The organism is Natronococcus roseus (genome assembly GCF_043677095.1).
GTDB lineage: Archaea > Halobacteriota > Halobacteria > Halobacteriales > Natrialbaceae > Natronococcus > Natronococcus roseus.
On sequence record NZ_JBHLJR010000002.1, the window covers coordinates 1 to 55,062 of the forward strand.

Genomic DNA, 55,062 nt, shown 5'->3' on the forward strand with positions numbered 1-55,062 from the left:
AGGAGGAACAGGCGATATTTGGGGAAGGGTTCGGGAACGGACTTGTCGTGATCGCTCGTCGACTCATGGCCCAAGGATTGGTGCCCGCTCACGACCCTGGACAGTAATCCCACGGAACCGCTGTTGGTTCAGCTGTCACTGCAATTCAGTCCGGTCTCGCTCTCGATCGTCAGTGACCGGTGGGCAGTCATCGAGAAGCTCGATGGTGAGATATTCGCCGTTGTCGACGGTGACACGACAGCGGTTATAGATGAACGAGAGACGACCACCGATTCGCGGTTCTCCGTTAGACCGCGAGTCGAAGAGTGCATCTAGCGCGTCCGGATTGATGACATGGGTTAGTGGCGGCATTGACTTCGGTTGACGACCGCTTACAGCGCTCACTGCGCGGACGATAGCGGTGGTCACCGACTCGTCCACTCCCACCTCATATTCCATACTACCAGTTAGGGCTCACGGATAAAAAGCTGTAAGATTTTGACCCAAATAATCAAAACAGATTGGTCCGACCTCAACCGAGAACAGCGTTTTTGAAGGTCCCGGTTCGCTGCGTCAATCGTTGTAGCCAGGACGATGTTTGTGAACAACCCCGACCAACAAGGCTCGGGCTTCTTTATAGTTCCCTCAGATTACCGCTAACACTCCCTGCAACCTCGACGCCTACCCGTTCCAGAGCAAGGTCGTCTCAAGCGGTTACGAGGGATGAGGTCGGGCGGTTCACACGCCCCGATGCCCACCGTCGCACCTTCCGAACTTGAGGAAGGCTCTTGAGAGCAGGCACGTCTAACAAACACTTCTCCAATCCACGCTTCGCAACGTTCACCGACGCATTCCTATCCGCATGATCTTAATTACCACACGACCGACACTTGAATCGCTTCAGATTCCGATTCGCTTCCTCAACGTGTTCACACGAGGTTAGTGTCGGTTGCTCAATATGAATGCAACGTGCTCGAGCTCACCCATTGACAAGACCACCCACACCGGGAGAACAGTTATGTCAGTCCCGGGAGACGACACGATCGACGATGACCTCGACCGCACCACTCGCACGATCCCCCTCGAGTTCGACCCTCGACGGGGGACGGTCATGGATCGACCAGCACCGTCGCTCGAAGCGACGCTGACCGTTCGCGTCCCGCTGGGAGCGGCCGGCGGCCTCGTCGACGGCGCCACGGCGACCCTCGAACGAGTCGACGCCGTCGACCGCGTCGGCACCATCGACGTCACCGCCGTCTCGCCCGGGCTCAACGACACCGCCGTCGACTGTCGGGTCCGTCTCGAGTTCGCGGACCCGGTCGAGGAAGACCTCGCGAGGACGGCCCTCGAGGACGGGGTCGGGGCCCTCGGAGTCGAGTCCGTCGATCCGATCGAGGACGGCCCGCTCGGCAGTTCCGTCCTCGAGGCGGAACGGGGGTAAGCCCTCGACCTACTCCTCCTCGTCGGTCCCCGCCGAGTCGACGGTCTGCTCGCGGACCGTGATCCCCTTCCGACCCAGGTGCTGGAGCTGTCGGCGGGCGAACTCCTCCTCTCGAGTACCGCGAGTAGCGAGCACGTAGACGAGCGCCCCGCCCGCGGGTCGCATCGTCCGTCCGGCCCGCTGAGTTCCCTGTCGTCGCGACCCCCCGAGACCGGAGGCAACGATCGCCATGTCTGCCGTCGGGAGGTCGATCCCCTCGTCGCCGACCCTGGAGATCACTAGCAGATCGCGCTCGTCCCGGCGGAACTCCTCGAGCAGCCGCCGGCGCTCGTGGTGGGGCGTCTCCCCGCTGAGGAATGGGACGTCCAGTGCATCGGCGATCTCCCGGCCCTGCTCGAGGTAGTCGACGAAGATCAGCGACTTCGCGCCCGGATGGGCCGACAGCAGGTACCGAACCTCGTCGATCTTCCCTCGATTCTGTGCGGCGATGCGGTACTTTTCTCGTCCTTCGGCGGAGCCGTAGGCGTTTTGCTGTTCCTCGTCGCCCCACGGCACGTAGCGGATCTCGAGTTCGGGTTCGGCGACGAAGCCGGCGTCGAACAGCGCCTCCCAGTCGGTGCCGATCGGCGGGCCGACGAGGGTGAAGATCTCTTTCTGGCGGTCGTCCTCCCGGATCGGGCTCGCTGACAGCCCGAGACGATGTCGGGACTGGAGGTGGGTGCTGCGCCGGTAGATGTCCGAGGGGACGTGCTGGCACTCGTCGAACACGACGAGCCCCCACTCGCGGTCGTCGAACAGCGAGCGGTGGCGATCCATCCCCGCGATCTGGTAGGTGGCGATCGTCACCGGCCGCACGTTCTTCTGGCCGCCGTGGTACTGGCCGATCTGGCCCGGCTCGAGCGAGGTGTACTCCTCGATCGTCTCGGCCCACTGCCGGGCCAGATCGCGACTGGGGACGAGCACGAGGGTCTCGCCGCCGACGTGGGCTATCGCACCCATCGCCGCGACGGTCTTGCCGCTGCCCGGCGGGCCGACGAACACGCCCTCGCCGGCCTCGGCGAAGCGATCGACCCACTCGCGCTGGTACCCGCGCAGCGAGACCTCGAGGTCGATCTCGAGGACCTCCCCGGACTCGAGTTCGCGGTGGTCCTGGACCGGGTAGCCCGCCTCGTAGAGGATCCGTTTGATCGCGGCCTCGGCTCCCTCGCGGACCCAGTCCTCGGTCTCAGAGATGGGGGCGTGGACGTGTTCCTCGTCCAACTTCTGACGGGCGACATTGCCCATGATCTCCGGCGTCTGGGCCTCGAGCACGGTGTAGCCGTCCTCGTGGGTCGCCAGCCGAAACTGGTGGGCCCGATCCCACTGACTCTCGACCCAGTCCTCGAGGTCCTCGTTGCGCTGGCCGAGCGCCTGACGCATCGTCCTCGCGAGCTCCTCGAAGGAGTCGTGGGGTGTCCCCCAGACGTCCTCGGGTCGCACGACGTAGCGGTACCCCTCCTCGCCGTTGCCGTCCGCGAGGTGGGCGAACTGCGAGAGCTGCGCCCGCGTGAACTGGTCGGGGCGATCGACGACGATCTCGCGGCGCTTCGGGAAGACGACGACCCGTTCGCGGTCGGTGAGGTCCTCGAGCTCGCTGGGGTACCAGACGACGGGGTCCGTCGAGACCGAGAGGCGCTCGAGGTCGCCCCGGTCGGCGAGGGTCTCGAGACGCTCGCTCGCGTCCTCGTGGGGGATTTCGAGGGCGCGGGCGACGGCGGCCGCGGTGAGCACGGGCGAGCCCTCGCGCTGGGAGGCGTCGTGGAATTCGGCGATCGTCGGCTCCTCGCCGGCCGCCGGTGACTCGAGGTCAGTCGGTTCCCCGTCGACCGCCCGCTCGAGGGCGTCCCCGCCCCCGTCAGTCGGCTCGTCCGTCACCTCGCGGGTGGTACCGTCGTCGGCGTCGCTCGAGGAGTGGTCTGTCACTGACGGCCCGTAGCGGGAGTACGGGTAAACCGGTTACGTTCGGTCCCCCGAGGATCGAGCGTGAGCCCCACACTATATGCGGATCGACACCGTAACACATGCCGTATGTTCCGCGCGATTCTCCCCGAGGGACAGATCGTCTGCGAACGGTACGACCGAACGGACGACGGTCTCGAGCTGTACAACGGCGACGACGAGTTCGTCGCGTTCGTCCCCTACGCCAACCTGCACGCGCTGCTCGACGACGACGTCTACAGCGAGAACGAGCGGTCGATCATGTAGCGGGCTGCTGGTCGATCGCCTCGAGCTGCTCGCGGTACCTGTTTCTGACCGTGACGACGGTCGTCTGTGCGGTGTCGGCGACGGCTCGCTGGGGGATCGTCTCCTCGCAGAGCAGCCCCGCGGCGTAGATCGCCGCGGCCGCAAATCCCGTCGGCGACTTTCCTGAATGCAGTCCCTGCGTGGTCGTCTCGTCGATGATCTCGATCGCCTTCGACTCGACGTGGGTGTCGACGTCGAGCTCCGAGCAGAACCGGGGGACGAACTGTCGAGGGTTCGTCGGCTCGAGATTGATGTCGAGCTCGTCGGCGATGTACCGGTAGGTGCGGCCGATCTCGCGCTGGTCGACCCGGGAGACGGCCGTTACCTCCTCCAAGCTGCGCGGGATGTCCTCCTTGCGACACGCCGTGTACAGCGCGCTAGTCGCGACGCCTTCGATCGAGCGTCCCCGGATGAGGTCCTGCTCGAGGGCCTGTCGGTAGATGACGCTCGCCGTTTCCTTGACGGGCTTTGGCACTCCGAGGGCGCTGACCATTCGATCGATCTCCGAGAGCGCGTACTTGAGGTTTCGCTCGCCGGCGTTTTTCGTCCGGATGCGTTCCTGCCAGACCCGAAGCCGGTGGAGCTGGCCGTGTTTGTCGGCCGACATCGAGTGGCCGTTAGCGTCGCGGTTGCGCCAGTCGATCGTCGTCGTCAGCCCGCGGTCGTGCATCGACTGGGTCAGGGGCGCACCGACCCTGGAGAGCTCGTCGTGCTCCTGGGCGTTGAACGCCCGCCACTCCGGCCCGTAGTCGATCGGATCCTCGGTCAGGACGAGCCCGCACTCCCCGCAGACCCGCTCGCCGCGGTCCGGGTCGTGAACGATCGTCTCGGTTTCGCAGTCGGGACACAGGGCCGACTCCCGACTCCGTGACTCCGATTCGGCTCTGGCGTGATCGACGATGGACCGCGTCATCAGTACCGAAAAGCCATCCCGACACTGTAAGGGGGTTACATGGTTTCGAGAGAAACCGTGACTTACTGATTCGTGTCCGATAACGCCGTCGAGTGAACGAGCGATGACCGACGACGTCGTCCCGTTCGCACCCGATGCAAAAACGGAACTCGAGCCGAGAGCGGCATCCGACGCCATCCGTTCGGTGGCGGTCCCCTCGGCGGATCCGTCTCCGAGATGCGAGCGCGAACGCCGAAGATGCGTCGATTCTATCGTTTCAGCGAGGACATAAGGTAAATCTCCCGTTCATCGTGTAACCCCCGTTTGTGGGTTCGAACCGTCGACTGAGTTTATAGCCTTGCGGTCGAAGATCCCGATCCAGTGTCGCGTTACCGACCCGTCCGTCCTCGTCGCCGGCTCGCCCGCCGCAGCCGTACGTGGTCACTACGCGTCACCAATCGGTCGATACCGCGATCGATCGATCGGCCGACGCGACCCTCGAGCGGTCGGTTTCGTCCCGCCTCGTTCTCCCGAACCGGAAGTCGATCCGTAGCGCCTTTGCAGGCGGTGCGAAACGTGGTTGTGCTTAAGAGAATCAGTGTTGGCGTACAACCTGGTGTGTCAATCGTGATCGCAACGTCGCTTTCGAAGCTGCAGCGGTCGCTGTCGGTCCGACAGCCCGATCGCTACGAACCCCGGCCCCGAACGAAACCAGCGGGAGCCGGCCGTACAGGTGGGGGAGGCGTTCAGTAATGTCGTCGATCGATAGCTCGCTTCCCGACGAAATCGCGTCGGTTACCGATACCGACGACGACGGCCGGCTCTCGAAAGACGTCATCTTCGAGCTCCTGAAAAACCGGCGCCGAAGGGAGGTCCTGACGTACCTTCTCGAGGCCGACGAGACCGTTACCCTCGGCGAACTCGCCGAGCAGATCGCGGCCTGGGAGAACGACACGAGCGTCAACGCGTTGAGTTCCGACCAGCGAAAGCGGGTGTACGTCGCGCTGTACCAGACGCACCTGCCGAAGATGGACGACGCCGGAATCGTCGAGTACGACCAGGACCGCGGGCTCATCACGCTGGCGGACAACGCCGATCTGCTCATGATGTACCTCGACACCGACACCCACCAACAGGATCGGTGGGACCGGTGGTACGCCGTACTGAGCCTCCTCGGAATTGCGGTCGTCGCCGCGGCGACGCTCGGACTTCCGCCGCTCGCCGCCGTTCCGACGATGGCCCTGGCCGGCGCGGTCGTCGGCGCGTTCTCCGTGCTGACGATCGTTCACGCCGTTACGAATCGTCAGGAAGAGCAGACGGTCAACGGGAAACTCTCCCGGATCGAGTGAACGAGCGAGTTCCGGTCCGTGGCCGCCCGGAGCCGACGGCTGTTCTTGGTGGCGCCGCGGCGGTCGCCGTTCCCGCTGGGGACGCGGTGGTCTCGACTGCCGGCGAACGCTCGAGAAGGACTTTTATTCATCTAGCTCGTAGTGACGCTTGGCTCCCAGGACCGCCATCCAGTACCGGAACAGTTCGCGTGCCAGCTGCTGTTCCTGGCGTGGGAGCCGTCTTCTACCCGAGCGACGATTCGGCGAGTGGCGACGCTGCGCAAGCGTCGCGAAACGCCGGGGTCAGTTCCCGCTGAGACGGGTCCGCAACCAGCCGCTACTGATCCCGAGCGTTGTGCTGCACGTCGACGGCCGCGTCGCCGGCGAGCTGGAACGCCGTGATCTCGCCCTCGAACCAGTAGGCGTCGCGCCAGTCGGAGACGGTCCCCCGAACGGTCGCCCCTTCGATGACGTCTTCGTCGTCGATCGAGGCGTCCCGGTACTCCGATTTGACGACCGTGCCGTCGACCGTAAAGGAGTACACGCTCGGCGCGTCGGCCTCGGTGCCGTCGATCACCAGCGCGTGGGGGAGCAACTCGCTGTCGCCGTACTCGGCAGGGTCGATCTCCTCGCCGTCGACGAAGACTCGAGCTTCGCCTTCCGAGAACGTGACGTCGGCGAGCGTTCCCGAGAATCGGAACGTTCGGCTCCCATCAGTCACGGAGTCCTGAACCGTCGAGCCGGAGCTCCGAAGCTCCTCGTCGTCGGCCTCGATGGTTCCGTCGACCGTGATCTCGTAGCTCGCAGGCTCGCCGGTTCCCTCGAGCTCGAGGACGTGGGGGAGTTCGGGGCCGTACTCGTCGGGGTCGATCTCCTCGTCGTTGAGGACTACCGTCGCGGGTCCGTCGACGGTGACGCTCTCGAGGTCGCCGTCGAACCGGAAGGCGTCGACCCAGTCGGCGACGCTGCCGTGGACGGTCCCGTTTTCGATCTCGAGGTCGTCGTCGATCGTCGCGCCCTCGTCGGTCGCAGGGACGACCTCGCCGTCGACGACGAACTCGTAGCGGGTCGCGCCGGAGGCGTCGCCGTCGAATCGGATTCGGTTCGGGAGATCGGACTCGTCTTCGTCGGGCTCGTCAGTTGAGGGTCTTGATCTTGATCCCTGGCTGGCGCCGGCCGCGGCCTCCTCCGCGCTCGTCGGAACGCCGTCGGGAACCGAGAGGTCCGGATCGTTGGTGACGTCGCCCGTCTGGACCTGTCCCTGCGTGTCGCCGCTGTAGGAGCCCGATCGGAAGTCGATCGTTCCGCCCTCGTGGGTGAGCAGCGCCGCGGCGTACGGGCCCGCGGCGAACTCGGAGTCTTCGATCGTGACCGGTCCGGGCGACCAGGCCCAGACGGGACGGCCGTGCTGTTCGGTGTAGCCGCCCCAGCTCCCGTTCTCGGTGGAGTAGTCGGTGTCGTCGTTGTACGCGACGGAGTCGACGATGACGTCGTCCGTACTCGCACACCGGAACGTCGCCACGCCGTTGTTCTTGCCGTAACAGGACTCGAAGCGGACGCTGCCGCCGTTGGCCGTGTTCGAACAGTAGAAGCCGTTGTTCGGCCAGCCCTGAACGTTACAGTGTCGGAACGTGACGTCGGCGTTGCTGTCGCGGTGCAGGAAGATCGCGCCGGGGCCGTGGACGAAGCTCTCGCCGCTCTTGTTCGCGCCGTCGCCGAGGTAGAGGTTCTCGACGAGGACGTCGCCGGCGGGAACGTTGATCGTCATCGCGAAGTCGCCGCCCTGATAGAGTCCCGAGAAGCCGACGTTTCGGATCGTCGCGTCGGCGCCGGTGACGTTCAGCAGGATCCCGTTCCCGTTCGAGACGTCGATCAGCGTGTTCTCGAAGGTCTCTCCCTCGCCGATCTGGATCGTCTGCCCGCTGGCCTCGATGACGTCGTAGTCGTCGTCGGCGCTCGCGACGCCCGCGAAGGCCGCCGCGGCGGTCGTCGTCCCGGCCAGCTTCAGGTAGGACCGTCGATCCAGTAATCCTCGATTACCGTTCGTTTCCGACGGCTCGTCGCCGTCACCGCCGAACCGCTCCGCATCCAGTACCGAAGGTTCGCGTGCCATTGCAATCGAGTAATTCCGTACTACCCGTATAAAGTTTCTCCTCTAGTTCGCATAAAATTAACAGACACTAAATCGGCGGTGCCGGTTAGTTACGTAGATTTTCTATTTTATGCCACGGAATATTATATACACAAACGTTCGACGGCTCTCGAGTAATCACCGATTACCGGGCTCTGCTGTTCGATCGCGGCGGCGATCGTCTGAAATAAGTAACAATTATTCCGGTCACGCCGCGGTCTCGCACTCGAGCAGCGGACGAAAAAACGGATCGGCAGGAAAACGAGCGACGGTGGAGGGTCCAGCGGAGGGCCGCGTCAGCGGCGGACCACAGTGGAGGACTGCGTCAGCGGAGTCGTTCGCGCCGGCGCGGTGGAGGGCGACGCCAGCGGGGACCGGTCGTTACTCGCTCGCGGCTTCCTCGGCGCTGGTCGGAACGCCGTCGGGCACGAACGCCTCGGGGTCGGTGCCGACGTCGCCGTCGAGCTGGACGCTCGAGCCGTCGTGTTCCGCGACGCCGGCCGCGTCGTCGTAGTCGGTGTCGCTGACGACGACGGTGGTGCCGTTTCCGTTCGCGCCCGCGTCGATCGCCGTGTTCGCGCCGTTCATCTCGATCTGGCAGCCCTCGACCTCGACGGTTCCGGGCGCCCAGGCCCAGATTCCCCGTCCCTCGAACCCCTCCCCGTCGACGAGGATGCTCGAGTTCGTGACGCGGCTTCCCTCGGTCGCGAGGCGGTAGTGCGAGACGTAACAGTTCGCCGCGAAACACTCGTCGATGTGGACGGTGCCGCCGCCGGCGTTCCCGGGCGCGGAGGCGTAGATCGCGTTGTCCGCGAACCCCTGGATGTTGAGATTCCGGAAGTCGATGTGGCCGGAGTGGTCGGGGTTGACCCAGAAGCCGGTCTGTCCGTGGCCGGTTCCGGACGCGTTCTGCGAGTCGGAGCCGTCGCCGAGGTAGACGTTCTCGACGGTGCTCGTCGCTCCGCCGGTGTCGGCGACGCCGAACGTCGCGGAGCCGGCGCCGGAGGTGTTCTCGCCGTGGAAGCCGACGTTTCGGATCGTCCAGTCGGTTCCCTCGGCGGTGACGATGATGTCACCCCCGGTGGTCATGTCGATCAGCTTGTTCTCCCAGGTCTCGCCGTCGCTGATCGTGACGGTCTGGCCTTCGGCTTCGATAACCTCGTACTGCTCGTCGGCGGCGGCGGCGCCCGTTGCACCAACTGAGACCGCTGCCGTTGCAACCGCTGCGAGTGACTGCACGTAGCTTCGACGGGTTAAGGACGTGTTACCGTCTGTATTCGTCGCGTTACTCGCATCGGTTGTACGGGGTTGCTGCGCCATACAGTTTCGTAACCTGGCCTTACGGGACATAAACCTTTTCTTGTCATCTTGGGTTAAATTTACAGATTATATTGTACACGTTATCTATTCGGACAGAATGTAGAACGGTTCGGTTACGAACTTACGAAAGTCGTTCAGTCGCGTCGGTCTCGCGGTGACGAAGGTAAGGGACTGTTTTCGGGGACGGCGGCGACCCCTTCCGCTCGAGTAACCTCGATATTCACCGCGAAAAACGGATCTTTCTGATGATCGATCGTGAACAAGACGCGATTACCGGCTCGAGAGCTGCGATCCGGAACCGCGACGGTCGCGACCCGCCCGCGGCCGGGTTACTCGGCGGCCGAGTTACTCGTCGTCCCCGCCCGCGACCGCGTACATCCGGAAGTCGTCGTTCGAGATCACGCGGTCCGCGTACGGATCGTACTCGAGCCCGCGGTAGGCCGTCTCCTCGTAGCGCAGCCCCTGGTAGACGTCGAACTCGCGGGTCTCGTCGAACGAAGAGATGACGAGGTAGTGGTCGGCATCGTTGTACGCACCGCTATAGTTCCCCTCGTTGAACGTCTCGGGGTCGAGTTCGCCGCTGGCCGCGGTGCCCGCGGTCAGCGACTCCTCGCCCTCGAGCCCGTTGATGCCGTGATCGAGCCGGTACGGATCGTACCCGATCCCCGCGTACGGCGTGTCGTCTGCGCCGCGGTCCATCCCGGTCTCGTACCCGTTGAACGTCGCCTCGGGGACGTGCTGGCCGGGGCTGTAGATGATCGGCGAGGCGTAGACGGTCATCAGTCCGAGCACGAGACAGCTACCGAGCACTACCGCCGCAACGGCGCTTGCGCCCGGCCTCGAGACGAACCGGGAGAGCCCGCCCACCCCGTGTGCGATGGCGACCCCGGCGAGAATAGTCAGCAGGACGTAAATAAAGCCCATCTGTCGAAACGCCATGTTGGGCGTCCCGAGGAAGTAGAGGAGGAACATCCCCCCGAGCGGGACGAGCGCGGCGGTGAAGTACGTGACGAGCGACCGTCCCTCCGCGTCCAGTCTCGTCCGCCCGATCACGGCAAGCAGCAGGAACAGTCCAACGGCGAGCCCGATCAGGGCGGCGTCGAGAAACATCGTGACGAACAGCTCCGCGAGGCTGCCGCCGATCTCGGTGAGCGACGTCCCCTGCTGATCGATCTCGGCGCTTCCGCCGACGTCGGCCGCGAAGATGCCCGTGACGAACCCCTCGACGGCGTCGCGGAACCGCTGGTTGGTCACCGCCCAGGCGCCGAAGATCGTCCCGAGGACGAGCGTCTGAGTGTGGAGCGTCGGCTGCTCGAGCATCGGGTTGTCGGCGTACCGTCTGTGGACGAGGTACTGGACGCCGCTTACGGCCGCCACGAAGACGACGGCGTTGACCATCTGCTGGGGGTGGACCAGCAGGAGGGTGATCGCCGAGACGTACACCAGGACACTGAACGGAGAGAGTCCGAGCGGGAATCGTTCGATCGTCGCGCGCCGACGGAGGTAGGCGACGACGGCGAAGACGACGACCGGGACGACAAACAGCGCGTTCGAGTTGGTGTGGACGCCCATGTGGGTCGCGACGTTGTTGATCGGCAACACCATCCAGGAGACGATCGCCGCGACGCCGACCGCGAGCGCGTTTCCGCTCAGGTCGCGCACGGTGAGGGGAACGAAGATCAGGAACGGAACGAACGTGACCACGAGCGCGAACAGCAGCCCTCGCTCGATCGGGATTCCGCCGAGAAAGTAAAAGATCGAACCCAGCGAGTGGACGGCCGGGTAGAACAGTTCGTGGGCCCCCATCTCGCCCTCGACGATATCCCTGGTCCAGCCCAGGTGGGAGAGGGCGTCGCCCATCCCGTAGAAGTAGTAGCCCCTGATCACCGGGAGGCTCACGATCGCGGTTACCGTCGTGGCGCCGAGTCCGATCCCGATGGCCTGCTGGCGGCCGTAACAGACCAGGCTCGCGCTGACGGCGATCGCGAGCGCCAGCGCGAAGGCGATCCAGACCGCCGTCGGCGTCCCGGTGTAGACCGACGACTCGTAGGTAGTCGCGGGATCGTTCCGGGCAAGCGCGATCCCCGCTGCGAGCGCGAGAAAGCCGGCGGCGAAAAGCCAGTCGAGCGCCGATCGGTTCATAGGCTGGCTGTCCGCCGTCTCCTCGATGGTGTCGCGATACACATATCCTGGCACGAGCGACGCCGACGCCGGGGTTTGTTATAGGGAACCTACAAAAATTTCGACGTTGACGCCCGCTCGAGGCGATCGGTGGCCCGACGACGAGGAGCGACGCCGATGGTCGAGGACGGTTTCGGACGGATCCCGAGACCCGCGAACGGACGCCGGCGACGGGGTCTCCGGGGTGCCAGGTCACCGGGCAAGTATGCAGTCCCTGTTCGATCCGGACTGACGGCTACGGACCGATTTCTCGAGTTGCGGACGATCAACGACGCTGATGCTTTTTGTACGCCCTCGGCGTGCTCTGGAGCGACGAACCCGTATATGAGTGCTATCATCATCGATCGGCCGACCGTCGACGGGCGAACCCTCGAGTGCGAGGCCCGCGCCACGCCCGACCTCGAGCGGTTCCTGACGGGCGAGCCGTTCCGAACCGAGTACGACGTGCCGATCGCCGAGGTCCCCGAAGAGATCCTCGCGATCCCCGTCCTCGCGCAGGTCTGTCCCGTCGCGTGGGCCAACGGCGCCGACGTCTACGTCGAGGCGGTCGACGCGACCTTCGCCCGCGCGCTCGAGGACGTGAAGGAGACGCTCTGTGGCATGTACGACTTCCTCGAGGGCGGGACCCTCTACGCCCGGCGCACGATCGATCCCGACCCGCCGGCTGACGGCGAGGGCGACGGCGAGAGCGGACTGCTGTTCACGGGAGGCGTCGACTCGACGTGTTCGTACGTCCGCCACCGCGAGGAGTCCCCGACGTTAATCAGCATTCGCGGCTGGACGATCACGCCCGATCCCGCCGACGACGAGAGCTGGCGCCACCTCACCGACCGCGTCGAGTCGTTCGCTACAGAACGCGGGCTCGAGACGGCCTTCCTCGAGTCGAACATGCTTTCGTTCCTCGATCATCCGATGCTACTGGCTCACTACAAGCGCCACGTCGACGGCGCCTGGTACAGCTCCGTCGGCCACGGGCTCGGCCTGCTCGGGCTCTGCGCCCCGCTGGCTCACGCGCGCGGGATGACGAACCTCTACGTCGCCGCCACCCACTGGGAGGGGATCGACCTCGAGTGGGGCTCCCGGCCCGACATCGACGACAACGTCCGCTGGGCCGGCACCCGGTGTCACCACGACTGCTACGAACTCACCCGCCAGGAACGGCTCGACGCCATCGCCGACTACGTCGCGAGCGACGCCCCCGGCCTCGAGCTCCAGACCTGCAACGTCCGAATGGACGGGAACTGCGGGCGCTGCGAGAAGTGCTACCGGACCGCCGTCGGACTCCGGCTCGCGGGACTCGAGCCGACCGAGCACGGCTACCCGTTCGCCGACCACGAGTACGAGCGGCTCCGAGTCGCCCTCGAGAGCGGCGAGTGGGTGCTCGGCCAGGACGAGCGCTACATGTGGGAAGATATTCGCGGGCGCGCACGCGAGACCGAGTCCGAGTCGGCGACCGAGCGGGCCTTTTTCGAGTGGCTCGAGACGGCCGATCTCGCGGAGCTCGTCTCGGAGTCGGGGCCGCCGCTCTCTCACCGCCTCCTCCACGCGGGTGCCCGAAACGCGCCCAGCAGCGTCTACAACAGGCTGTATCCGGCCTGGGCGACCGCCAAGACGGGCCTTCGGCTGGTTCGATCCGATCGGTAGGAACGCCGAATGACTCGAGCGACCCCGTTCGTCGACGGACGGATCGAAACCCCCGCAGCGCCTGCACGATCGCCACCGGCTGCAAACGCATCAGGAGGTAGCTATTCCTGCGTCGTTACCGAGTGGTATCACTGCCCAGCGGCCTCTCCGAGCGGTCGACGGTCGGTCCTCGGAGGGCCGGGCGAGGGAGAACGATGGCCAACGTATCACCGACGGATAGCGGAGAGCTCGAGACGGTCACCTCGAGCGACGGAACCGAGATCGCCTATGAACGCACCGGGAGCGGGCCACCGATCGTGCTCGTCCACGGCGCCGTCAGCGACCGCACCATCTGGGAGTTCGGCGACGTCCGCTCGAGCGTCGCCGACCGTCGGACGGTGTACGCGATGGACCGCCGCGGTCACGGTGGAAGCGAGGCGACCGAGCCGTACGCCCTCGAGCAGGGGGTCGACGACGTGATCGCGGTCGTCGAGGCGGTCGACGATCCGGTGGCGCTGCTCGGACACTCCTCCGGGGGGCTCTACGCGCTCGAGGCCGCCGCGCGGACCGACGACGTCGAGCGACTGCTGCTGTACGAGCCCGCCGTCGCGGTCACCGACGACGCCCTCGACGTCGAGAGCGAGTTCGAAGCGATGATGAGCCTGTTAGAGGACGGCCGGGACGAGGAGGCCCTCGTGCTGTTCCTGGAGGACATCGCCAGGATCTCGTCGGACGAGATCGACGCGCTTCGGTCGGAGCCAACCTGGGAGGAACAGGTCGAACTGGTCCACACCGTTCCCCTGGGACTGGGCGCGGTCTCGGCCTACGAGTTCGATCCCGACCGGTACGCGGACCTCGAGACGCCGACGCTGTTGCTGACCGGGGACGAGAGCGCCGAGTGGTTCGGCGACGGGATCGACGCGCTCGAGGCGGCGCTCCCGAACGCTCGAGTCGCGACGATGGCGGGCCACGGACACGTCGCTCAGGCGACCGGACCCGAGCGGTTCGTCGACGAGGTACTCGGGTTCCTCGAGGACGCGGGCTGAGTTCCCGACACTCGCGTCGCCGGCCCAACGTTGATTCCCGTCGGGATGGAACGCGAGGCCGTGTACGATCGCGTACTGCTGGCTACCGACGGGAGCGACAACGCCGAACTGGCTGCTCAACGGGCGATCGGGATGGCAGACTGCCACGACGCCGCGTTGCACGTCCTCTACGTCGCGGAGAAGACGACGGAGGACCCAGCGCAAAAGGGCGTCGAGGAGAAGATCGCCGAGGAACTGAACAGAGGAACTGACGTCGTCGAGGACGTCGAGGCGCGAGCTACAGAGAACGGAATCGAGGTCGAGACGATCGTCGAACCCGGCGTGCCGCGGACGATGATCGAGAACTACGCCGCCGACCGCGAGATCGGACTGGTCGTTCTCGGCTCGACGGGTGCCTCCGGCGTGACGGAGAAGCTGGTCGGCACGGTGGCGAAGTACGTCGTCAACGAGGCCCCCGCCGACGTCTTCGTCGTGCGTCCGGACTCGCGACTCGAGTAGGTAGCTCGGCTTCCGATCGGAGTTCGGAGGGCGTGGCGGCGACCGCTACCGATCGAGCGGGTCGTCGTCGTCCTCGGGTTCGTCGATATCGACGTTGATCGGATCTGTGTCCTCGCGTCCGCGCTCGCGGCGGCCGGCGCTGTCCCCGCCGACGGAGATCTTCGTCCGGAGGTCCGACGCGAACGACTGGACCTGATCGACCAGCGTACTCACTTCCTCCTCGAACTCCTCGACGGATCGCTCGACGTAGTGGACCCGCTGTGCGGGGATCCGCCGAACGATGTCACGACCGTCCTCGTCCTCGTCCGTCTTGATGATCCAGTGGTCCTGGAAGTAGGCGACGTGTTCGTTCGGGACCGTCTTTCTGACGGTTCCCTCGTCGGGTTCGTCGTAGACGATCGTTGCCTCACCGACGTCGCGCTCGAGTTCGAGATCCTCGTCAACCATGCGTGACCTTGCGGGCCGATAGGGGGTAGTCGCTATGCTTGCAGGCCGCTGGTCGCGGAGCCGATACGGACACTCGCTCGAGCGCGGGCCCGCCGACCCCACACGGCCGGTCACTCCATGTAGCCCAGCCCCTTCAGTCGGTCCTCGACGTCTGAGAAGTCCTCCTCGACCTCGCCGCCTTCGGTTCCCGAGACGGCGACTCGCTCGACCTTCGTCCGCGAGGGGGTCGCGCGCTCGTCGAAGGCGTCGAACAGCACGCGACCGTCGGTGTTCTCCGGAATCGGTTCGCCGATCCCGTGGAGCAGGGTCGGCGCGACGTCGACGACGCGGGCGCCCCGGAGCGTCGCGCCGGCGTCGATCGAGGGGCCGCGACAGAGCATGATCCCCGTGCTCCGGTGGCTGGCGGCGTACGTGCCGGTCTCGCCGAACAGCTCGTTAGTGATCGTGTTCCGCGAGTCGTAGCCGTCCCGGCCGTTGACGACCAGATCCGGCGATCGGTCGTCGGTCGGGAACAGCTCGTCGCCGTCGAAGACCTCGAGCACTCGAGTCCCGTCGGCCTCGGTGACGGACTCGAAGACCTCGACGAGTTTTTCTTTGACCTTCGGGATCTCGCGCGGCTCGACGACGCCGTGCTCGAACCGTTCGGTGTCGTTGACGTAGCAGGTGCCTGCGCCGTGAACGAACGCGACGGTTCGATCGTAGTCGACGTCGTAGAGGGCGTGGTCGCCGGGGATCTGTTCTGCGACCGAGTCGACCAGTCGGCGCGGGAGCGCCGAGACGAGCAGCTCCTCGGAGATGCCGACCCGATCGAGCGTGTTCGTGATCGTGTCCCGGGAGATCCCTAGGCTCGCGAGCGCGCCGCGGGTCCCCTCGTCCTCCCGTTTGAACAGGTATCCCTCGCGCTCGAGGACGTGATTGACGTAGACGAGTCGGTGGATCGGCCCGAAGCCGTGGTCGGAGACGACGTAGAGGTCGGCGTCGTGGTCGTCGGCGTACTCGATTACCTCGCCGAGGATCTCGTCGAGTCGCTTGTAGTGTTCGAGCAACGGCTCCATCTCCCAGACGAGGTGCTGGAACCGGTCTGGTGCGGTGTAGACGAAGAAAAACAGCTGCCAGTCGTCGCCGGCCTCGTCCATCTGCAGACGCATCAGCTCTCGTCGTTTCGAGAGCATCTCGTCGACCGCGTCGGGAAACTCGTCGAGGCGGTCGGCGTACTCGGGGTAGTCGAGGCTGATCTGATACTCCGGCACGCGTCGCTCGAGTCTCGACTGGAACTCGGGCGGGTGGGTGAACTCGCGTTCGGTCGACGGCGTCATCATCCCCGCGACCATCGTGCCGTCGATCTCGCTGGCGGGGTAGGTCATCGGGACGTTGCCGACGTGGGCCGGCGAGAGCTGCTCCCAGAGTGCCGGCTGACGGCGATCGTGACTCGTGTACATCCGCTGGGAGTACTCCGAAGAAAGCTTCTGGAAGCCGTAGATGCCGTGTTTGTCCGGCCAGACGCCGGTCGCGATCGAGGGCCACGCCAGCGGCGTCGTCGGTGGCCGGGTGCTCTCGAGGACCCCGGAGGCGCCCTCCGTTCGCATCCGGGCGAAGTTCGGGAGCTCCCCGGCGTCGGTCCATCGTTCGATCAGCCTCCACGGTACGCCGTCGAGTCCGAGGACGAACGCTCGCTCGGACGGGGTTGAAGATCCGCTCATGATTGGTATCGAGACGTCGGGAACGTCTACTGTCCTGGAGGTGACCCGACGACCGCTTTGTTATAGATCGGCTTCAAGCGGGGACGAGATCGACCGACGGACGATTGTCACATCCTACCGGCGGGCGGTTCGCCGGCGAGGCGCCCTCCGTTCGGTATCGGACGCCGGTACCGACCGGTTACCGTCCGCAGCGGGCGGCCGGGCGGTCGGAACGGCGCCCATAACAAAACGACGCAGGCGCTATCGGCATCCCCATGAACGATCCCCAACGGTGGTGGACGCTGTGGGCAGCGTCGTAATCTCGCTCGACGCCGAGCTCGGGTGGGGGTTTCACGATCTCGACTCCCCGCCGAGCGCTCGAGTCGAGGCCGGCCGACGCGGCTGGGTGGCTCTGCTCGAGCTGTGTGCCGAGTACGACGTTCCCGCGACGTGGGCCGTCGTCGGCCACCTCATGCTCGAGGGCTGCGACGGGCGACACGCCGACCATCCCGCGCCGGAGGGATGGTTCGCCCGCGAGCGCGGGGAGTGGGCCGACCGCGAGGACCTGCGGTTCTGTCCGGATCTGGTTCGCGCGATCCTCGACTCCGACGTCGACCACGAGTTCGCCAGTCACTCGTACTCCCACGTGCTGTTCGGCCGGCCCGAAACCGACCGCGAACTCGCCGCGGCCGAGCTCGAGCGCAGCCTCGAGCTGGCCGAGGAGTGGAACCAAACCGTCGACTCGTTTATCTACCCGCGAAACGACGTCGGCCACCGCGACGTGCTCGCCGAGTACGGCGTCGGCGCCTACCGCGGTCGGTCGCCGACCCACGACGGGGTCCGCGGCCTCTTCGACTCGACGCTGCGGGATCGGTCGATGATCGTCGAGCCGCTCGTCGACGAGTACGGCCTGGTGAACGTCCCGGCGTCGCTGTTCCTGTTCGGGTTCGAGGGACCCGCGCGGACGGTCGCCGAATCGGTCTGGAGCGATCCGATGGTCGTGCTGGCTCGCCGCGGCATCGACGAGGCCGTCGCCGCCGACGGCGTCTTTCACATGTGGCTCCACCCGAACAACCTCACTCGCGGGCGCGACGACGAACGGATGCGAGCGATCCTCTCCTATCTCGACGAGCGACGTTCCGAGACCGAACTCACCGTCGAGACGATGGCGGACGTCGCCCGCCGAACGAACACGGTCGACGGGATCGACGGGACCGCAAGCGGCATCGATAGCCGGGCGACGGCGAGACAGCCCTGAGTTCGGCCTCGCCGACCGATCCACCACCGTCTAGGCCGCGTATTCGTTCGGAAGGGGCGATCTACTCGGCGTTCGACGGCGGTACGACGGCGATAACAAAGCCCGCAGCCACCACGTTCTCGAGCGAATGCTCTCACAGTTTCGCGGCCGGTCGACCGACTCGAAGCCGCTCTCGATCGGCGTTCTCGGAGTCGGGAACATCGGCATGGTGCATCTGAAATCGGCGCTGGCGATGCCCGGCGTCGAGGTCCTCGCGGCCGCCGACGCGGTTCCGGAGAACCGCGATCGGGCCGAACAGGCCGGCGTCGAGCGAACGTACGACGACTACGCGGCGCTGCTCGCGACGGAGGAGATCGACGCCGCGATCGTCGCGCTCCCGCCGTTTCTCCACGCCGAGGCCGTCGAACGGGCCGCCGAGTACGGGATCGACGTCTTCGTCGAGAAGCCGCTGGCTCGCTCGACGGAGGAAGCCGACAGGATGCTCGAGACCGCCCAGCGGGCGGGGATCGCCGTCGGCGTCGACCACACGCTCCGGTACCAGCCCGACATGGTCGGCGTCAAGTCGGCCTACGAGGAGGGCGGCGTCGGCCACGTTCCCTACGCCTCGATCATCCGGCTCAACGACGGCCCGCTCGGGCGTCCGCCCGCCGACGCCGCACCGCCGTCCTGGCCGCTGGACCCGAACGCGGTCGGCGGCGGCTCCCTGCTCGAGCTCGGGGTGCACTGCTTCGACGTGCTCGAGTGGCTGTTCGGCGAGCTCGAGGTCCGTGACGCGACGATGGGCCGAACCCTCGAGATCCCCGTCGAGGACGCCGCGACGGTTCTCCTGCGGGCGCCCGAGACGGAAACCACGATCACGTTACACTGTGGCTCCTACCAGTGGGAGGAGCTGCCCGAGGTGAACACGCGGCTCCGGCTCGAGGGAATTACGGGAACGATCACCAACCGGGACCACCTCCCGGAACACTTCTACGCGGATGCCGCCCGGGCGGCCCTCGAGAACGTCGCAAGCCGCGTCGGCGGCGAGCGGACCGTCTTCGGCCCGACGTTCTACCTGCGGGCCCACTACGACGCGCTGGCCGACTTTTGCGAAGCGATCCGAGCGAACGAGGAGCCCCCGGTCAACGGGCTCGACGGCCGGCGATCGCTCGCGCTGGCCGAGGCCGCCTACGACCTGGCCGCCGAGACCGCCGCGACGGAGATCGAGGCCCCGGAGGTGCGGCCGTGAGCGCCGTTCGTCTGGCCGCGGTCGACGAGGACGGTCGGGGCGGCTGGCGACCGAACGTCGACGCGCGAACGGCCCGCCTCGAGCCGACCGTGGAGTCGGTCCTCGAGCCCCACCGGGAGCGACTCGCGGGCGCCAATCGGGTGGCGCTCGCGCCCGACGCTCACTACCCGTTCCACCCCTCGACGGGCGTCGTGACCGATCTCGCGGTCGTCAGCGCGGTCGCCGCCTGGCTCGAGCGGGAACTCGAGACCGATCTCGTCGTCGTCGGGCGCAGCGACGACCGGATCGCGTTCGATCGAACGGCGTCGTACCTCGGCTACGACCGACTGGCCGAGCGCTTCGACGCCGCACTCGTCGACCTCGCTGACGTGCCGACGCGAAACGAGTACCGGGCCGTCGACGGACGGTCGGTCGCGCTCTCGGTGCCGAAGCCGCTGCTCGAGTCGCCCGTGATCGTCGTTCCGTCGCTGCGGCCGACCGAAGAGGGAACGGCTGCGGGCGCGGTTCGAACGCTCGGCCGGCTCGTCACCTCCGGAGCCGACTCGAGCCGGGCTGCGGTCGCCGCGACCCGAACGATCGATCCCGACCTCGCCGTGCTCGACGGAACGGTCGCCTACGGCGACGACCCCGTCGCGACGAACGTGTTGCTCTCGGGATCGGCGCCCGCCGTCGACGCCGCGGCGACGTCCCTGTTCGGTAGACGGGTCGACGCGGACGCCGCGCTCTCCCCGCTGCTCTCGGACGCGGAGCGACCCGTCGCCGTCGAGAACCCGGACGACGTCGATCTCTCGACGATCAGGGAGCGCCTGGCGGGCGGTCGGCTGCCACCCTCGGACGGCACCCATCCTGCCGTATCGAGCGCCTACCGGCTCTACGCGGCCGCGAGCGGGGACGCCGTCCCGCCGCAGCTCGAGGGGCGATGAGCGCGAAGACGGCTGCGGTCACGGGCGCGACGGGGTTCCTGGGAACCCACCTCTGTGACCACCTTCGTTCGGAGGGGTGGGACGTGCGGGGACTCAGTCGACCCGGATCGGATCGAGGCGTCGCGGGCGTCGACTGGTACGTCGGCGACCTCTTCGAGCAGGGAACCCTCGAGGCGCTGGTCGACGGGAGCGACGCTGTCTTCCACCTCGCAGGCGCCAGCCTCTGGAGCGCTGACTCCGAGACTGTCCACCGGGTCAACCGGGAGGGGACCGCGAACCTCCTTGATGCCTGCGCGGCGACCGGCGCCGGGCGCGTGGTGTTTACGAGCACGTCGGGTACCCGTCGACCGAACGGAACCGACCCCGTCGCCGACGAGGACGACGTCGCCGAGCCGATCGGCGCCTACCAGGCCTCGAAGGCCCGGGCCGAGCGCCTCGTCGACCGCTACGCCGAGAACTCCGGCGACGCGGTGACGGCCCATCCGACTTCGATCTTCGGTCCCGGCGACCGGAACTTCACCGCCCAGCTGCTCGCGATGGGGCTCGAGCGAACGATGCCGGCTTACCTTCCGGGTGGGCTCAGCATCGTCGGCGTCGACGACGTCGTCGCGGGGCTGGTCGCCGCGGCCGAGCGCGGCGAGTCCGGCGAACACTACATCCTCGGCGGCGAGAACCTCACCTACGACCGCGCGGTCTCACGGATCGCCGCCCACCTCGAGGGATCGCCGGCCCGCATCCCCGTTCCGGCGACCGCGATCCGCGCCGCGGGTCCGGTCGCCGAACTCGTCGACGCCGCCACCGGTCGCCGCGTGTTTCCCTTCGATCGGCGGATGGCGCGCCTCGCGACCCAGCGGCTGTTCTACACCTCCCGGAAGGCCCACGAGGAGCTGGGGTACACGTATCGCCCGCTCGAGGCCCACCTGCCGGAGACGATGACCTGGTACCGCGAGGAGATCCAGTAGCCGGATTCGGTCCCGGGCCATCCCGCGAGGTCGAGCCGAACGACCGGAGCTAGCTGTTGTTCTGTTACTAACAACATATCATAAAGACATATACTGTTCGATCACTGAATTGATACTGCCAGGAGCCCCCTGCTGCGCTCCGGCCCTCCCCCTCGTTTTTCGGATGGGACGTGATCCGGCCTCGCTCCCGCCAACAGTCACCCGCTGCGGCGAGTCTGGTCGGGTCGCTACCGCTTTACGGGAACTTTCGGGACTCGAGTCGGTACCCGTTTCTCGGTCGCGCGCTCGTAGACCGCGAGCATTCGCTCCGCAGTTCGCTCGATGCTCACCTCGCGGGCTGCCTCCCGTCCGTTCGAACGCTCGCCACGTTCGAGGACGCCGACCAGTCCCTCCACCAGTTCACGGTCGGATCGCGCGACGACCGAGGGCTCGACCCCGGCCAGTCGCTCGGGAACGTCCCCGACCGGGAGCGAGACCACGGGGACGTTACAGGCCAGCGCCTCCTTCACGGAGTTGGGCGACCCCTCGCTGTCGGACGTCAGTAGCAGGGCGTCGGCGGCGTTGAAGTACGTCGCGACGGCGTCGTGGTCGACGCCCGAGATCGTCTGCAGGCGCACGGGTCGGTCGACCTGCCCCGAGACGTCGTCGACGACCCGCTTCGCCCGCGGGTAGTTTTTCACCGTGCGTGCGGGCGGATAGGGAAAGAGGACGTGGTACTCGTCGTCCGCCCAGCCGACGGTATCTCGCGCGCGCGAGCGGGGTTCGGGCCGGAACCGCTCGAGGTCGACGCCGTCGGGGATCACCGTACAGTCCCGGCCGAGCGCGGCACCCATCTCGGCGGACATGACGACGACCTCCGTACACAGCGGCGCACAGAGCTTGCTCACGGGTGCGGTCGGGCCGTGGACGTCCGAACCCCACAGCGAGAGCACGACCGGGAGCCGCAGCTGGGCCAGCGCAGCGGGCGCGGTCAGCCCGTAGTGGGCGTGAACCAGGTCGTACTCCGGGCCCGCCTCCCGGAGCACCCGCGGGACCGTCCGAACGTAGTCGAGCGGGCTCCGGGCGGTGTCGGCGCTCACCTCGCCGGCGACCGACATCGTCGTCACGGAGACGCCCCGCGCCTCGAGGGCGTCCACCTGCTGGGTCAGAAACGGCGCGTCGGCGTTGGCCGTCACGGCGAGGACGTTCATCGGCCGAGGCGACCGCCCCGCGACGGTTTGTTATGGACGGAGAAACTCGGTCGCCGACGGCCGTTACGGGAAGCATACGACCGACGGAACGGGCTCGACGCTCGAGCGCGCTATCGAAGGCCGTCCGTCGCTCGGGCCTCGAGCTGGACCCGCCTCGAGTCGGCGGACGGCCATCCGAGCGCGGGTAGCCCGGCGATTACAAAGGGCCGACGACGGGTACGGGGAGGCGATGCGGATTCTGGTCTTCGCGAACACGCCCGCCCACGTCCACCTGTACCGCCACGCCGTCGACAGGCTCGAGCGAGCCGGCCACGACGTCCTCGTGTTGACCCGCGAGTACGCCTGTACGACCGATCTGCTCGACTTTTTCGGAATGCCGTACCGCGTGTACGGTGGCCACGGCACCGACGCCTACTCCCGGCTGCGGTTCGCCCGCGAGCTGGGCGGCCAGCTCGGAACGATCGTCCGCGAGTCGGTGCGGTTTCGCCCCGACGTCGTCTTCGGTCGCGGACCCTACGCGGCCCTTGCGGGGACGGTCACGCGGACGCCGACGGTGCTCGTTCTCGACGACGAGCCGGGCGACTTCAACCACACCGTCTCCAGACCGTTCGCCGACTGCATCCTCTCACCGGCGGTCACGCGCCGGGATCTGGGCGACGACCACTACACGTTCGAGGGGTTCAAGGAGTGCGCCTATCTCCACCCCGACGTGTTCGAACCCGACGGACGGATCCGCGAGTACCTCGGCGTCGCCGACGACGAGCCGTACGTCCTCCTGCGGTTCAACGCCCTCGACGCCCTCCACGACGCCGACCTCGAGGGCTTTACGCCGGAGCAGCGACGGGACCTGATCGACCGTCTGAGCGAGCACGCGACGGTCTTCGTCTCCGACGAGGGCGGGCGGATGGAGCTTCGGGACACCCCCGCCCGGCCGTACGACCTCCACCCCGCCTTGATCCACGACGCGATGGCCGAGGCCTCGCTGCTGGTCGCCGATACCGGGACGATGGCCACCGAGGCCGCCCTGCTCGGCACTCCCGCGTTCCGCTACCAGGGGAACGACGAGCACGAGTACGGCGAGTTCCAGGAACTCGAGCGCGCCGGCCTCGCCGAGCAGTTCGAGTCCTACGGCCCGCTGCGCGAGCGCTCGCTCGAGATCCTCGCCGACGAGGACGCCCCCGCCCGGTGGCGGCGACGCCGGCAGGCCTACGTGGGGGAGCTGGTGAACCTGACCGATCTGCTGGTCGACGTCGCGACCGCCCGGGGCTCGCTCGAGGGACTCAGTCCGCCGGCCAAGCGGGCGATTCGGCCTCGATCGCAGTCGCTGTAGCCATCCGGTGGTGCTCATCGACTTCGGAACGGCGACCCGCGAGCGGAACCGAATCGACGGCCATGCGCGGCGTCGCCCGATCGCGGCTGGCGCCGAACCAGCCGTCCGCGGACCTGCGAGGTGAACAGTACAACTCCCGTTACCTTCGCTTCGCGGATTCCCGCGGTAACGAGACGCGATGCGTCTCGTTCGCACACCAGAACGCGGAGCGTTCTGGGGACGTCTTTAGGCGCGGGAGGATGTCAATGTGCTTCGACGTACTCCCACGCGTCGCCGAGATTTTCCGCGTCGAAAAACTCGATATCCGTCTCCGTCGCTCGGTCGCTGAGCTCCGTTCCCCACTCGAGGACGCCGTCGTCGCCGACGACCGCGTAACACTCCACCTCATCCCCGCGTCGAAGGTAGAAGCCGAGATCCTCCTCGTACGCGTCGAACTCGGCGTACGGGTCGGAAACACTCGAGAGATCTATCAGTAGCTTCGCCGAACCGTGCTCGTCGATCGCCGCTTCGACGTCGGCCAGGATCTCCTCGTACTCCTCCTCGCTCAGTGTGTCAGTGACTTCGTAGCCGATACTGTTGCCCTCGCTCCGTGGAAGCTTCTCGATCACGGTTTTCCCGTGTCTCTTTCCGTAAAGAGCGGTGCTGCCTGCAGTTCCAGTGCGATCGCCGAGCGGATCGGGCGGACGCCTCGAACGGAGTGAGTCGGTTTCTCGGTAGCCGGACTTCTCGGTGATGGCGTTCCAGACGGAGCGCGCAGGTAGGGCACGAATCCCTTCGCCCGTCGCGTGAGCACTGCGTAACGGACGAATCGCTACCTCGAGTTCGAGCGGGGGCAAACGAACGAACTGGCGGTAGACCGCGGGAACCGATGTCGAAAACGGCTGCCGAGGGGATGCTCTCGAACCCACTATATAAAGGACCCCTCAAATAACGGAAGCGCACTCACGCCCGTTCGGCTCCTTCCTTCAAATACAAGAGGTCAACCGATCATGTCTACTACTACTCGAAACAGACTCGAAAGCCGGTATGCGGGAATCACGCTCGAAGGACGCCCCCACGCGCTCAGCGCGTGGTTCATCGTCGCCCTGCGGTTCGTGATGGGCGGGATGATCCTGTTCGCCGGCCTCGGCAAGTTCGCGTTCGTCAGTGGCGAGGCGTTCGACGCCAGCGGCTTCCTGGTCCACGGCGTCGACCCCGCCAGCCCCGTCAGCGGCCTCTACGCCGCGATGGCGGGCAACGCGATGTTGCTCGAGGTCATCAACGTCGTCGTCCCGATTACGCAGGTACTGATCGGCGTGGCACTCATCGCGGGCGCGTTCGTCCGGCTGGCCGCCCTGGGGGGTGCCATCCAGATGAGCATGTTCTACCTCGGCGGCTGGGAGGGCGCCTGGCTCGCGCTGTTCGACTCGACGCTGATCTACGCCGTCGTCTTCCTGGCGCTGGCGACCTTCGGCGCCGGACGGATCCTCGGACTGGACCGCTACATCGAACGGATCGAAGTCGGCGGGCAGACGCTCGTCGAGCGCTTCCCGAAGCTTCGATACGTGCTGAGCTAACTCCGGCGCTTTTTACCCGAAACCAGAAGAACACCCGCGAATTCAGCTGAAGCAACTCGATTACTGCCGATTATCCCTGTTGAAACTCTTCGCCGATGACAGATTATCGGAGTCGCGCCGAATACACAGCGCGAAGGTCGCATGAAGTCCGGCCGGATTTGCGAAGGTGTAATCGGTCAGTATTGGCAATCTACATAGCATCGGGCTCAGAGGTAACAAGACGAACAGAGGGCCAAATAGATAACCATCCTACATTTAATGTAGCAGCATCAAAAAAAACGATGGTATGGGTTGGCACAAGTTCACGGCACTGACGACCGAAAATGCACCTCTGTCGTTTGATAAGATCGATCAAAGGCAGTTCTTTGGGGTCGTTGCTATTGTCCTCGGTGCCTGTCAAGTTGCGCTGACTTTCACTCTAGACGGGTCTCAGTTGCTAATCGTGGGGAGTGGAGGGTGGTTGCTTATTGGAATCGGCTCGAGTCAAATCCGCGGAAGAAGAGCGTCCGAAAGCGAGTGGAACAAAGATGGAAAGCTAGGGCGTGTGGCGATAGTGGCGTTAACAGGACTGGCGATATGGGTTGCTGCTAGGACAGCCCATTTGCGCGTTTTGGGATAGGGATCCAAAATATTCTACTGGTCGTTCCATTCGCACTCTATGCGTAACAATTCGCCCGACCTGGAGTCGAGAACGGCGTCGTACTCGTCCGTCGACTCCCGCTAGTCGACCGATCGAGGCGGCGTCTCCTCGACCCGATCCGACGGTTCACCGTCCGAGACGTCCTCGGCTGGTCGGTCGTACGGGCTCACCTCGAGCGGGGCGTTCTCCTCGCGGTCGAGCCAGATGGCGATCCCGAGCGCCACCGTGCCGACCAGTCCGGCGACGAAGGAGGCGACCGCGCCCGTGAAGCTCTCGGCGCCGCGGACCGCTCGAGCGAACGAAGCGACCAGTCCGGCGAGCCCGCCGGCCAGCCCGGTCGCGCCGGTCCCGTAGAAGACGACCGCAGGGTGGAAGCTCCGGACGACGTAGCGCGTCTTGAGCCGCCAGAGGAAACTCCGGAGCAACAACAAGGAGACGAACCGGACGAACGACGAGTAGCCGATGCTCGACTCCTCGTCGCCGTAGACGGCCGTCATGGGGACGTCCGCGACTCGAAACTCCGCGACGTTGAGATGGGTCAGGAGGTGGTTGAGGAAGCCGTACTCGTCGGTGATCGACTCGAGGTCGAGCGTCTCGATCGCCTCCCGGGAGATGGCGGTGTACCCGTTCTGGGGGTCCGACAGCGTCCAGTAGCCGGTTGCGAACTTCGAGAGCCCGGTGAGGGCGGCGTTGCCGACGAATCGGAACGTCGACATCGAGGCGCGGTCGCCGGGCGTCAACAGTCGGTTGCCCTTCGCGTAGTCGGCCTCGCCGTCGACGACGGGGTCGAGGATCCGATCGAGGATCGCGGGGTCCATCTGGGCGTCGCCGTTCATCACGGCGACGACGTCGATCCCGTCAGCAGCGGCCCGCTCGTAGCCGGTCTTGACCGCGCCGCCGTACCCCCTGTTTTCCTCGTGGCGGATCGGGACTACCCGCCGGCCGTCGCCCCCGTCCGCGATCGCCCGCGCCGGCTCGGTCGACTCGTTGATCCGCTCTGCGGTCCGCCGGATGACGGCCCAGGAGTCGTCCGGCGAGGCGTCGTCGACGGCGTAGATCCGATCGACGTACTCGGGTACCGTCTCGATGACCCGTCCGACGAACGCCGCCTCGTCGTAGGCGGTGACGACCACGCCGATCGAGCGTCCCTTATACATCGGCCCCACCGTCCGTCCGTCGCGGCTCGAGCGGCGCCGATCGGCCGTCGCTCGAGTCGTCGCCGTCTCCGATCGGGGCCGACCCGTCGTGGGAACCCGCGAACGTGTAGTGGCTGTGAGCCGTTGCCGAAAGGTCGAGGACGTCTCGGCCGTCGACGACGACCATCGGCTCGAGGTCAGGCCAGGGAATCGCCTCGAACTCCTCGTGGGCCGTGACGAGGATCGCGCCGTCGAAGGATTCGTCGGGCAGGTCCTCGAGGGTGACCGGCCGGGCGCCGTACTCGGCGGGGTCGACCAGCGGATCGATACCGGCGACGTCGGCCCCCGCGTCGCGGAGCGCGTCGACGACGCCCAGCGCGGGCGAGGCGCGGGTCTCCTCGACGCCGGCCCGGTAGGTGATCCCGAGGACGAGCACCGAGGCGCCGGCGAGGTCGGTGCCGGCGTCGGTCGCCGCGAGTCGATCGGCGAGGCGATCGACCATCACCGACGGCATCGCGTCGTTGAGCTCGCGGGCGGTTCGCATCACCGGCATCGGCTCCTCGAACCGCGAGAGCAGGAAGTGGGGGTAGTAGGGGATGCAGTGGCCCCCGACGCCGGGACCGGGCTCGTGGAGCTGACAGACCGACAGCCCGTTGGCGGTGTCGATCGCCTCCCGCACCGAGATCCCGAGCTCGTCCGCGAGCCGGCCCAGCTCGTTGGCGAGCGCGATGTTGACGTCCCGGTAGACGCCCTCGAACACCTTCACGGCCTCCGCGGTCGTCGCGTCCGACACCGCGTGGACCTCGTTGCTCGTGAGCTCGCCGTAGATCAGCTCGGCCGCGCGGGTGCTCGCGTCGTCGACGCCGCCGACGACCTTCGGGTACTCGCCGCGGATGTCCCGCAGCGCCGATCCCGAGGCCGTCCGCTCGGGACAGAACGCGAGCCCGAACTCGCCGCGCTCGAGCCCGCTCTCCTGGATCAGGTGCGGGAGCAGGACGTCCCGACAGGATCCCGGCGGCAGCGTCGACTCGGCGACGACCAGGTCGCCGGGCTCGAGCCCCGCGGCGACGTCTTCGAGCACCGATTCGACGGTCGTCAGATCGGGCGAGTCGTCCTCGGCGAGCAGCGTCGGAACGATGATCACGTGGATCCTGGCGTCCGCGGCTGCCGCGGCGCCGTCGGTCGTCGCCACGAGCCGACCGCGTTCGACCTGGTCGGCGACGAGGTCGTCGAGCCCCGGTTCGCCGACGACGTGGCTCTCGCCGTCGTCGAGGGCCTCGACGACGGTCGGATCGACGTCGACGCCGGTGACGTTGCCCGTCGTCTCGGCGTAGACGCCCGCGAGGGGCAGTCCCATCTTGCCGAGCCCGTAGACGGTGACGGGGATCTCGCCGGTGGTCAGCCGCTCCCGAAGCTCGCGCTCCGGGAGCTCCGAGCCGTAGATCGCCGGAACAGGGGTACTCATCGGGCGTTCACCTCCCGTTCGCGCCGTCGTGCTCCGAGCCGCGAATCGATCTCCTGGACCGTCTCGAGGGCCGCGATCCCGTCCTCGGCGGTCACTTTGGGCTCGGATCCGGTACGGACGGCCTCGACGAACGACTCGAGCTCGCACCGCAGCGGTTCGCTCGTCGCGATTCGCGGGCGTTCGACCACGCTCTCGTGGCGGTAGCGGTTCTGGCCGTCGTCGGTGAGGTACTCGGGGTAGGAGTCCCGATGGATCAGCACGGACTGCTCGAGGTAGTCGACCTCGACGAGACACTCGCGGGCGGTAACGGTGAGTTTCCGAACCTTCTTTTGGGTCACCCGGCTCGCGGTCAGCGTCGCGACGATATCGCCGTACTCCATCGTCGCCGTCGCGTACCGGCCGTCGGCCGCCCCGATCGCCGAAATCGACGTCGGCTCCCGGTCGAGGAGGGCGCCGACGACGTCGACGTCGTGGATCATCAGGTCGAAGACGACGTCGCCGGGCGCGTCGCGGTTGATCGGCGGACCGAGCCGTTCGGCCTCGATCCCGATGATGTCGAGGTCGTCAAGGATATCCTCGAGCATCCCCACCGCGGGGTTGAACCGTTCGATGTGGCCGACCTGCAGGACCCGTCCGGAGTTCCGTGCCTGCTCGGCGAGGGCCCGCCCCTTCGCGACCGAGCCCGCGATCGGTTTCTCGACCAGCACGTCGACGCCGGCTTCGAAACACCGCGAGACGACCTCGGCGTGTGCGTGGGTCGGCACGGCGACGGTGACGGCGTCGACCCGTTCGAGCAGCTCCTCGAGTGAGGTGGCGTCGGTTCCGTGCTCGGTGGCGACCCGCCGGGCGACCTCGCGGTCCCGGTCGGCGACGCCGACGAGGTCGACGGTTCGGAGCTCGCTGTACACCCGCGCGTGGTTCTCGCCCATCGAGCCGGCGCCGACGACGCCGGCTCTGAGGATAGATTGGTCGGTCATTGCGTATCGTAGTGGTCCCACACCGCCTCGACGACGGTTCGACGGTCGTCGGCCGAGAGCGACGGGTGAACGGGGACGGAGAGCACCTCGTCGGCGGCCCGTTCGGCCTCGGGGAACGTCGCCGCGGCCGTGCTGACCGACTCGTAGGCCGGCTGGCGGTGGATCGGCCGGTCGTAGTAGATTCCGGTGTCGATGCTTCGGTCCGCGAGCGACTCGGCAAGCGCGTCTCGGTCGGTCGTCCGAACCGTGTACTGGTGGTAAACGTGCTGATACCGCGGCGGCTCGGTCGGGGTCTCGAGGGGGAGTTCGGCGAACGCCTCATCGTAGGCGGCGGCGTGCTCCCGGCGAGCCCGATTGAACGACGGCAGCCGCTCGAGCTGGACGCGACCGATCGCGGCCGCGACGCCCGTCAGCCGGAAGTTGTGGCCGAGCTCGAGGTGATCGTAGCCACCGGTACCGGTCTCGCCCCGGCCGTGGTTGACGTACCGCGCCGCTCGCTCGGCGACGTCCTCGCGGTCGGTCGTGATCATCCCGCCCTCGGCCGTGGTCATGTTTTTCGTCGGGTAGAACGAGAAGCAGGCGGCGTCGCCCAGCGTGCCGACCCGGTCCCCCCCATATTTCGCGCCGTGAGCCTGGCAGGCGTCCTCGAGGACGAACAGGTCGTGATCATCGGCGAGGTCTACAAGGGCGGGCATCGGCGCCGGCAGTCCGTAGAGATGAACCGGTAGCAGGCCGACGACGTCCTCCCTGTCTCGCAGGACTCGTTCGACGGCCTCCGGATCCAGCGCGTACGTCTCGGGGTCGATGTCGGCGAACACCGGCGTCCCGCCCGCGAGCCGGATCGCGTTCGCGCTCGCGACGAAAGAAAACGGCGAGGTGACGACGGCGTCGCCGTCCTCGAGCCCCAGCGCCTCGAGGGCGGTTACCAGCGCCGTCGTCCCGTTCGAGGTCGCGACGGCCCGGTCGGCCCCGCAGAAGGTGGCGAACTCGCGCTCGAAGGCCCGAACCTCGGGACCGTCTGCGAGCGCGCCGCTCTCGAGAACCTCCCGGACGCGGTCGATCGCGTCCGGACCGAGTTCGGGATCGGCGATGGGAATCCCGTCGTCGCTCGGCTCGTCGGTTACGTGCTCGATACTCGTCTCGGCGTCGATCTCGGGATTGGTTTCTGTGTCGGTCATTCGAGCTGGTTCGGTCCCTCGAGGGCGGCGGGAAGCGGTTTCGTTCGCGCCGGTGCGCCCACGGCGAGGCTGTCGGCGGGGACGTCCTCGACCACGACGGCGCCGGCCGCGACGAACGCGTTCTCGCCGACGGTTACGCCCGGCAGGATCGTCGCGTTCGCGCCGACGGAGGCGCCGTCCTCGAGGGTCGGCCCCTCGAGGTCGACCTCGGTCCGGACGGGGTACTCGTCGTTGGTCATGACGGCGCCGGGGCCGACGAAGACGTTGTCGCCGATCGTCGTCTCGGTCGGCACGTAGACGTTCGTCTGGAGGCTGACGTGCGAGCCGATCGTCGTCTCGCCGTCGACGACGGTCTTCGTGCCGACGAGCACGTCGTCGCCGATCGTGGTCTCCTCGCGGATCAGGACGTCGTGGCCGGTCGTGAACCCGTCACCGATGGTAACGTTTCCGTAGACGATCGAACCGGCCCTGATCGTCGCGTCGGCGCCGATCCTGGTCGGCTCGTCGAACTCGCCGTGGTCGATCGTCGCGTCGTCGGCGATCGTACAGCCGTCGCCGGAGACGAACCGCGTCACGGTGACCAGCCTCCACGCGGGAACGCGGTTCGGAGCCGTCCCTGCACTCGTCGGTCGTATCTGGATGCACTCATAGATGCTCGATACCCGGATGGGTGATCGTCCGGACACAGCCGGTAGCGAGGCTTTGTTATCCCCGGCTTGACGGTCGCGTAGTCCCGTACTACGTCGCCCCTCGAGGGACGAAACGGGCCGATACCCTCGAGGACTCGACCGATCGCTGCTGCCGACCGCGAGGTCGATCGGCCGGAATCGTCGCTACCGACGTCAGTCACGGCTTCTGATCGGTATATAGCGGTTTCGACCGGGTAGCCGCGAGATAGTAAAGGGTCGCTCCGTCTCACTCGGTGGTGTGAGCTATCCGATCAGACCCGATCTCCGGGCACGGGAGACGGGACCGCGAGGGAACCTATGACCGACCGAGAGTTCAGCCAGGCCGAACTGTTCGACGTGTTCAGCAACGCGCGCAGGCGCCAGGCGGTCAGGTATCTGAAACGGCAGGGCGGAACCTGCGATCTCGCGCCGCTGGTCGAACAGGTCGCCGCCTGGGAGAACGAGATCGGCACCGACGACGTGACGCGAACGCAGCGCCGTCGCGTCTACATCTCGCTGTACCAGACCCACCTGCCGATGCTCGAGGATCACGGGATCGTCGACTGGGATCCGGATACGCACACGATCGATCTCCTCCCCAGCAGCGAGGTGTTCGAACCCTACCTCGATCGACGGCTCGGCTACCAGCGACCCTGGCACCGGATCTACGCGGGGGTAACGGCACTCGGCGTCGTCGCGCTGGTGCTCACCTGGCTGTCCGCCGGGCCCGCGACGGCGACGCTGGCTCCGGCGGTCGCGATCGCGCTCTGTCTCGTCGTGCTGTCCGTGTCGATCGTTCACCGCGCCTCGAGGCAGCCGGAATCGAGGCTGTCGTTCGGTGTTGCGGGCCGGTAACCCTTCTAGAACCCTTCCGAGACCTCGAGACGCCCCACGGGCTGGTCGCCCGACCCCTCGTCGCGGCGGACGGCTCGAGACGCGACGGATCGAACCGTCTCCGTGGATAGCGCGTCTGCGCTCGCCGGGACGTCAGTCGTTGTGTTCGCGCGATCGCGGCCGCTGTGATCGTCGAGCCGCGTTCGTGCTCCCGGCGGTTCCGGGCCGATTCGGGACGGCTCCGACGGCGAGTGCGGGTTCGGTCCTCGTGTCAAAATAACGGTGTGGCGGCCGGTACGAACGCGGTCGTCGGTTCCGTCAGTCCGCCGGTTCCGGCTCCTCCGGCTCCGGCTCCTCCGCGACGGTTACCCAGAAGTAGGTCTCCTCGAGCGCGTCCTCGTTGGTCGCTCCGATCGGCGGGTCGCCCTCGAACAGCAGGACGCTGATCCGAACCGTCTCACCGGGTTCGGCCGTCGGCGTGACCGGATACGTCCCGTCGTCGGTCTCGCCACCCCGGACTGCGGTCTCGATCTGCTCGTGGTCCGTGCTGTCGACGACCTCGCCGCCCTCGATCATCTGCTCCTGGACGACGACCGTGTACTCCCGGGGTTCGTCGCCGCCGTTCTCGACCTCGATGGTCACCGGCACCGACTCGCCCGGCGCGACCTCGTCGGGGAACTCCCCGGCGACGAGGTCGCCGTCCTCGGTCTCCGAGTACAGCGCCAGCTGGTCGTAGCCGCCGGCCGAAGCCGGAAAGAGGAAGGCGGCGACGAGCAGCCCGACGGCGAGAACGACCGCGATCCCGAGCACGACCGACGACGCCGTCACGCCGCGGCCGTCGGCGCCGACCAGTCGCTCGCGGATCGTTCGGATCGAGACGGTAAACCGGACGGCAGCGGGCGTCCGAAGCCGACGGACGACGCCGAGCTGCGCCAACCCGATCGTGACGACCGCGAGCCCGCCGGCGACCGACGCCGCCTCGAGCTCCCAGCCGGCGAACGGGAGCGCGATCACGGTCATCGGCCCGAGGGCCAGCGAGAGCGCGACGGCGAGCCCGAGGCGCTCGACGGTGTCGATCCCGCGCGGCCGACGGTCGGTCGGGGTCGTCGCCGTCTGCCGGGCGGCCCGTTCTCCCGCCGGAAACAGCACCGAGACGAGCGCGTATCCGGGCAGGAACAGCGCGAGCGGAAACGTCACCAGCAGCCGCGGTGCGGTCTCCGGATCGAAGCTCGTGACGGCGAGATACGAGAGCGCCGCCGCCAGCGAGACCAGCGCGAGATCGAGGGGGTACCACCGGAGGAGTCCGAACCGGGTTTCCGTGCTCGTCGGATGACTCACGCGTCGGTCACCACGGCTGATCGGTCGGTCGGCGACTCGAGGGCGGAGGCTCGTACCATAGATCGTTGAGCCAGTCCTCGCTCGCGGGCTTTGTTATGTCCGTACTACCGAATATCGCGGCCGATCGCGGTCACACGGTCCGGAACGCGGCTCTCGGCTTCGGCCGTCAGCGTTCGTAGAATCGAACTACAGGTCGACGTACTGTCGTTCCCACTCGCGGCGTTCGCTGATCTGCTCGTGGCCCTCGTCGGTGATCGCGTAGTAGTTGGTGCGCCTGTCGAGCTCACCCTTCTCGACGAGTTCCTTGGTGACGAGCGTATCGAGGTTCGGGTACAGTCGGCCGTGATTGATCTCGGAGCTGTAGTACTGTTCGACCTCGTCTTTGACCGTCTGCCCGGACGGACGATCGGCACCTGCGATCACGTACAGCAGGTCGCGCTGAAACCCGGTTAGATCGTGCATTGCTCAATCACAGTGACCGTTCCACTGAGTAGATATTTGTTATCCGTATCATACAGCCGTGCTAGCAGTTCGTTCCCGTCCGACGACCTCAATTAAAATTAGTCTGTAGACGACGATCGTTCGTTCTGGGACGTTACTTGCGCTCTCGAACAGTCCCGCTCGGAGTCCGGTGCCGGTATCACTCGGATTTCGACAGGGAGACATCGATCCCGCTCGAGTCGATTCGGACCGACAGGCCCTCTATCGTCGCCTCGTACGCCGTCGTGTGCGAGCCGTTCTCCTCGAATCGCACACACTCCTCCAGCAGGTCGCTCTCGAGGAGGTTGTTGATGCGCCGGTAGACGGTCGCCGAGGAGCTGTCGGTCCGCCCGGTGAGCTCCTTTGCCGTCTTCGGACTGTCGCTGGTCGCGACGAGAATCGTCCGTGCACAGTCGTCGCCGAGCACGTTGAGCTGCACCGACGGGTTCGAGTTCGATTCCGCTCGTGTATTGGTCGCTTGCGTTGACATAGTCGTGATCACCCATCTTCGTTGGGGCCGGTATTCGTCGCCGAACCGTCCGTCCCCGGCCGGTAGAGCCGCGGCGCGTCGCGATCCGCGGTCGCGTCGCCGCGTTCCAACACGTAAATCGGTAAGCGACAGTGGTATTTGAGAACGGTGGACCTTACACTCAGTTTCAAAATCGCCTGCGGGAGAAACTGTTGATTTCGGTTGGGAAACGAATACTTTCGGCCGGTCTCAACATGAGAGATCAGGATAGCCTCCGACGAACGAACGAGAACGCGACTGAATTCATCTTGAGATCGGAACGAAGCGATATCAGAAATCGGCCTTCAGACGGGCTTTATCGTCCGAAATGAGCCATAAACGACGGGTTTCCGGAGGTGTCGGACCGGCTCGGGGGTGAACGGTCTGTGTCCTTTATTCACGTTTGCTCCCCTGAATCCGATGAGACCGGATGGCTCGACGGCCGAACTCGTCCGTCCCCCATCCGCGTACACCCACAACCTATGAAACGAACACAACACGGCTGGAAACCGATGGAATCGTCGTCGGCAGGCGCCCGCTGTCGAAACTGTGGGACACACGTCACCCAGCAGTTCGCTCGAGTCTTCGGAGATAACGGTGACGTCGTCCACGGCTGTCCGGCCTGCACGACGTATCGGGAGATGCAATCGGGCGGACACCTACCCAGATAACAGCCCGACCCGTTCTCGCCGTGTTAGTTTCCTGTTCGGATCGATGGAAGACAATCCTTCCGAACGGCCCGGTTGGGAATTAATACCGCAGGTTGAAGTCGGTGGTCGGTGAAACCCACGCGTATGTCAGTGGGTGGTGGACCGGTCGGTAACCGTACGTCTTCGAACGCTCTTTGATCAATGTCCGTCCAGACGAACCGAACCGACTCACTCGAGGAAAGCGAGGTTTTTCACATCCTGGGCAACGACCGGCGGCGAGCGATCGTCCAGCTACTCGCCGAGGAAGCCGGACAGGTCGACGTCTCCGAGGTCGCGACCGAGATCGCGTCGACCGAATCGGAGTCGCCGTCGGTTCCGAACAACCTCTACAAGAGCGTCTACGTCTCCCTCCAGCAGACGCACCTCCCCCAGCTCCAGGAGGATTTGGTCATCGAGTACGATTCCGACGCGAAGACGATCCGCTCCGGACCGAACTTCGACGATGTCCTTACGTACGTCGACGACGAACCGACCGATCGCTCGTCGACCCTCCGTCTCCACCTGGCGCTCTGTCTGGTCGGCCTGCTCCTGATCGCGGTGGCCGGCCTCGACGGAACCATCGGCTCGAGTCTGGATCCCGTGCTCTCGAGCGTGCTCGTTCTGCTGATCGTCGCCGCGAGCAGCCTTTACCAGCTGCTCGGCTAGCGGTTCGGTTGCGACCTATCGGAGAATCGGGTTATTCGTTTCTGGCTCGTTCCGGCGACTTCGAGGCCGTCGGCTCGTGGCCCGGGAGACAGACCAGGTTCTCCCGGCCGAGTCGGAGCTTCGTTACCTCCTCTTCGTCCTCGAGTTCGGCCAGCAGTCGGCTCACTTTCGCTTTCGACCAGTCGACCGACTCGACGATCCTCGACTGTTTCATCCGGCCGCCGTTCTCCCTGATGAGTTCGCAGACCCGCTCCCGGTCCGTGACGAACTCGTCGTTTCGCTGCGGATCCGACTCCGTACCGAGTCCCGACGTCGCCGCGAGCTGATTTCGGACGACGAGCGCGCCGCCGAGCATCATCAGTGCGACGAGCCCGGCGACGGCCGCGAGATGCGGATCCCAGACGAGTCCCGGAGCCGACACAACGCCGAGGGTGGCCCCCTCGCTGGTCGACGGAACGAGCGCGGTAATGACGGGTTCGGAGAGCGCGTGGATCATGGTGGCTGGAGAGATCGGTCCGTGTTACTGCGATCCGCGGAACGACCGTCTTACGCTGAACCGTCGACAGCACCCCACAAAGTATTTTTTATAAATCATGTATTGTTACTCCCAGCGAGGTATTTCACGTTTTCGCTATTCTCAGACGACCTAATCCCAGTGTAGGGTCGAACCCTTCTATAAAAGAAGGTGACATTTCCGACCCAGCTACGTTCCGGGGACGCCGGCAGCCTCGAACCCGGTTACGCCGATAACGGCGAGGACGTAGAGAACGACGAGCACCGACAGCCAGGCGATAACCGTGATGACGATCGCCTCGATCCATCCCCCGGGGTAGCGAGCGTTGATCACCGCAAGGTAGGCGACGAACACGAGGAGGGGGCCCAGAAGCGGGATCCAGCCGAAGAAGAAGCCGACGACCGCCCACACGATCGCGCCGATAAGCGCGGTGATCAGGGCGTAGGTGTAGTCCTCGGTGTCGACGACGAGCTTCGCGCCGACGAAGATGCCGAACGCGCCGATCAGGAGGCTGACAACGAAAACGACGAGGGTGTCGATCATGTTCCGACCTACCCTCGCCGAGCCGTTAGTTATCTCTCACCTACGCGAACCTGATCCGACGTTGAACCGATCTCCTCGCCCGGTTTCGGACCGTTCGGCGCGCAGGCGGACCAATCCGTTGATACCGGGGGCAAACCCACGATTATCGACACGAACGCTCTCGGCTACCGTCCCGAGCGCTCTCGAGTGCCGTTCCGGATCGCCGTATGTCGACGGCGTCACGGGCGGTCGGTTCGCTACCGGTTCCTCGAGCGTGATTCGGCCGGCCTGTCGCCGATCGCGCCCGGGCAACAGAAGCTATATCCGGATCTCGCGGATAGGTGAGGCCAATGACCGTGGATCTCGTCGTGCGAAACTGCACCGTCGTCACACCGTCCGGACGGACCCCCGACGCCGGCGTCGCGGTCGAGGACGGGACGATCGTCGCCGTCGGACGCGCCGATCGCCTCCCCGAGGCCGAGCGGATCCTCGATGCCGACGGAAACGTCCTCGCCCCCGGCGTCGTCGACTGTCACATCCACAACCGCGAGCCCGGCCTCGAGTACAAGGAGGACTGGGAGTCCGCAACGCGGGCGGCCGCGGCGGGCGGCGTGACGACCGTCGTCGGGATGCCGAACACCGATCCCGTCATCGACAGTCCCGAGCACCTCCAGTTGAAGTACGAGCGCGGCGAGGCCGGCGCCCACGTCGACTTCCAGAGCTACGCCGTCGTCACGAGCGAGAACCTCGAGTTGATCCCCGACCTCGACGATACCGGCGTATTGGGGTACAAAATCTTCCTCGGTTCGACCGTCGGGGACGTTCCCCCGCCGACCGACGGCGAGATCCTCGAGGCGATGGAGCGGATCGGCGAGACGGGCAAGCGCCTGGGTTTTCACGAGGAGAACGGCGAGATCATCGACCACTACACGGCGCGGTTCAAACGCGAGGGGCGAAACGAGCCGATCGACCACTCCCACTCGAGGCCCGTGATCGCCGAACGGGAGGCCGTCGAGCGGATGATCACCTTCGCCGAGGAGACCGACGCGTCGATTCACATGTTCCACGTCTCCTCGGGCTCCGCGGCGGACGCCGTCGCCCGCGGGAAGGACCGAGGCGTCGACGTCACCGCGGAGACGACGCCGCACTACCTCTGGTTCACCGAGGACGTCATGCGCGAGAAGGGAAACGTCGCCCGGATCCAGCCCCCGATCCGCGACGCCGACGAGCGAGAACGCCTCTGGGAGGTCGGGATCGACGGCGGCGCGATCGACTGCATCGCGACCGACCACGCGCCCCACACCCCCGAGGAGAAGAAGGTCGACGACCCGTTCGGGAACACCTGGGATGCGAGCTCGGGGTTCGTCGGCCTCGAGACCGAGGTGCCCGTCGCGCTCAGCTTCGTCGAGCAGGGTCGGCTCACCCTCGAGGAGTGGGTGCGTCGCCACTCGACCCGGCCCGCCCAGGTGTGGGGCATGTATCCCCAGAAGGGCTCGCTGCAGGTCGGCACCGACGCCGATTTCACGATCGTCGATCCCGAGACGGAGTGGACCCTCGAGAGCGCCGACGAGCTACACTCGAAGAACTGCGTGACGCCCTTTATCGGGGAGTCGTTCATCGGCAAACCGACTGCGACGGTCGTCCGCGGCGAGGTCGTCTACGAGGACGGCGACGTGGTGGGCGAGTCGGGGTACGGAACGAGAGTCGACGTCGACTGAGACGAACTGCTGTAACGATTTGCCGGTGCGACCGCAGAAACGGGTCGCAGTCGCGCCGGAAACGACTTACAGCAGTCCGCATGCGGCTGTCCTACTCGAGATCCGCGCCGACCGCGTCCTCGACCGACGAAAAGCCGTCGCGCTCGAGCAGTTCGACCAGTCCGCGGTTGATCCGTTTTGCCGTCCTGGGGCCGCCGTAAACGAACCCGGTGTAGAGCTGGACGAGCGAGGCGCCCGCGCGGATCTTCTCGTAGGCGCTTCTCGCCGAGTCGACGCCGCCGACGCCGACGATCGGCAAGTCGTCGTCGGCGTGTCTCGCCAGCATTCGGATCACCGCAGTCGAGCGTTCCCGAAGGGGGTCGCCGCTGAGACCGCCCCACTCCTCCCCTCGCGGCGAGTCGAGGCCCTCCCGGCTGGTGGTCGTGTTCGTCGCGACGATCCCGTCGAGGTCACACTCTTCGACGATGTCGACGAGGTCGAGCATCGACTCCTCGGGCGAGTCGGGGCCGATCTTGACCAGGATCGGGACGTCGTCGTCGTTCTCGGCCTCGAGGGTCTCGAAGACGGTCCGCAGGTGGTCCGGCGAGGCCTCGTCGAACTCGTCGGGCGTGTTCGGACAGGAGACGTTGACAACGACGTAGTCGGCAAACGGCGAGAGCCGGACAAACACCCGCCGGTAGTCCTCGACCGCCTCCCGTTCGCTCGAGGAGTTCATCTTGCCGACGTTGACTCCGAGCGGGATCTGGGGCGGGCCGTCGCGCTCGAGGCGATCCCGGACCTGCTCCATCCCGTCGCCGTTGAACCCCATCCGGTTGATCATCGCCTCGTCCTCCTGCAGTCGGAACAGCCGCGGCCGGTCGTTCCCGGACTGAGGGTAGGGTGTGACGGTTCCGATCTCGACGAACCCGAACCCCAGCGCCTCGAGTGCGTGGGTCACCTCGGCGTTCTTGTCGAATCCGGCCGCCACACCGACCGGGTTGGAGAACCGACAGCCGAACAGCTCCGTCTCGAGCGCCGGGTGGGCGTACCGGTAGTTCGAGGCGAGCGCCGCTCGCGTCGGCCACGTCGACTGCACTGCTTGCAGTGCCCGTTTGCCGAGGACGTGAGCCGTCTCGGCGGGGAGTTTGAACGCGAGTGGACGGACTCGCGAGTACAGCGTCATTGGTTACTACTGGGAACAGCGGGAAGGTAAACCCCTCGAAACCCGTGTTCGGCGGTCGGAGTCTCAGGGACTCTCGAGCAGGGCCATGATCGCCCCGCCGCCGCCGACGCTCATCCCGACGAGCCCGCGCTCTACGTCCTCGTCCCGGAGCTGGTACGCCAGCCCGGTCGCCAGCATCCCGCCGGAGGCGCCGATCGGGTGGCCGAACGCGACCGCGCCGCCGCGGGGGTTCATCCGTTCGCGTGGAACGCCGATTCGGTCCATGACGTACACCGACTGGGCCGCGAACGCCTCGTTGATCCAGAACGCGTCGACGTCGTCCGCCTCGAGGCCGTTTCGCTCGAGCAGGCTCGCGACGACGTCGCCGACGGCCTCGTTGAACTCGTCGGGGTCCCGGTAGACCAGTTCGTAGTCGGCGACGGTCGCCATCGGCTCGAGCCCGCGGTCCGCCGCGACGTCCGCGTCAGCCAGCAGCACCGCGCCCGCACCGTCGCTGAGCTTCGAGGCGTTACCCGGCGTGATCGTTCCGTCCTCGCGAAAGGAAGTCGGAAGCTCGGCGAGATCGGCCAGCGTCGAGTCGGGCCGGGGTCCCTCGTCGGTCTCGACGGTCCCGCCTTCCGTTTCCACGGGAACGATCTCGTCGTCGAACGCGCCCGACTCGATCGCCTCCGCGGCCAGGCGATGGCTCTCGAGGGCGTACTCGTCCTGTGCCTCGCGGGGAACGCCCTCGCGGTCGACGAGCCGTTCGGTGATCTCGCCCATGTGGACGTCGAGGTTGACGTCCCACAGCGAGTCCATGATCATCGAGTCCTTCAGCGTCGCGTCGCCGTGGCGTCGTCCCGTGCGGTAGTCCGGTAGGATCCACGGCGCGTTCGTCATCGACTCGAACCCGCCGGCGACGGCGAACTCGGCCCGGCCGGCCGCGATCCGATCGGCCGCCAGCGCGATCGCTCGCAGCCCCGAGCCTGAGGCCTCGTTGACCGTCGTCGTCGCCGTCTCGTTGGGCAGAACGGACTCGACGACGGCCTGGCGACCCGGCACCTGTCCGATCCCAGCCTGGATCGCGTTCCCCAGGGCTACCCAGTCGATCTCCGCGCCGGAAACGGCGGTTCGCTCGAGCAAACCGTCCAGTGCCGTCCGTCCCAGCTCGACGGCTTCGACGTCGGCGAGCGATCCGAGCAGCGTTCCGTGTGGTGTCCGTGCGCCGTCGACGACGACGATCTCACCCGTCATACGAGCGGTAACGACGCCCAGCAGGATCAATCGTCGGGGTGAGTCGCATCGAGCGAATCGCTCCCGCCCGCGTCGACCGCCCGCTCGTCGATCGAGTCGGCGTTCGGGCCGAACTCGCGCTCGAGCAGTTCGGGCACGTCCTCGGGAGTGACGTCGGCGTACCACTCGTCGCGGGGCTGGATCGCGATCGCCGCCCCGTCCTCGCTACAGAGGCCGAGACAGCCGGTCGTCGTGACGCCGATCGGCGACCAGAACGCGCCACGCTCGCGGAGCCAGGATGTGACCGCCGCGAGAGTCTCCTCGGCACCGACGTCGCCACAGCAGGCGTAGTCGGAGTCGCGGTCGTTCGTACAGACCAGCACGCACGCGCCGAGACGCTCCCGCTGTCGGGTCGTTTGTCGTCGCATAGTCAGGGACTCGTCGAGCGACGATCGTTCGGGCCGACGATACCAGCTCTCGAGGGCGTCTCACGGCGCTCGAGCCAGTTCACCGACGCGGCGAGGATCGCCCAGATCGCGGCCTGGCTCAGCGCGGCCATCGCCTGGTACGCTGAGACGAGTTCGCCGGCCAGCTCGGGGTGGGTTACGATCGTCGGTGCGACCGTCGAGAGGACGACCGCGGTCGCGACGATCGGCACCGTAGCGGCGACGATTCCGAGCGCACGGTGTCGGGAGGCGAGTCGCCCGTACGACCCGATCGCGGCGATCGAGACGAGCGCGCCGAGCACGACGAGCCCGACGTAGATCGCCAGTCGCAACTCGACGGTGTACAGCTGCTCCGCGCCGGGGGCCGCGGGCGGGAGGACGAGCCACGGCGTCGCCGACACCGTCAGGAATCCGGCGCCGGCGAGGACGAACGCGCTGCCCGCACCGCGGCCGGGAAGCGCCGGCTCGAGGAAGTACAGCGCGATCGCGAAGACGCCGCCGAGGAAGATCGCCCAGAGGACGCCGCTCCCGACACTGACGATCGCCGTCGTCGTCTCGGCGACGGCGTGGGCGTGGTCGTGACCGTGGCCGTGATCGTGGCCGTGGTCGTGTTGTGCGTGGTGAAGGTACTCGCTGAGCGGATTCGCGACGAACGCCATGAACAGCCCGTACGCGAGGCCGGCGATCACGCCCGCCTGCACGCCCCGGCGGAGGTAGTCGTAGAGCATCGGTTTAGTGGCAGGTGATCCCCGCTGCGTGCCGGAAGTTGTGCATCGCGTCGTGTGCGAGCGGGTCCTGCAGGAACACGAGCACGAACGCGATCCCCGCGGCGAACGTCAGGCCGGTTGCGGCCTGGATCGGCGTTAGCACCGCCCGTGCGGCGTCGATTCGGTCAGCAACGGTTTCTTCGGCCATGCAAATCAACTTTATCTACTGAAAGTATGATTGTAAAGGTTGTGGTTCGATACTGAACCGGTCGACGACGCCGACCTCCGCGGTTATCGCGTCTATACGACCGTACCGGACGATCGGTCGATTCGTCGTGGATGCTTGCTCCCTGCTCTACTCGAGTTGGCGGGCACGCAGTGAGGACGTCGCGGCGTCCGCACCCGAATCGGGGGTGTGCGTCCGGTCCACGCGACCTGATCGCGAAGAATCTAACATATGGAGGGCGATTTCCAATATTAGACATCGGGCAAGAACAACGAAGCGCAGCTTCCGACTATTTATCGATTCCCCTCGCGTCGGCGGATAACGAAATAGTTTTCCTACGTCTGGCGCTTGGTCCGACTAACGAGAAGAGAGCTATGAGTAGCAAACGACGGTCACCAGGAGGAATCTGCGGTGGCAGCTGAGCGACTGCACGTACCGCTGTCGGACACGGTGGCCGTTCGACAGGCGGTCTCCCGTGGGACCAACGGCCGAACGCCCGCGTCGATCGTCTCCCCGTGTCGCCCGGTCGATGCGGGTCGGAAGTACCGAGGGAGGTGGGCGACGTGAGCGACACGAACGGCGTGCTCGTTCCGGTGAGCCCATCGCCGACGCTCGAGGAGACGGTCGAGTACGCCGTCGACACGGTCGAGAACGGGGACGGAAGTGGCGCCGTCCACCTCGTCCTCACGGCCCCGGGCCACCACGTCGGCAATGAGGGTCTCGACCGCGACGAGACGCTTCTTTCGACGGCCGAGAAGTACGCGACCGAGGCAGCCGGGAACGGCGTCTCGATCCGGACGAGCCTGCTCGGCACCGACGAGTACTTCGCCGACCCGGTGAACCACTTCGAGCTGCTGGTCGACTACGTCGCAGAACACGATCTCGACCGGGTGATTATCGATCCCGACTACTCCGTCGACGCAACCGCACACGTGCTGCAGAGCATGGAAACGGTGCTGGCCGAGTCGAACATTCGGTACGAGGTCGCGCCGGTCTCGAGAAGCTGGCGACCGACCGGTCCGGAGCTGATTCGCGGCGGCGTCATCGCGGCCATGGCGTTCGGATTCTACGTCGCCCTGGGTGGGCCGACCTATCCGTTTGCGCTCTGGACCGGAGCCGTGACCGCACTGATAACCGCCGTGCTCCTGCGGAACGTCGCGTTCGAGCGGACTCCCCACGTCGGCTCCGCGCTGGCGACGCTCGGTCGCGGCGTGGTGTTCGTCCCCTACCTGCTGTGGGAGATCGTCAAGGCGAACGTCCAGTTCGCCTACGTCGTTTTGCACCCGTCGCTGCCGATCGACCCCTGTCTCGACCGGGTCGACGCCGCGGTCGGCGACGGTCTCTCCGTAACCGCCTTCGCCAACAGCATCACGCTGACGCCGGGGACGCTGACGGTCGACACCGTCGGGAGCGAACTGCTCGTCCACTCCCTGGCCCCCTCGGCCCGCAAAGACCTCGCCGAGGGGCTTCACGAGCGGGCAGTCCGGATCCTCTTTTACGGCCGCGAGGGGGGCGATCTTCCCGGACCGCTCGCTCGAGGCGACATGGAACCGGTCGTGCAGTCGGCCGACGCCGTCGCCGGAGCCGGAAGGGACGCGGAAGCGGAGTCCGGTGGTGAGACCGATGACTGAGATCGCCAACACGGCCATGATACTCGGCGCGGCGATCGTCGTGGTCCTTGCGATCGCGGTGTTGTACCGTGTCGTAGCCGGCCCGACGACGCACGACCGGGTGGTTGCGATCAACGTGATCGGAACCAGCACCGTCATCATCCTGGCGCTGATCGCGGCCGGACTCGATCGGCCGGAGTATCTGGACATCGCCATCGTCTACGCCATCCTCAACTTCGTCCTGAGTCTGGCGGTCGGTCGGTTCTCCTACCGGGCCGAGGAGGTGAAGTGGCGATGACGCTGCTAACGGCTGTAATCGTCCTCTTCGTGGCGCTTGGCGTGTTCTTCACGCTGGTCGCCGCCATCGGCGTGCTCCGACTTCCGGACGTCTACACGCGCTCGCACGCAGCGACCAAGGCCGACACGCTCGGTGCCGGGTTCACGATCGTTGCCGTCGGGATCTACTTCGGTACCACGGGCGAGATTCTCCGAACGATCCTGCTGCTCGTGTTCATCTACATCACGAATCCGACGGCAGCCCACTCGATCACCCGCGCCGCGTACAGTCAAGACATCGAGGTCTGGACGACCGACGAGAACGACACTACCGCGGAACGCGGAGGTGACTCGCCATGATGTGGCTCGGACTCGAGCTCGCACTCATCCTGTTCGTCGTCGCGGCCGCAGTGCTGGTCGCGTTCGCGCGCGACATCGTCGGCGCGATCGTTACGTTCGCCGCGTTCACCCTCGGAATCGCGGTGATCTGGGTCCTACTGGCCGCGCCGGACGTCGCGCTGATCGAAGCGGCGGTCGGCGCCGGCGTCACGTCGGTGCTGTTCCTGATCACCGTGATGAAAACGACGGGCATGTCCGGCGAGAGCGAAGAGACCGCCGCTCGAACCGCCGAAACCGACGGCGGGAGCGCCGCCGACGGAGCGTTCCGGCCGATCAACGTGCCGGCGCTGATGATGGTCGGCGCCCTCGCGGTCCCGATGGGCTACGTCATCCTCTCGCTTGACCCCGTCGGCGCCGAGAACGCGCCCGCGGTCGCCGAGACCTACGCCGACGGCGAACTCACGCCGTACGGCCACTACATCGAGAACACGCTCGAGGAGGCCGGATTCCCCAACGCGGTCGTCTCGGTGCTCGTCGTCTACCGCGGACTGGACACGCTCGGCGAACTCATCGTCGCGTTCGCCGCAGCAGTGAGCATTCTCGTCGTACTCGAACGGGAGGACATCCTATGACCGGTGACGACGCACCTCGCGATGTCGACGAGAGCGACGACGGGATGGGCTCCACCTCGGAGTCGCGCCCCGACAGCGGCACCGATACCGACGCCACCGACGAGGACGTCCACGGCTACGTTCCAGAGGACGACCCCGATCCGAAAGAAGCGGTTACCGAAGAGCAGCCGCGGACGGATACGCAGGATACCGCCGAAGACGCCCGCTCCGGAGGGGTCGTCGACGAGCGCGTCGAAGAGACCACGTCGCCGGTCATCCAGACTCCCGTCGTCAAGACGGTAGCGCGGATCCTGACGCCGTTCGTCGTGGCGTTCGGTGTCTACCTGACCCTGTTCGGAACCAGTCTCCCGGGCGGCGCGTTCCAGGGCGGCGTCGTGATGGCGTCGGCGATCGTTCTGATCGGGCTGGCGTTCGGCTTCGACCCGACCCGCCAGTGGATCGATCCGCGGGGGCTGGCCGGACTGTTCGTGCTCGGCGCGTTCCTGTTCGGCGGGATCGCCGTCGCCGCGGTCCCGCTCGGGGGTGCAATCCTCGAGCTGTTCGTCTTCCCGCTGTCGGTCGAAGACATGGTCAAGCTCGCCGAGGTCGCGATCGCCGCCCTCGTCAGTGGCGTGATCACCGGACTCGTGATCTGGCTCGCGGCCGGCTACGAGAAGGCCGAGAAAGGCGGGGACGCCGCGGGCGAGAGCGACAACGGAAACGGAGGAGACAACGCATGATCGAGGGAACCTATCACTACTATCTGGCGGCGTTCACGCTGTTTCTGATCGGGACGTACATGATGATCGACAACCCGAACCTCATCAAGAAGGTAATCGGGCTCAACTTCGCCCAGATTTCGGTCTATCTGATGCTCGTGACGATCGGTTACGTCGAGGACGCGAACCCGCCGATCATCGGACTCGGCGAGCCGTACTCCAACCCGATGGTTCACGTGCTCGTCCTGACGGCGATTGTCGTCGGCGTTTCGCTGACGGCGCTCGCGCTCGCGCTCGTGATCCGGCTCTACTCGGAGTTCGGAACCTTAGACACTCGCGAGATCGAAGCGATGATCGCCGCCAGCGAGGGCAGCGACACAGAGACGGGAGGTGAAGGCGATGACTGAGGCGATCGTCGCGAGCGCCGGGACCGAAACCGTCGACTCGCTGCGACCGCTCGCCGTACTGCTCGTCCCGTTGCTCACCATCGGGCTGATCTTCCTCTCGAAGAACCGACCCAACGTTCGCGAGGCGTGGTCGATCCTCGCCGCCGTGGCGATGTTCGGGATCGTGGCCAGCATGGTCCCGGACGTCCTCGAGGGGCGGGTCCACGAAACCGATCTCGGATTCTTCGTCGAGGGTATCGAGCTCATGCTCCGGGCCGACGAGCTCGGCATGCTCTTTGCCCTCGTCGCCAGCGGCCTCTACGTGGTGACCGCAATCTACAGCATCGGCTACATGCGCGGCCACCACGAGCCGTTCCAGACGCGCTTCTTCGCGATGCTGTGTGCCAGCGTCGGCGCGGCGCTGGGCGTCGCGTTCGCGTCGAACCTGTTCATGCTGCTGGTCTTCTACGAGGTGCTGACGCTCGCAACCTACCCGCTGGTCGCCCACGACGAATCCGAGGAGGCCCGGGTTTCGGGGTACAAGTACCTCGCGTACGCGCTCTCGGGCGGACTGGCGATCTTCGGCGGGATGCTCGCGATCTACTGGCTGACCGGCAGCATCACGTTCACTCGAGGCGGTATCGAGGGAATCGCGGACGTCGCGGCAGCCGATCCGTGGGCCGCACGCGGGGCCTTCGCGCTGCTCGCCGGTGGTTTCGCGGTGAAGGCCGGCGTGATGCCGTTTCACTCCTGGCTGCCCAGCGCGATGGTCGCGCCGACGCCGGTTTCGGGTCTGCTACACGCGGTCGCGGTCGTCAAGGCCGGTGCGTTCGGCGTCGCCCGGACCGTAATCGACGTCTTCGGACCCGGAGCGGTCGCCGACATCGGCATGGGGTTGCCGCTGACGATCGCCGCCGGTGCGACGATCCTCATCGCGAGCCTGTTCGCGCTCCGGCAGGACAACCTCAAGGCACGACTGGCGTACTCGACGATCGCGCAACTGTCGTACATCGTGCTCGGGCTCTCCCTGCTATCTCAAATGGGGCTGATGGGCGGGTTGCTCCACATCCCGGCGCACGCGTTCTCGAAGCTGACGCTGTTCCTGTGTGCCGGGGCGCTGTACGTCCAGCTCGACGTCAAGTACATCAGCGAGATGGCCGGGGTCGGCAAGCGGATGCCGATCACGATGAGCGCGTTCGGGCTCGCCAGCTTCAGTATGGCCGGCATCCCGCTGATGGCCGGCTTCGTCAGCAAGTGGCATCTCATCTGGGGCGGGGCCGAAGCGGGCTACCTGCTGGTCGTCCCGCTGCTCGTCATTTCGGGGGCGCTGAACGTCGGGTACTTCTGGCCGATCGTCTACACGGCGTTTTTCGAATCCGAAGACGCCGCCGGCCAGAAGCCGGTGCTCGAGAACCCCTTCGGCGGCTCGCCCGGCGAGCGGGCGTACCGTCCGGACGGGGGCACGTCCCCGGACGACGACGACCAGCACGAGGACCACGACCACCACGGTCGTCCCGAGCTCCCTCCGGCGGACGGATGGGACCGCTCCGACTGGCGCGGCGGGGAGACGACGCCGTTGTTGCTCGTCCCGCTGATGACTACCGCGACGCTGATGCTCCTGTTCGGCGTGGCTCCGGACTACGTCGTCTTCTTCGATCTCATCGAGGGAATCGTCGACGGAGCGATGGAGGTGTCTGAATAATGAACGAACTACTCTCGATTCCGCCGGCGCTGATCGTCGCCGTTGCGGCCCTGATCGTACCGTTCGCCTCTCGGCGAATCGCCCACGGCGTCAGCGTCGTCTCGCTGCTGGCCGTCGTCGCCTGGGCGCTGCTCGTCCCCGACGGCGTGGGTCCGACGTACACCTTCATGGGTCTCGAGATCATCGTCGTCGCAGTCGACGACTTCTCGAGGCTGATGGCGATCATCTTCGGTGGGTTCGGCGCTGCCGCGGTCGCGTGGGCGTACTTCGCCGGCACCGACAATCGCCACCTCCTGTGGGGGCTGGCCTACGTCGCACCGTCGATCTGGACGGTCACGGTCGGCGACTGGCTCGGGCTGGTCGTCGGATGGGAAGTGATGGCCATCACGAGCACCGTCTTCGTCTGGCTCTCCGGCGGGACCGCGGTGCGGGCGGGCTATCGCTACGCGCTTGCACACGGTATCGGCGGGAGCCTCCTGCTGGCCGGGGTCGTGCTCTACCTGTTCGCAGTCGATCCGAGCCCGACCGCCCTCCACTTCGACGGAACGGGGATCGGCGGCGTTCCGATCGAGGTCGCCGGGAGCACGGTGTCGCTGGCCGCCGTCCTCGCCGGCGTCGGCATCGGCGTCAACACGGCGATGATCGGACTCCACAGCTGGCTGCCCGACACCTACCCACAGCCCCACGTCGCCACGTCGGTCTTCCTCGCCTGCTACACCACGAAGACCGCCGTTTACGCCGCCTACCGTGCGTTCCCCGACGGGAGCGTCGTGCTCGCGTTCGTCGGCGCCGGGATGGCGATCTACGGGGCGAGCTTCGCGCTGGCACAGAAGGACATGCGACGGCTGCTGTCCTACCACATCCAGTCCCAGGTCGGGATCATGCTCGCCGGCATCGGCGTCGGCTCCGCGCTCGGGATCGCCGGCGCGTTCGCCCACCTGTTCAACCACATCCTCTACAAGGGGCTGCTGTTCATGGCCGCCGGCATCCTGATCCTCCAGCTGAAGGAAAACCGGCTCGACAACTTCGGGGCCGTCGGTACCTCCGCCCCGATCGCGCTGATCGTCTTCCTCATCGGCGCCATGTCGATTAGCGGCGTCCCCGGCTTCAACGGCTTCATCAGCAAGGGAATGGTGATGGACGCCGCCGACTACGACTTCGCGTCCGACCTCGTCATCTTCGGTGACTTCTCGATCGACGTCCTGTTCTGGATGATCGTAATCGGGAGCATGGGGACGTTCGCGTCGTTCATCAAGTTCGGCTACTACGCCTTCCTATACGGCGACCCGATCGAGACGACCGACGCGAACCTCGGGCACGCGGTCGTCTCCGGCGCCGTCGCCGCCGCCTGTATCGTCTTCGGCGTCTACTACCAGGCGCTGGTTCCGTACCTGCCGATGGCCGGCGAGCTCGATCTCCACCCCTACTCGTCAGCCCATCTGTTCAAGGCCAGCTATCTCGCCGCCGGGGGGATCGCGATCTTCGTCCTCGGCAAGCCGATCATGGACCGGCTTCACGGAGGGTTCGACGTCGACCAGCTCTACTATCCGGCGACGTTCTACGGCACGCGCGCGCTGTCGGGCGGCATCGGTGCGGTCTACAACCGGGTCAACGACCTGGTCGTCGGCACCGGCTGGCGGCTCGTCGGCGCCGTCCACGATCCGAACACGGCCATTCGAGGAACGATTCCCGACCGCTGGCGAGACGCCTACGACCGCCGGTACGAGGAGACGCCCGGGAAGACCGGCGGCAAACTCGGGGTCGGCCTGACGGTTTACGTGGCCGCAGGCGTGCTCACACTCGCACTCGCTGTCGCACTCTTCATCTAACAATGACCGGGAACCTAACGAAGACGACGGAGACGACTGGACCGGATAGCGGACGCGAACACGGCTGTGAACACGACGGCGACTCGATGGAGGTGAGCTAGTATGGAGGAGTACAGCTGGCTGCTGGCCATCATCGTCCTCCTGCCGCTGATCACGGCCTCATTACCGATCGCCGCGACCGTCAGATGGAAGAACGTCGGCTGGGCGTTCGCCAGCGCGATCGTCACCGCGACGCTCGCGATGGCGGCCGCGCTCGCGTGGATGATCACGCAAACCGACGATCGACAGCTGAGCCACGAGCTCGGCGGCGTCGAGGTCCCGGTCGGGATCGAGCTGTTTGCCGACGAGTTCTCGGTCATCGTCATGCTGCTCGTGTTGCTGGTCTGTCTCGGCGTGTTGGTCTACACGCGCGTGGACGGCCCGCGGGGGAACGCCTTCTACGCCGGTTTCCTCCTGCTGGTCGGCGGGATGCTCGGTATCCTGCTCACCGGCGACCTGTTCAACATGTACGTCTTCCTCGAGATCATGGCGATCTCCTCGTACGCCCTGGTTTCGTCCTCGAAGTACCGATGGTCGACCTACGCGGCGTTCAAGTACCTGCTGGTCGGCACCGTCGGCGCCGGCTTCTACCTGCTCGGCGTCGCGCTGATACTCGCCTCGACCGGGACGCTGACGATGCGACTGCTGCCGGAGCTGCTGGCCGACGTCGGCTACACCGACCCCGTGGTGACCGCCGCGTTCATCCTGATCGCGGTCGGACTCGCGATCAAGATCGCGCTGTTTCCGGTCCACACCTGGCTGGCGGACGCCCACGCCTCCGCGCCGGACGGGATCAGCGCCGTCATCTCGGCGCTCGTGCCCGCCGTCGCGATGTACGCCTTCGTCCGCGTGCTCTTTACCGTCTACACGCTCGACTTCCTGACGGCCAACCCGGCGATCGGCAACATGCTGCTGGTCGCCGCGCTCTTTAGCCTCTTCGCCGGGAGCTTCTTCGCGCTCCTGCAGGACCACATCAAGCTCGTACTGGCCTACTCGACGGTCTCGCAGTTCGGGCTCATCTTCGTCGGCATCGCGGTCGCAAACGAGACCGCGGTCTTCGGTTCCATCCTGCAGATCTTCGGCCACGGCATCGTCAAGGCCTCGCTGTTCGTACTGGCCGGGATGTTCGCACTTCGCTTCGGCGGCATCCGCACGCTCGAGGAGTACGCCGGCGTCGCGAAGCGCGCGCCGGTCATGGCCGGTGCCTTCGCCGTGCTCGGGGTCGCGATGATCGGCCTGCCACCGACGGTCGGGTTCGTCGGCAAGTGGTACATCGCGCTGGGGGCCTTCGAGGAGGGGATGTGGATCGTCTCCCTGCTCGTCCTCGGCAGCACGCTGCTCTCGGCGGGGTACATCCTGCCCTTCATCAACCGGATCTACTTCCATCCCTTCGACGGGAAGGACGTGGATCCGGCCGCGATCACGAAGGGGATGCTGATCGCCATCATCATCGGAGCCACGCTCGGTCTGACCCTCGGGTTCGCCTCCGCGGAGATCCAGGACGCGATCAGCACGTCCGTCGAGCGACTGGTCGCCTAGCGACGCCGGACTGCCGATTTCGTTCTCGAGCGGCTTTCATCCCGTGAGCTCTCCGTCTGCCCCGTCGTCTTCGGCGACTTCTCGGCACTGTGTCGATCATGTTCATGCGTATTCGAGGTGGAAGCCGCGGCTTCGGTCGTGACTGGTGACCGCGGCGCTAACTGGTGCTCGAGTAACAGGAGTGTGGCAGCGACGGACGGCGGCCCGAGAACGGCGACGCGTTAGGGCTCCGGATCGGTTTCGGAGTCGGGTCCGGGTTCGCCGTCCGCGTTACGTTCCTCGCTGCGGACGACTCGAGCCGGGAGATCGATAATCGATCCGGGCCCCTCCCGGGACGTCGACACCACGATCGAACGCTCCATGACCGAAGCCCGCAGGGCCGGACTCGAGGATGTCGCCTCGCGGCGGTATCGGCCGTCGCCTCGGCTGTCGTCCCTGGCACCCCGCGGCGTCAGGGAGTCGCCGTCGACCTCGAGGCCCGCTTCCCGACACAGTCGTTTGAGCACCGATCGGGCCCCCTCGGTGGTGATCGCCGGCGGAGCGATCGACCGCTCGCGGGCCAGTTCCGTCGCCGTCGAGCCCGCGAGCAGGGCGTCGATCGCTTCCTCGTCGTGGCCCCGTTCCCCGAGCACCTCCCGGACCCGACGGGCGATCGAGGGGGCGTGGCGGGTCGGGAACAGCGGCCAGTCGTTCGACGGCGGATCGAGTGCGACCCGGTACCGCCGCAGCGGGGTTCGAACCGCGGCCGGCAGCACCACCTCCTCGAGGCGCTGGGAGCGACCGAGGACGCGAATCGTCCCGGTGTAGAAGTCGACGTCGTCCCAGATCGCACCCGTTCGTCGGTCGTCCCGGGGGACCCGGAACAGCTCGCTACCCCGTACGTCCGAGTAGAGAAAGAGCGCGATCAGGGCGTACTCCCGCAGGCGGTCGCGACGAGTTTCGCGGTCGCGGTCCTCGCTCGTCGCGGCGATCGCGCGCTCGCGAACGTGGCGCTCGAGGACGTGGCGTCGGTCGGCGGTCCAGCCCGGTTTGGAGCCGGCGTCGCCGTCGACGGTCGGCGGCAGCGCGGCCGTAACGTCCTCGGCCGCGGCGGGGTTCGAGTCGCGGAGCCCGCTCCGAACGCACCACGAGAGGAAGGCCCGGACGACCGCGTAGTAGGTTCGGGCCGTCGAGGCCGCGTAGGTTCCCTCGTCGGTTCGGGCCCGGAGCGCCTCGGCGTAGGCCCGCATCTGGTCGGGTCCGAGCGCCGAGACCGACCGGAGGTCGTGTTCGGCGACGAGCCAGTCGACCCACCGCCGGAGGACGGACTCGGCGTTCGCGGCGTAGGTTCCCGCCCCGGAGCCGTCGGGATCCCCGAGCGCCTTCCGCTCGAGGTAGACGTCGACGGCGTCGGCGATCGAGATGTCGGTCACGCGATCCCCACCTCCGCGGTGTGCTCCGGTGAGCGAGGGTGCGACCGTCGGATTCGAGGGCACCGTCGCTCGATTCGATTCGTGTCCTCGCCGGCATCCATCTCGTCTGGAACAGTACCGCCGGACCACCCTAAATCTGGCTCCCTACCGCTCGCGCTCGAGGGAGAGTTCCCTGGTTTCGACACCCGCGCGCTCGGCCCGATCGTTCGAGTCGAGCAGATGCTCGAGTTTCGCCTCGAACTCCGCCTCCGAGAGCTCGCCGGCGGCGTAGCGGTTCTGCAGCTCGGTGACGGGATCGACCGGTTCGCGGACGGGTTCGGATTCGGTATCGTCGCTTCCGACCCGTTCGGTGAGATACCAGACGAGAAAGACGCTGATGACCAGCAGAACGGTGATCGCGACGGCGTAGATCGGTCCGGCGAACAGCAGGGCGGCGATGATAACGATATCGGCCAGCACGAACTTGATCGCGAAGATCTCGGTGAGACTGTAGCCGCCGTCGCTACCCATACCCGAACTAGGTCGGTGACGGAAATAACTGTAGGGGGAGACGGCGGCGGATCGGCCGAGCACGAGGCGGTCGAGGTGGTCGCCTCGAAGAGAAGCGGTAATGGAGCCGGCGACCGTGGAGCGACCATGCGCACCAGTCTCGCCGTTCCCGACGAGATCCTCGAGGAGTTCGACGCGACCTGGCAGGCCGAGGGGCTCGACTCGCGCTCGCGGGCCGTTCGCGAGGCGATGGCCGAGTACGTCGAGCGCCACCGAACCCTCGAGACGACGACCGGGACCGTCACGGGCGTCGTCGTCTTCGACTACGAGCACGAGCGCGTGATCGAACGCCTTCACAGCGCCCAGCACGACTACCAGGACGCGATCATCTCGACCAGCCACGCCCACCAGGGCGACTGGTGTCTCGAGACGGTGTTCGTCAAGGGCGAGGCCGAGCGGATCAGGGGGCTCATCTACCGGCTGAAGGATTTCGACGGCGTGCGGCGGGTGCGGTTCATGTTCCTCTAGCGCTTCGCCCCGATCGCACGGAGCGAGGAGAAGTTCGTCGTGGAGTCGTCGAACGACCGTAGTCGCCCGGCTCGAGCGCGTTCCGTACACCGGTATATCGTATACGTTCGACGACGGTCAGTCGATCTGTCACCGGTCGAGAGGGAGCGGCTCAATGACGAACCGGACCGACGAGGGCCTCGAAGGAACGCGCTACTGGATCGTCTTCGGCACGAGAAACGCGCTATCGGACCGTCTCCCGTGCGAGGCCGACGTCGCGTCGCTCGAGCGGGCCCTCGTTGCCGAGTCCGCGCCGTGATTCCGCCTCGCTTTCGTCGAACCGATCGATCGTCTCGCCGTCGGGACCGACCGCCCGAAACCGTCGGGAGCCGTCAGCGGAGAGTTCGACGTCGATCACGTGCAGGGCGCCCTCGCTCACCGCGAGGTACGGGCGCTCCTGTGGGGAGTACGGCTCTCGAGCCTCCCGCCCCCACGCGCCGTCGCCGAGGTACAACACGCCGTCCTCGTCGGGCTCACCGTCAAGCAGGCGGTGGGTACGCTTGTAGGTGTGGTCGTCGTGTTCGAAGGCGACGTCGACGTCGTACGCCTCGAGCAGCGGTACCCAGTGGTCGCGGATGCTGCCGCGCTCCTCGTCGTCGAGGTCTTTGGCCGACGGGAAGGCGGGGACGTGGTAGGCCGCCAGGAGGTGCTCGCGATCGCTTCGCTCGGCCAGGGCGCTCTCGAACCACTCCGTCTGGGTTCCCTCGACCTCGGCGGTGTGGTTCGAATCGAGAATCAGGATCGACAGTTCGTCGCCGATATCGAGCGCCCAGTACGCCCGGTCCTCCTGGACGTTGTCGAACAGCGAGTAGAAGTACGGCGCGTCCTCGGGCGTCCCGTAGTACTCCCGGTTGCGAAGTTCGTGGTCGCCGATGGCGGCGACCAGCGGGACGAGACGGTCGCCCGATCGCATGTACTCGTGCCAGTGCTCGAGGAAGGTGACCCACTTCTCGACGTCGTAGCCGTCGGCGTACGCGAGGTCACCCCCGACGAGGCCGAACAGCGGATCCCGCGAGGCCGCCCGTTCGTGGAGTCGGGGGACGACGTCGGCGGTTCCGACGTCTCCGCCCTCCGAAAACGAGAGCGAGCCGTCGATCCCGGTGGGGGCAGTGTGGACTGAAAGGTCGGTTTCGTCGCCGTCGACCGCGATCCGGTAGGACATG

The 55,062-nt window shown here is 66.5% G+C and carries 54 protein-coding genes and 2 pseudogenes (1 of these 56 only partly in view); 27 read left to right on the plus strand and 29 right to left on the minus strand.

The features are described 5' to 3' along the window. Window positions 1-107, plus strand: a pseudogene (locus tag ACFEMD_RS04685) (TrmB family transcriptional regulator); the annotation flags it as partial. A gap of 28 nt (window positions 108-135) precedes the next feature. Here ACFEMD_RS04685 and ACFEMD_RS04690 read toward each other — a convergent pair. Then, entirely contained in the window at window positions 136-438 is a 303-nt protein-coding gene (locus tag ACFEMD_RS04690; RefSeq protein ID WP_394739779.1) for a HalOD1 output domain-containing protein, read from the minus strand. Between the two features lie 247 nt (window positions 439-685). Beyond that, a pseudogene (locus tag ACFEMD_RS04695) lies at window positions 686-913 on the minus strand (RNA-guided endonuclease TnpB family protein); the annotation flags it as partial. Window positions 914-997: 84 nt separating this feature from the next. On the opposite strand from ACFEMD_RS04695, the gene ACFEMD_RS04700 reads away from it, so the two are divergent. Beyond that, window positions 998-1,420, plus strand: coding sequence for a hypothetical protein (locus tag ACFEMD_RS04700; RefSeq protein ID WP_394739780.1), 423 nt, complete (start codon window positions 998-1,000; stop codon window positions 1,418-1,420). Between the two features lie 9 nt (window positions 1,421-1,429). On the opposite strand, the gene ACFEMD_RS04705 is transcribed toward ACFEMD_RS04700, so the two are convergent. Continuing rightward, window positions 1,430-3,382, minus strand: a complete 1,953-nt coding sequence (locus ACFEMD_RS04705; protein WP_394739781.1) for a DEAD/DEAH box helicase — start codon at window positions 3,380-3,382, stop codon at window positions 1,430-1,432. A gap of 105 nt (window positions 3,383-3,487) precedes the next feature. Between ACFEMD_RS04705 and ACFEMD_RS04710 the strand changes: the two genes are divergently transcribed. After that, window positions 3,488-3,664 carry a hypothetical protein gene (locus tag ACFEMD_RS04710; RefSeq protein WP_394739783.1) on the plus strand — a complete coding sequence of 59 codons (177 nt, stop codon included), beginning with the start codon at window positions 3,488-3,490 and terminating at the stop codon, window positions 3,662-3,664. Here ACFEMD_RS04710 and ACFEMD_RS04715 read toward each other — a convergent pair. Further along, entirely contained in the window at window positions 3,657-4,616 is a 960-nt protein-coding gene (locus ACFEMD_RS04715; RefSeq protein ID WP_394739784.1) for a transcription initiation factor IIB, read from the minus strand. The genes ACFEMD_RS04710 and ACFEMD_RS04715 overlap by 8 nt on opposite strands. A gap of 731 nt (window positions 4,617-5,347) precedes the next feature. Between ACFEMD_RS04715 and ACFEMD_RS04720 the strand changes: the two genes are divergently transcribed. Beyond that, window positions 5,348-5,944 (plus strand): DUF7344 domain-containing protein, encoded by a 597-nt coding sequence (locus ACFEMD_RS04720; protein WP_005559108.1) that lies wholly within the window; start codon window positions 5,348-5,350, stop codon window positions 5,942-5,944. A 316-nt stretch (window positions 5,945-6,260) separates the two neighbouring features. On the opposite strand, the gene ACFEMD_RS04725 is transcribed toward ACFEMD_RS04720, so the two are convergent. From ACFEMD_RS04725 to ACFEMD_RS04735, 3 genes are all read right to left on the minus strand, one after another. Continuing rightward, complete coding sequence (locus ACFEMD_RS04725; protein WP_394739785.1) at window positions 6,261-8,036, minus strand: AsmA family protein; 1,776 nt, start codon at window positions 8,034-8,036, stop codon at window positions 6,261-6,263. Window positions 8,037-8,435: 399 nt separating this feature from the next. Next, on the minus strand, window positions 8,436-9,374 hold the full coding sequence (locus ACFEMD_RS04730) for a hypothetical protein (protein WP_394739786.1): 939 nt from the start codon (window positions 9,372-9,374) through the stop codon (window positions 8,436-8,438). Window positions 9,375-9,719: 345 nt separating this feature from the next. After that, on the minus strand, window positions 9,720-11,516 hold the full coding sequence (locus ACFEMD_RS04735) for a hypothetical protein (protein WP_394740494.1): 1,797 nt from the start codon (window positions 11,514-11,516) through the stop codon (window positions 9,720-9,722). Window positions 11,517-11,879: 363 nt separating this feature from the next. Between ACFEMD_RS04735 and ACFEMD_RS04740 the strand changes: the two genes are divergently transcribed. The 3 genes from ACFEMD_RS04740 to ACFEMD_RS04750 all read left to right on the plus strand — a co-directional run bounded on the left by ACFEMD_RS04740 (window position 11,880) and on the right by ACFEMD_RS04750 (window position 14,722). Further along, window positions 11,880-13,199, plus strand: a complete 1,320-nt coding sequence (locus ACFEMD_RS04740; protein ID WP_394739787.1) for a hypothetical protein — start codon at window positions 11,880-11,882, stop codon at window positions 13,197-13,199. Between the two features lie 194 nt (window positions 13,200-13,393). Beyond that, on the plus strand, window positions 13,394-14,224 hold the full coding sequence (locus tag ACFEMD_RS04745; RefSeq protein ID WP_394739788.1) for an alpha/beta fold hydrolase: 831 nt from the start codon (window positions 13,394-13,396) through the stop codon (window positions 14,222-14,224). A gap of 60 nt (window positions 14,225-14,284) precedes the next feature. Further along, on the plus strand, window positions 14,285-14,722 hold the full coding sequence (locus tag ACFEMD_RS04750; RefSeq protein ID WP_394739789.1) for a universal stress protein: 438 nt from the start codon (window positions 14,285-14,287) through the stop codon (window positions 14,720-14,722). A gap of 45 nt (window positions 14,723-14,767) precedes the next feature. Here ACFEMD_RS04750 and ACFEMD_RS04755 read toward each other — a convergent pair whose 3' ends face one another. Then, window positions 14,768-15,169, minus strand: coding sequence for a hypothetical protein (locus tag ACFEMD_RS04755; RefSeq protein ID WP_394739790.1), 402 nt, complete (start codon window positions 15,167-15,169; stop codon window positions 14,768-14,770). A 110-nt stretch (window positions 15,170-15,279) separates the two neighbouring features. Then, window positions 15,280-16,869 carry an alkaline phosphatase family protein gene (locus tag ACFEMD_RS04760; RefSeq protein WP_394739791.1) on the minus strand — a complete coding sequence of 530 codons (1,590 nt, stop codon included), beginning with the start codon at window positions 16,867-16,869 and terminating at the stop codon, window positions 15,280-15,282. A gap of 283 nt (window positions 16,870-17,152) precedes the next feature. Between ACFEMD_RS04760 and ACFEMD_RS04765 the strand changes: the two genes are divergently transcribed. The 4 genes from ACFEMD_RS04765 to ACFEMD_RS04780 all read left to right on the plus strand — a co-directional run bounded on the left by ACFEMD_RS04765 (window position 17,153) and on the right by ACFEMD_RS04780 (window position 21,219). Continuing rightward, the gene (locus tag ACFEMD_RS04765; RefSeq protein ID WP_394739792.1) at window positions 17,153-18,106 is read left to right on the plus strand and encodes a polysaccharide deacetylase family protein; all 954 of its coding nucleotides are present in this window, start codon (window positions 17,153-17,155) and stop codon (window positions 18,104-18,106) included. Window positions 18,107-18,233: 127 nt separating this feature from the next. Further along, complete coding sequence (locus ACFEMD_RS04770) at window positions 18,234-19,334, plus strand: Gfo/Idh/MocA family protein (RefSeq protein WP_394739793.1); 1,101 nt, start codon at window positions 18,234-18,236, stop codon at window positions 19,332-19,334. Then, entirely contained in the window at window positions 19,331-20,257 is a 927-nt protein-coding gene (locus tag ACFEMD_RS04775) for a DUF362 domain-containing protein (protein WP_394739794.1), read from the plus strand. Before ACFEMD_RS04770 ends, ACFEMD_RS04775 begins: the two co-directional genes overlap by 4 nt. Next, entirely contained in the window at window positions 20,254-21,219 is a 966-nt protein-coding gene (locus ACFEMD_RS04780; RefSeq protein WP_394739795.1) for an NAD-dependent epimerase/dehydratase family protein, read from the plus strand. The genes ACFEMD_RS04775 and ACFEMD_RS04780 overlap by 4 nt, the downstream gene beginning before the upstream one ends. Before the next feature lie 227 nt (window positions 21,220-21,446). Here the strand turns inward: ACFEMD_RS04780 and ACFEMD_RS04785 are convergent, their stop codons facing one another. Further along, window positions 21,447-22,409 (minus strand): glycosyltransferase, encoded by a 963-nt coding sequence (locus ACFEMD_RS04785; protein ID WP_394739796.1) that lies wholly within the window; start codon window positions 22,407-22,409, stop codon window positions 21,447-21,449. A 229-nt stretch (window positions 22,410-22,638) separates the two neighbouring features. Between ACFEMD_RS04785 and ACFEMD_RS04790 the strand changes: the two genes are divergently transcribed. Then, complete coding sequence (locus ACFEMD_RS04790) at window positions 22,639-23,739, plus strand: DUF354 domain-containing protein (RefSeq protein ID WP_394739799.1); 1,101 nt, start codon at window positions 22,639-22,641, stop codon at window positions 23,737-23,739. Window positions 23,740-23,981: 242 nt separating this feature from the next. Here the strand turns inward: ACFEMD_RS04790 and ACFEMD_RS04795 are convergent, their stop codons facing one another. Next, entirely contained in the window at window positions 23,982-24,347 is a 366-nt protein-coding gene (locus tag ACFEMD_RS04795; RefSeq protein ID WP_394739800.1) for a SpoIIAA family protein, read from the minus strand. A gap of 381 nt (window positions 24,348-24,728) precedes the next feature. Between ACFEMD_RS04795 and ACFEMD_RS04800 the strand changes: the two genes are divergently transcribed. Beyond that, window positions 24,729-25,295, plus strand: coding sequence for a DoxX family protein (locus tag ACFEMD_RS04800; protein ID WP_394739801.1), 567 nt, complete (start codon window positions 24,729-24,731; stop codon window positions 25,293-25,295). 720 nt (window positions 25,296-26,015) lie between these two features. Here ACFEMD_RS04800 and ACFEMD_RS04805 read toward each other — a convergent pair. From ACFEMD_RS04805 to ACFEMD_RS04825, 5 genes are read right to left on the minus strand one after another with little or no spacing between them, the layout of a single operon-like run. Then, entirely contained in the window at window positions 26,016-27,092 is a 1,077-nt protein-coding gene (locus ACFEMD_RS04805) for a glycosyltransferase family 2 protein (protein WP_394739803.1), read from the minus strand. Continuing rightward, the gene (locus ACFEMD_RS04810; protein WP_394739805.1) at window positions 27,085-28,536 is read right to left on the minus strand and encodes a nucleotide sugar dehydrogenase; all 1,452 of its coding nucleotides are present in this window, start codon (window positions 28,534-28,536) and stop codon (window positions 27,085-27,087) included. The genes ACFEMD_RS04805 and ACFEMD_RS04810 overlap by 8 nt, the downstream gene beginning before the upstream one ends. Then, a complete protein-coding gene (locus ACFEMD_RS04815; RefSeq protein ID WP_394739806.1) occupies window positions 28,533-29,513 on the minus strand; it encodes a Gfo/Idh/MocA family oxidoreductase in 981 nt (326 codons plus the stop codon). The genes ACFEMD_RS04810 and ACFEMD_RS04815 overlap by 4 nt, the downstream gene beginning before the upstream one ends. Beyond that, window positions 29,510-30,691: a DegT/DnrJ/EryC1/StrS family aminotransferase gene (locus ACFEMD_RS04820; protein ID WP_394739807.1), complete on the minus strand. Its 1,182-nt coding sequence runs from the start codon at window positions 30,689-30,691 to the stop codon at window positions 29,510-29,512. The genes ACFEMD_RS04815 and ACFEMD_RS04820 overlap by 4 nt, the downstream gene beginning before the upstream one ends. Continuing rightward, window positions 30,688-31,266 (minus strand): DapH/DapD/GlmU-related protein, encoded by a 579-nt coding sequence (locus ACFEMD_RS04825; RefSeq protein ID WP_394739808.1) that lies wholly within the window; start codon window positions 31,264-31,266, stop codon window positions 30,688-30,690. The genes ACFEMD_RS04820 and ACFEMD_RS04825 overlap by 4 nt, the downstream gene beginning before the upstream one ends. Before the next feature lie 411 nt (window positions 31,267-31,677). Between ACFEMD_RS04825 and ACFEMD_RS04830 the strand changes: the two genes are divergently transcribed. Next, complete coding sequence (locus tag ACFEMD_RS04830) at window positions 31,678-32,214, plus strand: DUF7344 domain-containing protein (RefSeq protein WP_394739809.1); 537 nt, start codon at window positions 31,678-31,680, stop codon at window positions 32,212-32,214. Window positions 32,215-32,511: 297 nt separating this feature from the next. Here the strand turns inward: ACFEMD_RS04830 and ACFEMD_RS04835 are convergent, their stop codons facing one another. The 3 genes from ACFEMD_RS04835 to ACFEMD_RS04845 form a co-directional block, all read right to left on the minus strand. Continuing rightward, on the minus strand, window positions 32,512-33,531 hold the full coding sequence (locus ACFEMD_RS04835) for a DUF1616 domain-containing protein (RefSeq protein WP_394739810.1): 1,020 nt from the start codon (window positions 33,529-33,531) through the stop codon (window positions 32,512-32,514). A gap of 186 nt (window positions 33,532-33,717) precedes the next feature. Continuing rightward, the gene (locus ACFEMD_RS04840; protein WP_005559069.1) at window positions 33,718-33,993 is read right to left on the minus strand and encodes a PadR family transcriptional regulator; all 276 of its coding nucleotides are present in this window, start codon (window positions 33,991-33,993) and stop codon (window positions 33,718-33,720) included. A 178-nt stretch (window positions 33,994-34,171) separates the two neighbouring features. Then, window positions 34,172-34,501 (minus strand): helix-turn-helix domain-containing protein, encoded by a 330-nt coding sequence (locus tag ACFEMD_RS04845; protein WP_394739811.1) that lies wholly within the window; start codon window positions 34,499-34,501, stop codon window positions 34,172-34,174. 530 nt (window positions 34,502-35,031) lie between these two features. Between ACFEMD_RS04845 and ACFEMD_RS22040 the strand changes: the two genes are divergently transcribed. Together ACFEMD_RS22040 and ACFEMD_RS04850 are read left to right on the plus strand one after the other, a co-directional pair. After that, window positions 35,032-35,190 (plus strand): DUF7563 family protein, encoded by a 159-nt coding sequence (locus tag ACFEMD_RS22040; protein WP_008425347.1) that lies wholly within the window; start codon window positions 35,032-35,034, stop codon window positions 35,188-35,190. Between the two features lie 180 nt (window positions 35,191-35,370). After that, on the plus strand, window positions 35,371-35,874 hold the full coding sequence (locus ACFEMD_RS04850; RefSeq protein ID WP_394739812.1) for a DUF7344 domain-containing protein: 504 nt from the start codon (window positions 35,371-35,373) through the stop codon (window positions 35,872-35,874). Window positions 35,875-35,905: 31 nt separating this feature from the next. Here ACFEMD_RS04850 and ACFEMD_RS04855 read toward each other — a convergent pair whose 3' ends face one another. Together ACFEMD_RS04855 and ACFEMD_RS04860 are read right to left on the minus strand one after the other, a co-directional pair. Then, window positions 35,906-36,370, minus strand: a complete 465-nt coding sequence (locus ACFEMD_RS04855) for a helix-turn-helix transcriptional regulator (RefSeq protein WP_394739813.1) — start codon at window positions 36,368-36,370, stop codon at window positions 35,906-35,908. 207 nt (window positions 36,371-36,577) lie between these two features. After that, window positions 36,578-36,931 (minus strand): hypothetical protein, encoded by a 354-nt coding sequence (locus ACFEMD_RS04860; protein ID WP_394739815.1) that lies wholly within the window; start codon window positions 36,929-36,931, stop codon window positions 36,578-36,580. Between the two features lie 329 nt (window positions 36,932-37,260). Between ACFEMD_RS04860 and allB the strand changes: the two genes are divergently transcribed. After that, on the plus strand, window positions 37,261-38,628 hold the full coding sequence (gene allB, locus ACFEMD_RS04865; protein WP_394739816.1) for an allantoinase AllB: 1,368 nt from the start codon (window positions 37,261-37,263) through the stop codon (window positions 38,626-38,628). Between the two features lie 91 nt (window positions 38,629-38,719). Here allB and ACFEMD_RS04870 read toward each other — a convergent pair whose 3' ends face one another. The 5 genes from ACFEMD_RS04870 to ACFEMD_RS04890 form a co-directional block, all read right to left on the minus strand. Then, a complete protein-coding gene (locus ACFEMD_RS04870) occupies window positions 38,720-39,790 on the minus strand; it encodes a quinone-dependent dihydroorotate dehydrogenase (protein WP_394739817.1) in 1,071 nt (356 codons plus the stop codon). 63 nt (window positions 39,791-39,853) lie between these two features. After that, window positions 39,854-41,023 (minus strand): thiolase family protein, encoded by a 1,170-nt coding sequence (locus ACFEMD_RS04875; RefSeq protein ID WP_394739818.1) that lies wholly within the window; start codon window positions 41,021-41,023, stop codon window positions 39,854-39,856. A gap of 26 nt (window positions 41,024-41,049) precedes the next feature. Next, complete coding sequence (locus ACFEMD_RS04880) at window positions 41,050-41,430, minus strand: (2Fe-2S) ferredoxin domain-containing protein (RefSeq protein ID WP_394739819.1); 381 nt, start codon at window positions 41,428-41,430, stop codon at window positions 41,050-41,052. Between the two features lie 2 nt (window positions 41,431-41,432). Then, window positions 41,433-42,176, minus strand: coding sequence for a CbtA family protein (locus ACFEMD_RS04885; protein ID WP_394739820.1), 744 nt, complete (start codon window positions 42,174-42,176; stop codon window positions 41,433-41,435). A 4-nt stretch (window positions 42,177-42,180) separates the two neighbouring features. After that, the gene (locus tag ACFEMD_RS04890; RefSeq protein ID WP_394739822.1) at window positions 42,181-42,363 is read right to left on the minus strand and encodes a CbtB domain-containing protein; all 183 of its coding nucleotides are present in this window, start codon (window positions 42,361-42,363) and stop codon (window positions 42,181-42,183) included. A 572-nt stretch (window positions 42,364-42,935) separates the two neighbouring features. On the opposite strand from ACFEMD_RS04890, the gene ACFEMD_RS04895 reads away from it, so the two are divergent. The 9 genes from ACFEMD_RS04895 to ACFEMD_RS04935 all read left to right on the plus strand — a co-directional run bounded on the left by ACFEMD_RS04895 (window position 42,936) and on the right by ACFEMD_RS04935 (window position 51,431). Further along, entirely contained in the window at window positions 42,936-44,012 is a 1,077-nt protein-coding gene (locus ACFEMD_RS04895; protein WP_394739823.1) for a monovalent cation/H+ antiporter subunit E, read from the plus strand. Next, the gene (locus tag ACFEMD_RS04900) at window positions 44,005-44,289 is read left to right on the plus strand and encodes a cation:proton antiporter (protein ID WP_394739824.1); all 285 of its coding nucleotides are present in this window, start codon (window positions 44,005-44,007) and stop codon (window positions 44,287-44,289) included. The genes ACFEMD_RS04895 and ACFEMD_RS04900 overlap by 8 nt, the downstream gene beginning before the upstream one ends. After that, entirely contained in the window at window positions 44,286-44,627 is a 342-nt protein-coding gene (mnhG, locus tag ACFEMD_RS04905) for a monovalent cation/H(+) antiporter subunit G (RefSeq protein ID WP_394739825.1), read from the plus strand. The genes ACFEMD_RS04900 and mnhG overlap by 4 nt, the downstream gene beginning before the upstream one ends. Next, window positions 44,624-45,238 (plus strand): DUF4040 domain-containing protein, encoded by a 615-nt coding sequence (locus tag ACFEMD_RS04910; protein ID WP_394739826.1) that lies wholly within the window; start codon window positions 44,624-44,626, stop codon window positions 45,236-45,238. The genes mnhG and ACFEMD_RS04910 overlap by 4 nt, the downstream gene beginning before the upstream one ends. Continuing rightward, window positions 45,235-45,957: an MnhB domain-containing protein gene (locus tag ACFEMD_RS04915; protein WP_394739827.1), complete on the plus strand. Its 723-nt coding sequence runs from the start codon at window positions 45,235-45,237 to the stop codon at window positions 45,955-45,957. Before ACFEMD_RS04910 ends, ACFEMD_RS04915 begins: the two co-directional genes overlap by 4 nt. Then, window positions 45,954-46,343 (plus strand): sodium:proton antiporter, encoded by a 390-nt coding sequence (locus ACFEMD_RS04920; RefSeq protein ID WP_394739828.1) that lies wholly within the window; start codon window positions 45,954-45,956, stop codon window positions 46,341-46,343. Before ACFEMD_RS04915 ends, ACFEMD_RS04920 begins: the two co-directional genes overlap by 4 nt. Beyond that, window positions 46,336-48,024, plus strand: a complete 1,689-nt coding sequence (locus ACFEMD_RS04925; protein ID WP_394739829.1) for a proton-conducting transporter transmembrane domain-containing protein — start codon at window positions 46,336-46,338, stop codon at window positions 48,022-48,024. Before ACFEMD_RS04920 ends, ACFEMD_RS04925 begins: the two co-directional genes overlap by 8 nt. Next, a complete protein-coding gene (locus ACFEMD_RS04930; protein ID WP_394739830.1) occupies window positions 48,024-49,853 on the plus strand; it encodes a Na(+)/H(+) antiporter subunit D in 1,830 nt (609 codons plus the stop codon). Before ACFEMD_RS04925 ends, ACFEMD_RS04930 begins: the two co-directional genes overlap by 1 nt. Window positions 49,854-49,955: 102 nt before the next feature. Beyond that, window positions 49,956-51,431, plus strand: a complete 1,476-nt coding sequence (locus tag ACFEMD_RS04935; RefSeq protein WP_394739831.1) for a monovalent cation/H+ antiporter subunit D family protein — start codon at window positions 49,956-49,958, stop codon at window positions 51,429-51,431. A gap of 221 nt (window positions 51,432-51,652) precedes the next feature. Here the strand turns inward: ACFEMD_RS04935 and ACFEMD_RS04940 are convergent, their stop codons facing one another. After that, entirely contained in the window at window positions 51,653-52,843 is a 1,191-nt protein-coding gene (locus ACFEMD_RS04940; protein ID WP_394739833.1) for a tyrosine-type recombinase/integrase, read from the minus strand. A gap of 144 nt (window positions 52,844-52,987) precedes the next feature. Next, entirely contained in the window at window positions 52,988-53,353 is a 366-nt protein-coding gene (locus ACFEMD_RS04945; RefSeq protein WP_394739834.1) for an SHOCT domain-containing protein, read from the minus strand. A 126-nt stretch (window positions 53,354-53,479) separates the two neighbouring features. On the opposite strand from ACFEMD_RS04945, the gene ACFEMD_RS04950 reads away from it, so the two are divergent. Continuing rightward, the gene (locus ACFEMD_RS04950) at window positions 53,480-53,860 is read left to right on the plus strand and encodes a CopG family ribbon-helix-helix protein (RefSeq protein WP_394739836.1); all 381 of its coding nucleotides are present in this window, start codon (window positions 53,480-53,482) and stop codon (window positions 53,858-53,860) included. Between the two features lie 223 nt (window positions 53,861-54,083). Here ACFEMD_RS04950 and ACFEMD_RS04955 read toward each other — a convergent pair whose 3' ends face one another. Then, window positions 54,084-55,062: the 3' portion of a hypothetical protein gene (locus ACFEMD_RS04955; RefSeq protein ID WP_394739837.1), read on the minus strand. Its footprint extends 323 nt past the window's final position; only the last 979 of its 1,302 coding nucleotides appear in the window; its start codon lies off the right edge, out of view; the stop codon is at window positions 54,084-54,086.

Bases quoted from the DNA above. Each gene is read 5' to 3' on its own strand.
- ACFEMD_RS04725 (WP_394739785.1), bottom strand. From the start codon at position 8,036: ATGGCACGCGAACCTTCGGTACTGGATGCGGAGCGGTTCGGCGGTGAC.
- ACFEMD_RS04880 (WP_394739819.1), bottom strand. From the start codon at position 41,430: ATGCGACGACAAACGACCCGACAGCGGGAGCGTCTCGGCGCGTGCGTG.
- ACFEMD_RS04755 (WP_394739790.1), bottom strand. From the start codon at position 15,169: ATGGTTGACGAGGATCTCGAACTCGAGCGCGACGTCGGTGAGGCAACG.
- ACFEMD_RS04925 (WP_394739829.1), top strand. From the start codon at position 46,336: ATGACTGAGGCGATCGTCGCGAGCGCCGGGACCGAAACCGTCGACTCG.
- ACFEMD_RS04910 (WP_394739826.1), top strand. From the start codon at position 44,624: ATGATGTGGCTCGGACTCGAGCTCGCACTCATCCTGTTCGTCGTCGCG.
- ACFEMD_RS04815 (WP_394739806.1), bottom strand. From the start codon at position 29,513: ATGACCGACCAATCTATCCTCAGAGCCGGCGTCGTCGGCGCCGGCTCG.
- ACFEMD_RS04935 (WP_394739831.1), top strand. From the start codon at position 49,956: ATGGAGGAGTACAGCTGGCTGCTGGCCATCATCGTCCTCCTGCCGCTG.
- ACFEMD_RS04850 (WP_394739812.1), top strand. From the start codon at position 35,371: ATGTCCGTCCAGACGAACCGAACCGACTCACTCGAGGAAAGCGAGGTT.
- ACFEMD_RS04855 (WP_394739813.1), bottom strand. From the start codon at position 36,370: ATGATCCACGCGCTCTCCGAACCCGTCATTACCGCGCTCGTTCCGTCG.
- ACFEMD_RS04920 (WP_394739828.1), top strand. From the start codon at position 45,954: ATGATCGAGGGAACCTATCACTACTATCTGGCGGCGTTCACGCTGTTT.
- ACFEMD_RS04780 (WP_394739795.1), top strand. From the start codon at position 20,254: ATGAGCGCGAAGACGGCTGCGGTCACGGGCGCGACGGGGTTCCTGGGA.
- ACFEMD_RS04845 (WP_394739811.1), bottom strand. From the start codon at position 34,501: ATGTCAACGCAAGCGACCAATACACGAGCGGAATCGAACTCGAACCCG.
- ACFEMD_RS04875 (WP_394739818.1), bottom strand. From the start codon at position 41,023: ATGACGGGTGAGATCGTCGTCGTCGACGGCGCACGGACACCACACGGA.
- ACFEMD_RS04860 (WP_394739815.1), bottom strand. From the start codon at position 36,931: ATGATCGACACCCTCGTCGTTTTCGTTGTCAGCCTCCTGATCGGCGCG.
- ACFEMD_RS04930 (WP_394739830.1), top strand. From the start codon at position 48,024: ATGAACGAACTACTCTCGATTCCGCCGGCGCTGATCGTCGCCGTTGCG.
- ACFEMD_RS04950 (WP_394739836.1), top strand. From the start codon at position 53,480: ATGCGCACCAGTCTCGCCGTTCCCGACGAGATCCTCGAGGAGTTCGAC.
- ACFEMD_RS04810 (WP_394739805.1), bottom strand. From the start codon at position 28,536: ATGAGTACCCCTGTTCCGGCGATCTACGGCTCGGAGCTCCCGGAGCGC.
- ACFEMD_RS04690 (WP_394739779.1), bottom strand. From the start codon at position 438: ATGGAATATGAGGTGGGAGTGGACGAGTCGGTGACCACCGCTATCGTC.
- ACFEMD_RS04730 (WP_394739786.1), bottom strand. From the start codon at position 9,374: ATGGCGCAGCAACCCCGTACAACCGATGCGAGTAACGCGACGAATACA.
- ACFEMD_RS04900 (WP_394739824.1), top strand. From the start codon at position 44,005: ATGACTGAGATCGCCAACACGGCCATGATACTCGGCGCGGCGATCGTC.
- ACFEMD_RS04945 (WP_394739834.1), bottom strand. From the start codon at position 53,353: ATGGGTAGCGACGGCGGCTACAGTCTCACCGAGATCTTCGCGATCAAG.
- ACFEMD_RS04720 (WP_005559108.1), top strand. From the start codon at position 5,348: ATGTCGTCGATCGATAGCTCGCTTCCCGACGAAATCGCGTCGGTTACC.
- ACFEMD_RS04735 (WP_394740494.1), bottom strand. From the start codon at position 11,516: ATGAACCGATCGGCGCTCGACTGGCTTTTCGCCGCCGGCTTTCTCGCG.
- ACFEMD_RS04830 (WP_394739809.1), top strand. From the start codon at position 31,678: ATGACCGACCGAGAGTTCAGCCAGGCCGAACTGTTCGACGTGTTCAGC.
- ACFEMD_RS04885 (WP_394739820.1), bottom strand. From the start codon at position 42,176: ATGCTCTACGACTACCTCCGCCGGGGCGTGCAGGCGGGCGTGATCGCC.
- ACFEMD_RS04840 (WP_005559069.1), bottom strand. From the start codon at position 33,993: ATGCACGATCTAACCGGGTTTCAGCGCGACCTGCTGTACGTGATCGCA.
- ACFEMD_RS04800 (WP_394739801.1), top strand. From the start codon at position 24,729: ATGTCTACTACTACTCGAAACAGACTCGAAAGCCGGTATGCGGGAATC.
- allB (WP_394739816.1), top strand. From the start codon at position 37,261: ATGACCGTGGATCTCGTCGTGCGAAACTGCACCGTCGTCACACCGTCC.
- ACFEMD_RS04745 (WP_394739788.1), top strand. From the start codon at position 13,394: ATGGCCAACGTATCACCGACGGATAGCGGAGAGCTCGAGACGGTCACC.
- ACFEMD_RS04785 (WP_394739796.1), bottom strand. From the start codon at position 22,409: ATGAACGTCCTCGCCGTGACGGCCAACGCCGACGCGCCGTTTCTGACC.
- ACFEMD_RS04820 (WP_394739807.1), bottom strand. From the start codon at position 30,691: ATGACCGACACAGAAACCAATCCCGAGATCGACGCCGAGACGAGTATC.
- ACFEMD_RS04700 (WP_394739780.1), top strand. From the start codon at position 998: ATGTCAGTCCCGGGAGACGACACGATCGACGATGACCTCGACCGCACC.
- ACFEMD_RS04890 (WP_394739822.1), bottom strand. From the start codon at position 42,363: ATGGCCGAAGAAACCGTTGCTGACCGAATCGACGCCGCACGGGCGGTG.
- ACFEMD_RS04790 (WP_394739799.1), top strand. From the start codon at position 22,639: ATGCGGATTCTGGTCTTCGCGAACACGCCCGCCCACGTCCACCTGTAC.
- ACFEMD_RS04870 (WP_394739817.1), bottom strand. From the start codon at position 39,790: ATGACGCTGTACTCGCGAGTCCGTCCACTCGCGTTCAAACTCCCCGCC.
- ACFEMD_RS04770 (WP_394739793.1), top strand. From the start codon at position 18,234: ATGCTCTCACAGTTTCGCGGCCGGTCGACCGACTCGAAGCCGCTCTCG.
- ACFEMD_RS22040 (WP_008425347.1), top strand. From the start codon at position 35,032: ATGGAATCGTCGTCGGCAGGCGCCCGCTGTCGAAACTGTGGGACACAC.
- ACFEMD_RS04760 (WP_394739791.1), bottom strand. From the start codon at position 16,869: ATGAGCGGATCTTCAACCCCGTCCGAGCGAGCGTTCGTCCTCGGACTC.
- mnhG (WP_394739825.1), top strand. From the start codon at position 44,286: ATGACGCTGCTAACGGCTGTAATCGTCCTCTTCGTGGCGCTTGGCGTG.
- ACFEMD_RS04915 (WP_394739827.1), top strand. From the start codon at position 45,235: ATGACCGGTGACGACGCACCTCGCGATGTCGACGAGAGCGACGACGGG.
- ACFEMD_RS04805 (WP_394739803.1), bottom strand. From the start codon at position 27,092: ATGTATAAGGGACGCTCGATCGGCGTGGTCGTCACCGCCTACGACGAG.
- ACFEMD_RS04710 (WP_394739783.1), top strand. From the start codon at position 3,488: ATGTTCCGCGCGATTCTCCCCGAGGGACAGATCGTCTGCGAACGGTAC.
- ACFEMD_RS04715 (WP_394739784.1), bottom strand. From the start codon at position 4,616: ATGACGCGGTCCATCGTCGATCACGCCAGAGCCGAATCGGAGTCACGG.
- ACFEMD_RS04740 (WP_394739787.1), top strand. From the start codon at position 11,880: ATGAGTGCTATCATCATCGATCGGCCGACCGTCGACGGGCGAACCCTC.